This is a genomic window from Noviherbaspirillum sp. (assembly GCF_035254865.1).
GTDB lineage: Bacteria > Pseudomonadota > Gammaproteobacteria > Burkholderiales > Burkholderiaceae_D > Noviherbaspirillum.
The window spans coordinates 1-57,671 of the sequence record NZ_DATFAF010000003.1 but is presented as its reverse complement, the minus strand read 5'-3'; the positions used below and the strand labels follow the sequence as shown (position 1 = coordinate 57,671).

Below are 57,671 nucleotides of genomic sequence, written 5' to 3'. Positions count from 1 at the left end.
CCAGGCGCAGGTCAATGCGCCCTTGTCGCCGCACACGCTGCGGCATGCGTTTGCGACGCATTTGCTGAACCATGGCGCGGACCTGCGCGTCGTGCAGTTGTTGCTGGGACATGCCGACATATCAACCACGCAGATCTACACCCATGTCGCGCGTGAACGTCTGAAGAAACTGCATGCGGAGCACCATCCGCGCGGTTGATGTCTCAATCCGATTCGATGAGAGCAGATCAGGGAGGCGTATGAAGATTGCATTGAACATCATCGGAAGCATCGCGGTCGTGCTGGCGATACTCGGCGTCTTCCTGCCGCTGCTGCCCACCACGCCCTTCCTGCTGCTCGCGTCGGCATGCTACATGCGCGGCTCGCAGCGCCTGCACCGCTGGTTGCAGACCAATCCGATGTTCGGCGAATACCTGCGCAATATCGAGGAAAAGAAAGGCATGCCGCGCAAGGCCAAGATCATGACGCTGCTCTTGTTGTGGGTGTCGATGGGATATTCGATCGCCACGGTCAAGCCCTTGATGCTGAAGGGACTCCTGATCGCCATCGGCATCGGCGTCACCGTGCTGATTCTGCGCATGAAGACAATCGATCCAGGAGGAGTTGACGAATGATTACACGTCTCTGGCGCGGCTGGACAACGATGCACAATGCGCCGATTTACCAGGACCTCTTGCTGAACGAAATCTTTCCGGGCATCGCCGCCCGCAATGTGCCGGGTTACCGCGGCATTTCGCTGGTCAGGCGCGAGCTGGACAACGAAGTCGAGTTCGCGACCCTCATGTGGTTCGATTCGATCGATGCGGTAAAAGCGTTTGCCGGGGATCACTACGAACTCGCCGTCGTTCCGCCGAAGGCGCGGGCGGTGCTGTCGCGCTTCGACCCGATTTCCGCCCACTACGAGACTGTGGTGGCGCCGCCGCAATGGTGAAGCAGTGCATCTTACCCACAGAAGCTGTGGTCAATTCTGTGGATAAGACGGGATAAGCTTCCATACGCCGATGAAATATAAGGGAATTATTTCCTTGATGAAAATCAAGGCAGTAAACACCTGCTTAATCTCAATTTTGGCCGGGGCATCTCTTGCTACATTGCATGTAGCGTGTTTTTTTCGAGATGGGCGTCATGGAAACCTTGCGTACGATTTCTTATATTGTTCTGGTAATTGCGACCTTCGCGGCGACCTATTGGGTTTCCAACATGTAGATTGCGGCCGCATTCCGTTCGCGCGCGACTGATCTGCCGCAGTTTCTTTCCTTGTCTTCTCGCGCACCCGCATGCCGGCGGCAGGCCTGCGAACGGGAGACAGGCACGAAAAAAAACGGGCCGCATGCGGCCCGTTCTTCCCAACCCGGCGAGGAATTACTTCCGTGCGCGGTTGGCGGTCTTCTCGGCAGCCTGGGTGAACTGGCTGACTGCCGAGTTCATGTTGGCTTCCATGACTTCCACTGCCTGCTTGGTGCTGCGCGTGAATTGCTCGTAGCCTGCATTGGCATTGCCGATGGCCGACTTGACGATCGCGATCACGTTTTCCGAACCGGCAGGCGCGTTCTTCGAAGCGTCTTCGACCAGAGCCGATACCTTGCGGCCGGCTTCAGCAATCTGCTCTTCGGTGGCGCGGGTCAGTTCCGCTTGCGCACTGGTGGCGATTCCAGCCAGGTGACGGCCATAGGCAATGGCCTTGGCGGCGGTTGGTTGCGCCTGCGCTGCGCTCAGCGAGAAGAATTCCTGCGGATCCTTTGCCGACAACAGTTGCTTGGCGGCGATCGATGAATCTTCCAGCGAGGCCTTGGCCACATTCAGGTTCAGATCCACGACCTTTTCCATGCTTTCGAAAGCCTTGGTGGTCAGGCTGGTAATCAGTGACAGTTGCGCTTCCAGGTTGGCCTTGGCGACGCTGGAAAACTGTTCGGGAATGTTAAACATGAATTGCTCCTTGGAATAAATGCGTGATGTCGATTAGTGAGCGCAGCGTATTGTGCGCTGCAACAATTTCAATTCTACAGGTGAAATTAGTGAAGTCAAGAGATATTTGGTGCGGTGCACAAAACACCTTGAAAATCTGTTGACATAAGGGCTGCAATGTTTGGGTGAGATCAAGCATCTGCTCCGGACGGGGACTACTGGTGAAGCGGCACCATCAGCCTGCGTGCGCCTTTGGTGCTGTCTTGTTTTTAACATAAGCCTTGGAAGCTTACCTTGGGAGCCAAGGACGAACGATAAGTTCATTGATCTCGCTCAATCGGAGAAAAACCGAGGTATCGACGCGAAAATATGTCGCAATCTAATTTTCTTGTCGTAAAGTGCCGATAAGCAATGGAATATAACCGGACGTGCATCGACCGCGCGTTGCGGGAATAACAAGACATGCGAAGAGGCGAGGGCGCGGCAACGCAGCGCAGGCGAAACACTCATCGGGAACGGGATGTACACAGTCAGTGAAATACTGCATACCGGTAGCAGAGGAATGCTATGTCGCGGCGTGCGCAGTGCCGACGGCCTGCCCGTATTGCTCAAGGTGGTGCCCGAGCAATACCGCGCGGCACACGTGGAGCGCTTGCGCAACGATTTTCACATCTGCACCTCACTCGATCTCGATGCCGTGTCGCGCCTGCTGGCGCTGGACGCCTGCCAGGGCCGTCCGGCCCTGGTGATGGAGGACTTTTCCGGTGTGCCGCTGGAACAGCAGCTTGCCGGTCCTCTGGCCGTCGATCGCTTCCTGGAACTCGCGATCCGCATCACGTCCGCGTTGTCGGACATCCATCGTTGCAATGTCGTGCATCAGGCGCTCGATCCCGGCTGCATCCTGCTCGACCTCGCCAATGACGAGGTACGCATCGCCGACTTCGGCAGCGCCACCGTGTTGCCGAGTGCGCAGCAGGACATCGGCGGTGCGCTCGACATGGAAGACGCGCGCCCCTACATCTCGCCCGAACAGACCGGACGCATGAACCGCGCGCCGGACCGGCGCAGCGACTTGTATTCGCTCGGCGTGGTCTTCTACCGCATGCTGACCGGCAGGCTGCCATTCGAAGCCGCGGATGCGCTGGAATGGACCTATTGCCATATCGCGCGCCAGCCCGTGCCTCCCTCGACACTGCAAGCCGCATTGCCGTCGATCTTGTCCGAGCTGGTCATGAAGCTGCTGTCGAAGGAGCCGGAGGACCGTTACCAAAGCGCGGACGGCTTGCTGCGCGACTTGCGGAAATGCCTCGCCCAATGGCGCGCGCATGGCACGATCAACAGTTTCGGCCTGGCGCGCAGCGATGTGCCGGAGCATTTCCTGTTGCCCCAGAAATTGTATGGCCGCGAACAGGAAATCGCCCTGTTGCGCGAAGCCTTCGATCGCGTGCTGCATACCGGCAAGCCGGAACTGGTGCTGGTGTCCGGCTATTCCGGTATCGGCAAATCGTCGCTGGTCAACGAACTGTACAAGCCGATCATCCATGAGCGCGGCTTCTTCGCCGCCGGCAAGTTCGATCAGTACAAGCACGACATTCCGCACGCGACCATGGTGCAAGCCTTGACCGAACTGGTGCTGGAACTGCTCGCCGAAAGCGAGGAACGCATCGCCGTCTGGCGCGAAAAGCTGCTGCAGGCCCTCGGCATGAATGCGCAGCTGATCGTGGAAGTGATCCCGCCGGTCGAGCTGATCATCGGGCCGCAGGCGCCGGTGCCGGAAGTGCCGGCCAGCGAAGCACGCAACCGCTTCAGCATGGTGTTCCGCAATTTCATTACCGTGTTCGCGCAACGCGAGCATCCGCTGGTGTTGTTCCTCGACGATCTGCAATGGGCGGATCCAGCCAGCCTGGCTCTGCTGGAACTGCTGCTGACCGATCCCGAGTCGCGCTATTTCCTGCCGATTTGCGCCTATCGCGATAACGAGGTGGACGCCAGTCATCCTTTCCATCTCAGCCTGGATGCAATGCGCAAATACGGCACGCCGGTGTCGAACGTGGTGCTCGGCCCGCTGTCCGACGATGCGCTGAATGCGCTCATCAGCGACGCCTTGTACCGCAGCCGTTACGAGGTCGCGCCGCTGGTCGAGCTGGTGAAAGACAAGACCGACGGCAACCCGTTTTTCGCCATTCAGTTCCTGTCCGAGCTGCATGACCAGGATCTGCTGCATTTCGATCGCGGCATACCGGGATGGGACTGGGACATCGAGCGCATCCGCGCGCACGGCTTTACCGACAATGTCGCCGACTTCATGATCGAACGACTGAAGCGGCTCCCCGTCAACGCGCTGCACGCCGTGCGGCGATTGGCCTGCCTGGGGGCTAGTGCGAAGACCGCAGTGCTCGCGCTGGCGCTGGACCGATCGGAAAACGATACCCACGCGGCGATGGCGGAAGCGGTGCGCGCAGGCGTGGTGTTTCGCCTTGGCGAACGTTACAAGTTCCTGCACGACCGCGTCCAGGAAGCCGCGTATTCGCTGGTGACACCCGCCTCGCGGCCGGCCGAGCATCTGCGGATCGGCCGGCGCCTGATGGCCCGCATGTCGGTCGAGGCGCTGGAAGAACAGGTGTTCGACGTCGTCAACCAGATCAACCAGGGCCTTGACCTGATCAGCGACAAGGACGAGAAAGACCGGGCGCGTCGTCTCAACTTCCGCGCCGGCATGCGCGCGAAGGCCGCCACCGCGTACGCGGCGGCATGCAATTATTTCACCCGTGCCCTGGCATTGTCCGGACCGGATGCGTGGGAATCGGATTACGACGACACTCTGGCGCTGCATGTGGCCTTGTCGGAGTGCGAACATCTGCTCGGCCATCCGGAAAGAGCAGAACAATTGTTCCAGCTGATTCTGGAAAAAGCCCGGTCGAACCTGGACCGCGCCAGGATCTACGGCATGCGCATCAATCTGTGCCAGACCTCGGGCCGCTTTTTCGATGGCGTGAACGCCGGGCTGGAAGGGCTGGCGCGATTCGGCATGCACTTTCCGCAGTCGGCCGGCGCGATCGCCGAGATGGAGCGGCAAGAACACAGCCGCGTCCTGGCCGCGCTGGACAATCGCCGTCCGGAGGACCTCTGTGATGCGCCGCCGGCCAGCGATCCGATCATTGTGGCGTGCATCGGCCTGCTGGTCGACCTGCTGCCGTGTACTTTCGTTGCGCGCACCGAGCTGTACCAGCTCTTCATGTACAAGGCGATCAATCTCTCCATCGAGCACGGCAATACCGAGAAATCCAGCATCGCCTACAGCGGCTACGCAATGCTGCTGACCTCGCGATTCGGTCAGCCCGAAACCGGGCACGCGTTTTCCCGTCTCGCGCTGCGCCTCAACGACAAGTTCAACGATCCGCGGATGAAGGGGCCGGTGCTTTTCATGCACGGCAACTACTTCAACTTCTGGCGCCAGCCTTTCGCAGCAAACATACCGGTGCTGGAAGCGGCGTTCAGGGCCTGCCTCGAAGTCGGCGACCTGTCCTGGGCCGGTTACGCGGCATACCGCTGCGTATGGCAACTGCTGGAAAAAGGCGATCCGCTGCCGGACTTGCAAAAGGCCGCGCAACGCTTCGCCGCGTTCGCGCAGCAGGGACGCAACGACATCGCGTCGCGCACCATTCGGCTTGAGCAGCAATTCATCGCCTGCCTGCAAGGCGCCACGCAGGACCAGTCCAGCTTCAGCAGCGAGGACTTCGACGAGACGGAATGCTTTGAGGTGTTCAAGCATGCGCGCTTTCGTTCCGGCATCGCGTTCTACCATGTCATGAAGCAGTCGTCTTCATTCATCTATCGCCGTTACGGCGATGCGATGGACGCGGCGAACCAGGCGGCATTGATGCGCGATGTGATGGTATCCATGCCGATCGAGGTCACGCACCATTTCTATCACGCGCTGACGCTGACCGCCTTGTTCACGCAGGTGACGGCCGAACAGCAGTCGAAGTTCCGGCAGACGCTGAAGGCGCACCTGGCGAATTTCAAGCAGTGGGCGGAGAGCTGCCCGGAAAATTTCGAGGACCGCTACCTGCTGATCGCCGCGGAGCTTGCCCGCATCGAGGGCCGCGATACGGAGGCGATGCGGCAATACGAGGACGCGATCCGGCTCGCCGCCAAGAACGGCTTTGTGCATGACGAGGCGCTGGCCAACGAACTGGCGTCCTATTTCTATCGCGCGCGCGGCTCCGGCCGCAGCGCCGAAACCTATCTGCGCCATGCCCATGCCTGCTACATGCGCTGGGGCGCGATGGGCAAGGTCAGGCAGCTGGAATCGCTGTATCCGCATCTGCAGGCACATGATGGAGGCGCAACCGATCAGACTTCATTGAAGAGCAGCGTGCAGCTCGATGCGCTGGCGGTCATCAAGGCATCGCAGGCATTGTCCGGCGAAATCACTTTCGACAGATTGCTGGGCAAGCTGCTGCAGACCGTGATCGAGCAGGCCGGTGCGCAAAAAGGTTTTGTGCTTCTTCAGCATGAAAATCGCCTTGCGATCGAGGCCGAGGCGCAACTCGATGCGAACGGCGCGGTGGACGTCAAGCGGCTGCATTACCACGAGATTGCATCATCCGGCCTGCTGCCGATCTCGGTGGTCCATTACGTCTGGCGCACACGCCAGACATTGCTGCTCGAGAATCTGGCCGCCGATACCCGCTTCGCATCCGATCCCTACCTCGCCCAGCATCAGCCGAAATCAGTGCTGTGCCAGCCGATTTTCAAGCAGGCGGAACTGGTCGGATTGCTGTATCTGGAAAACAGCTTGCTTGCCGGCGCCTTTTCACCCGATGCGCTCGGCGTGCTCGAACTGCTGTCGGCGCAGGCGGCTATCTCGCTCGAGAATGCCCGTCTCTATGCCAGCCTTCAGGATGAAAATGCCGTGCGCCGCCGCATGGAGCATGCGCTGCAACTCTCGGAAGCGCACTACCGCCGCCTGTTCGAAACGGCGAAGGACGGCATCCTGCTGTTGCGTTCCGACTCGGGCGTCGTCACGGATGCGAACTCGTATCTGCTGGACATGCTGGGTTATCGCTACGAAGAATTCGTCGGCAGGAAACTGTGGGAGATCGGGTCCTTCGCGGAGCTGACGGTCTACCGCGCGGTGTTCGGCGAAATGCAGAGCAAGGACGCGGTGCGTTGCGACTCGCTGCCGCTCAGTACCCGGGACGGGCGTGTGATCGATGCCGAATTCGTTTGCAGCGCCTACAGCGTGGATGAGGTGCGGGTCGTGCAATGCAATATCCGCGACATTACCGACCGCAAACGAAGCGAGCAGCGCCAGGCCTTGCAATTCGCCGTCACGCGCGTACTGGCCGCCGCCGCCTCGTTCAGTGACGCGGCGGCGCAAGTGCTGCACGTGATTTGCGAGCAGTACGGCTGGGAGATCGGAGAACTGTGGCAGGTGCACGAAAAAGCCGACGTGTTGCGACTGGCGGAATGCTGGGAAGCGCCATCGGTGGCACCCTCGAAATTTGTCGCCGCGGGATGGAAGAAGCTGGTGTCGCCCTCGGTCGGATTGCCCGGTCGCGTGATGCAGACGCGGCGTCCGATCTGGGTATCGGACGTCACCGGCGAGCCCGGATTCCGGCGCGCGCGGGAAGCGGTCGAGATCGGCTTGCGCGGCAATTTCGCGTTTCCCATCCTGACCGGCGGCAAGGTGAACAGCATGATGGCGTTTTTCACCAGGCAGGTGCGCGGTCCCGATCCGGAAACCATCGACATGATGCTAATCCTCGGCAGCCAGATCGGCCAGTTCATCGAGCGCAAGCGCGCCGAGCAGGCACTGGTCAAGAGCGAGGAGCGCTTCCGCAGCCTGACCAGCCTGTCATCGGACTGGTACTGGGAGCAGGACGAGAATTTCCGTTACACCATGTTGTCGGAAGGCGTGCGGCGGGTCGGCGGCATCGCACCGGAATACGTGATCGGCAAGAGGCGCCAGGACTTGCTGACGGAGTTGTCGTCCATGGATTCCGCGCTGCGGGAAACGCATGCGCAGACCCTCAACGCGCACCAGCCTTTCTTCAACATGGAGTACAAGGTGCGCGCCTCGGACGGGCGCTGGCATTGGCACAGCGTCAGCGGCGAACCGGTGTTCGACGAGGACGGCGTGTTCAAGGGCTATCGCGGCACCGGCAAGGAAATCACCGAGCGCAAGCAGGCCGAAGCCCTGCATGTCGGACAGGCTCGCGTGCTGGAGATGATCGCCACCGGTGCGCCGCTGTGCGATGTGCTCGCCAGCCTGGTGCTGATGATCGAGTCGCAGGCGGAAGACATGCGCGGCTTCATCATGCTGCTCGACGAGGATGGCGTGCATATGCGCATGGGCGCCGCGCCCAGTCTGCCGGAGAGCTATTCCGCGAGCCTGGAAGGGGCGGCGATCGGCCCGCAGGCCGGCTCCTGCGGCACGGCGATGTACCGCCGCGAGCGCGTCATCGTCACCGACATCGAAAACGATCCGCGGTGGAAGGATTATCGTGCGCTGGCCTTGAAGCACGGCCTGCGCGCCTGCTGGTCGACGCCCATCGTGTCGCAGAACGGCGTCGTGCTCGGCGCGTTCGGCATGTACTACCCGGTCGTGTCGGAGCCGGCGCCGGCGGAATTGCGGCTGGCCGATATCGCTGCCCGCATCGCTGGCATCGCGATCGAGCGCAAGCAGGCCGAAGAACGCATCAGCTACATGGCGCATCACGACGCGCTCACCGGCCTGCCCAATCGTGCATTGCTGCAGGACCGACTGAAGCAATCCGTGGTGCAGGCCCAGCGCACCGGCAAGGCGGTCGCGGTGATGTTCATCGACCTCGACTATTTCAAGCACATCAACGATTCGCTCGGCCACCAGATCGGCGATCAGTTGCTGCAGATGGTGGCCGAGCGACTGCAAGCATGCCTGCGCAAGGGCGACAGCCTGGCGCGCCTGGGCGGCGACGAGTTTCTGCTGATTCTGCCGGATACGGAGAACGATCATGCGGCCGCGATCGTCGCGCAAAAGATCCTGGACGAACTGAAGACCGACTTTCATGTGGGTGTCCACGAACTGCATGTGAGCGCCAGCATCGGCATCAGCCTGTATCCCACCGATGGCGAGGATGCCGACGGCCTGATGCGCGCCGCCGATACCGCGATGTATCACGCGAAAGCGAAAGGGCGCGGCAATTATCAGTTCTACACCGAAAGCCTGAATGCGGCGGTACAGCATCGCCTGATCATTGCCAATCAGCTGCGCCAGGCCATCGCACGCGGCGAATTCAGCCTGGCCTTCCAGCCGCAGATCGACATGGAGCGCGGCGTGATCTGCTCGGCCGAGGCATTGCTGCGCTGGCATCAGCCGGAGCGCGGCACGATTTCGCCGATTGAATTCATTCCGATCGCCGAAGAGACCGGGCTGATCCAGCCGATCGGCGAATGGGTCCTGCGCGAGGCCTGCGCGCAGTTGCGGCGCTGGCGCGACGCCGGACATGTGGATCTGGGCATCGCCGTCAATCTGTCGGCGCGCCAATTGCTGCAGCCGGGATTTGCGGACATGGTGGCGCGCGCGCTGGAGGAAGCCGGCGTGCCGCCGACCTCGCTCGAACTCGAAATCACCGAAAGCATCCTGATGCAACCGAGCGAAGAAAACCTCGCGCCGCTGACGCTCCTGAGCAACATGGGCGTGCAGTTGTGGGTGGACGATTTCGGTACGGGGTATTCCAGTCTGTCCTACCTGAAGCGCTTCCCGATCCATGCATTGAAAATCGATCAATCCTTCGTGCGCGGCATCGGCCACGGACAGAACGATGCCGCCATCATCAGCGCCATCATCGCAATGGCGCGCAGCCTGAACCTGAACGTCATCGCGGAAGGCGTGGAGACGGCAGAACAGGCGGCCTTCCTGCGCGCCAATCAATGCGTGCTGGCGCAGGGTTATTACTACAGCAAGCCGGTGACGGCGGAGGAGTTCGCCGAGTTGCTGCGGCGGCCGTCGATATTGCCGGCGGCTTGATTTGTCCACGGAAAACACGAAAGGCACGGAATCTTGTTCGAGCTTTTGCCTCTTCCGTGATTTCCGTGTTTTCCGTGGACAAATGCCTTTTCCACAATACCCCTTTGCGAGCTCTCCGAAACAGGCCATCTTGCTGCATAATGTGCAGCAATTTTCGAGTGAAGCAATGGCAAAGAAAGAACACGTTTCCGAAACGCCGGCGACCCAGTTTCTGCGCAAGCACGGCATCGCGTTTTCCGAGCATCCGTACACCTACGAGGAGCACGGCGGCACCGCTGTTTCCGCGCGCGAACTGGGTGTTGACGAGCATCATGTGGTCAAGACCCTGGTCATGCAGGATGAGGCGGCCAAGCCGCTGATCGTGCTGATGCACGGCGATCGCAAGGTGTCGACCAAGAACCTGGCGCGGCAGATCGGCTGCAAGTCGGTCGAGCCCTGCAAACCGGAAGTGGCGAACCGGCATTCCGGCTATCTGGTCGGCGGCACCTCGCCTTTCGGGACCCGCAAGACGATGCCGGTGTATGTCGAAGAGAGTATCCTTGCGCTCGACAAAATCTATATCAACGGCGGCCGGCGCGGATTCCTGGTCGGCATAGACCCGGCGATCCTGCCCAGGGTGTTGCCCGCCAAGCCGGTCAATTGCGCCCTGGCAGACTGATTCGTGGGTGGAGCCGCGCAAATTGTGAGAGGGAGAGAATGAATACAGTGTTGTTTGTGATCGGTGCCTACCTGATCGGGTCGATTTCCTTTGCTGTCTTGGTCAGCAAGTTGTTCGGCCTGTCCGACCCGCGCACTTATGGATCCAAGAATCCGGGTGCCACCAACGTCCTGCGCAGCGGCAAGAAGGCGGCTGCGGCATTGACGCTGCTGGGCGATGGCGCGAAAGGCTGGTTCGCCGTGTGGATCGCGCAGCACTACGGACCGCAATTCGGCGTGGACGATACCGGCATCGCGTTTGTCGCGGTGGCGGCGTTTCTCGGTCACCTGTGGCCGGTGTTCTTCAGGTTCGTCGGCGGCAAGGGCGTGGCGACCATGCTCGGCGTACTCCTCGGCATCAACGGCTGGCTGGGTCTGGCAAGCATGATCACCTGGCTGGTGATTGCCTATGCCTTCCGCTATTCGTCGCTGGCCGCACTGATTGCCAGCATCTTCGCGCCGTTCTATTACGGCTTGCTGTTCGGCTTCGACGCCATTCTGCTGGCGATCCTGGTGATGAGCGGCCTGCTGATTTTCCGCCACCGCCAGAACATCGCGAATCTGATGGCCGGCAAGGAAAGCCGCATCGGCAGCAAGAAGAAATAAATCTCATCGGCCACTTTGGTGGCCCTCAACGCTGCGTAACCCCGGATGTAACGCCGGATTCCGCGCCTGCCGGCAGCAAGGGCAGGTTCTGCGCCTGCTTGTCCTTGATGGTCCGGATGGTTTCCGTCATGACCGACAGGCGCTCGGCCGTTGCGGGATGCAGCGCGGTGTAGCTGCCCGAAACGGTTTCCGGATACGCGTCCGCGAGCCGCTTCCAGAATGCCGGCGCGTGCTCGATATCGATGCCCGCGCGCGCGAGCAGATAAAGCGCCAGCCGGTCGGCATCGGCATCGGACGTCGCCGGATAGGGCCTGACTTCATCCACCAACGTCGTGCTTGCGCCGTCGAATGCCGGTATCTTCAGCCGGTCGATGACCGCCGCCATATCGGCCCGTTCCGAGGGAGCCAGGATGTTGTGCGCGATTTCCTTTGCCAGCACATACGCCAGCTCTTCATCGGATTGCACGAACTGCAGCATGCCTTGCGTGACCAGCACGCGATTGCCGTCCGCATAACTGTTGACCTGACCGGAATTGCCGGTATCGATCGACATGGCGCAGGCGGAAGTCAGCGGCACTTCGAGCGCCACCCGCTCGCCGTCGCGCAGGATGCTCAGGTCGACGCTGGAACGGCCCTGCATTTCCGCGCGGATAAGCGAGGCTGCTTCATGTTCCGCGTTCGGTCCTTGCGGCAAGGGGTCGACGCCGCTGGCAAGCAGGACATCGCCCTTGCGCAGGCCGGCCTGTTCGGCAGCGCTGCCGGGCAGCACGCTCATTACGCGCAGGCGAGCATCAAGGCCGAGCGCGGAATGCGCGACAGCAGTCAGATCATCGGTGTAGGAATACTGGTTTTTCGCGGTAAAGCCGAGCAGATTGCGGACATGACGCGGACACAGCTCGGTATTGTTGATCAGCAAGGGTCCGGCGACGCGATAGAGACGCTCTTGCTGATCGACCCAGGCTTGCAATGCGGCAGCCTTGTCGGGCGGCGTCGGTGCTGCGGCAGGAGGCAATGCGGGCTGGGGTGATGGCGATACGGGCGGCGTCGCAGGTGCAACAGGTACAACAGGCGCAACAGGTGCGATCGGTGGTGCTGCGGGAACGGATGGCGTCGGCGCCGCGACTGGCGGACTGACCGGCTTTGGTGCAGTCCTCGGGATGGGTTGGCGCGTGGCGCAGGCAGTGAGCAATACCAGTGCGACTGCCGTGCAACAGTGTCGTGACCCTCGCGCGACATGCCGCGCAAACGCGGCGGCGTGAAGACTGCTTCCCATGCTTACCTCATTGACGATGTAACGCGTGCAGCAATCCGGACGGTCACGACACTTGCCGACGCCGGCCGGCGTCGGCGATGCCGCAATTAACGGTAGACGATGTCTGCGCGGCGATTTTCGGCCCACGAAGCTTCATCGTGGCCAGCTGCCTTGGGCTTTTCCTTGCCGAAGGAAACGGCTTCCATCTGCGAATCCGGCACGCCCAGCACGCCGAGGGACTTGCGAACGGCTTCCGCACGCTTCTGGCCCAGGGCCAGATTGTACTCGGCGCCACCGCGTTCATCCGTATTGCCCTGGATGACAACCTTGCGTGCCTTGTTCGAGCTCAAATACTTTGCGTGCGTTTCGACGACCGGCTTGGCGTTGTCTTTCAGCAGGTAGCTGTCATAGTCGAAATACACGCTGCGCTTTGCCAGGGGGCCATTCGGATCGTTCAAAGGGTCCTTGGTAGCATCAACGGTCGCCACCTGGCGAGTATCGGCTTGTGCGGCGGCTGCTGGCTTTGCTGCGCTGCTGTCTGCAGGCGTATTGACCGGAGTCGACGAGCAGGCTGCCAATGCGATGGTGCCAAATGCAATCAAAGCTTTCAATTTAATGTGATGCATGCAAATCTCCTTATCGGATTGTTGAAATGGTTGAAAATGAATCGAGCCTGCCGCAATGCGGCAAGCGAAATAAATGAAATGGGAGCACTTGCCTTGAGGGTGGAGGTGCCGTCGTCAGGAACCAGCTGCCTGGTCACCAAGTCGACATTCCATAAAAACATTACAATCGATCCAGTTAATATATTTCCCCAAATATATACCCAGGGAAATATACATCTGGAGCAGTCCGAATGGCAACAAGAAATACAAAGAGTAAAACTTGCGCCACACCTTCCGAAAACGCGGAGATGACGCATATGCAAGTTTTGAAAAAGCTGCGCATAGTCATTCGTGCCGCGCAGAGGCATTCGGCATGGATTGAAAAGCAATGCGGTCTCAGCGGCGCGCAGCTCTGGATGTTGCAGGAACTGCATGATTTCCCGGGATTGCGCGTTGGTGAAATTGCAAGCAAGCTCGCGATTCACCAAACCACTGCCAGCAACCTGCTGGATGCACTCGTGAAGAACGGCTACGTGCAAAAGACACGCGATCCCCAGGATCAACGGGTGGTCAAGCTGATGCTGGCCAAGAAGGGCAGCGAGCTGCTCAAGAAAGCGCCGAAGCCGGCGCGCGGCCTGCTGGCCGAAGCCTTGGGCAAGCTCGACCATGGCGGATTGTCGGAATTGGACAAGGGTTTGCAGGCCTTGCTCGATGTGATCGAGCAAGGCGACGATGCCTCCGGCATGCAACCCTTGTCGTTCATGTTGTCGCAGCCGGGCCTCGACTAAATTCCCGGCATCAAGGCGTGACGATGGTCGTCAGGGGTTCTTCCGGCAATTGCGGCGGCCGCTGTGTCGCCGCATCCAGCAGGGGAGCGAAGCGTGGCGGACCTTCGACGGCGTCGTCGCAATTGTCCTGATGATGCGCCGGCGTGCCGAGCGGTATCGCGTAGCTGAAGCTGATCGCGGTAGCGCGCGCACCTTCCATTTCCTGCGAAACGCCCAGCGACCAGCTATTCCTGGCGAGCTTCAGATCCATGTGATCCGCAGCGGAATTCGTGTTGTACGCGCCTTGCAGTTTCGTGCAGTCGCCGAGACGGTGCGAATACCGGACACGATTGGAGACGAGCGCTGCATCGATCCGGTCGCCGTCGGAAAAGTAAGTCAGGCGTCCGATTTCGCGCCGCCATTCGATGCGCGACTGCGGGCCGGGCTGCATGCCGAGATCCAGCCGGTAGCCACGCAAATCACCGAGCGGGAGAGGGCCGGCCGGCATGTCGCTGCCATCGATCGACTCCGTATCGGCCCTCATCGGCTCCGGCGCGCCGTTCGCCCTGACGACGTAGGTCGCGATGCCGATGTCGGAAAGGTAGCGGTAGCTGTTCCAGTATTTTTTTGCGCCGACCAGGTAACTGGTTTGAAAGACCGTTGCCGATTCGCCGTCGAAGGACTGGCCGACGCTGCGCAATTGCGCGCCGGTGAGCCGGAAGCGGAGATTGCGCTTGGGCGCATAGATTCCGTTGAGAACCAGCTCCGACTGCGTGCTGTCGCGGCGGTAGATGCCGCCCGCGCCGAGCTTGTCGGCGAGCCGCAGGCCGTAGTCGAGCGTGACGGACGGCGCAAGGCCGAAGTACTGGTCGAGCGTCGCATTCAGTGTTTCGAAGCGCGTTTCATATCCGACAGCAGCGCTGTCCCTGGCCAGATCGAAATAACCGGGCGCCGCATGGTCGCCGGGTAGCTCCGGCAGATTCTGCGCGATGTCATCTTCGTCATTGTCAGCGTCACCGGCGTGGCACAGGACAGGCGACAGTCCGCACGCGACGGCCAGCGCCAGCAGCGATCGGGTGAAAAGCAATCTGATGAGCGGAGGTTTGCAATGCATGTTGTCGGGCGCTCAAGGAAAGGGCGCGGGCTTGTAGATGAAATTGCTTTCATTCAAGCTTCCGCTCGCTTCTTTAGTACGGCAACCTGCTCCAAGGTTCCCGCGACGCGCTCAACGCGTTTGCGTCAGATCGTCTTGATTTCATCCAGCGGCCAGCGCGGCCGCACATTGAACGCGTAGTCGCGCTTTGCTGCATCGGGATTGATTTGCAGGCGCATCGCACCGGCGAACGCGATCATTGCGCCGTTGTCGGTGCAGAATTCCAGTTCCGGGTAGTACACGCGAAAGCGCCGCTTCTGCGCCGCCGCATTGAGCGCGTCGCGCAACTGCCGGTTGGCGCCGACGCCGCCCGCGATCACCAGTCGCTTCATGCCGGTCTGCTTGAGCGCGGAGAGGCATTTCGCCACCAGCACATCGACAATCGCATCGACGAAGGCACGCGCGACGTTCGCCTTGTCCTGTTCGCAAATGTTGGCAATGCGATTCTTCACCAGCGTCAGTACCGCCGTCTTCAGACCGGAAAAGCTGAAGTTCAAGTCCTTGGAATGCAGCATCGGACGCGGCAATTCATAGACGCCGGGATCGCCGAAATCCGCCAGCCGGGAAATCGCCGGGCCGCCCGGATAGCCGAGGCCGAGCAGCTTGGCCGACTTGTCGAATGCTTCACCGGCCGCATCGTCCATGGTTTCGCCCAGCAGGGTGTACTGGCCGACGCCGTCCACGCGCATCAGTTGCGTGTGGCCGCCGGAGATGAGCAGGGCGACAAACGGAAAAACCGGCGGGTCGCGCGACAGCAGAGGCGACAACAGATGTCCTTCAAGGTGATGCACGCCCAGCACCGGCTTGTCGAGCGACAGTCCGAGCCCGCAGGCAATCGATGCGCCGACCAGCAGCGCGCCGGCCAGCCCCGGCCCCTGCGTGTAGGCGATGGCGTCGACGGCCGAACGCGGCAAGCCGGCCTGGTGCAACACCTGTTCCAGCAAGGGAATCGCGCGCCGGATATGGTCGCGCGAGGCGAGCTCCGGCACCACGCCGCCGTATTGCTCGTGCATCGCGACCTGGGAGTGGAGCGCATGCGCCAGCAGACCGTGTTGTGTGTCATACAAGGCCAGGCCGGTTTCATCGCAGGAGGATTCGACGCCGAGAACAATCATGGTGGCAAGCTTTTTGCAAAGCTCCATTTTAAAGGAAAGCGCGGGCCGCCCGTAACACTGCTTCGTTGTGCGGGGAACTGCGGCACAGTTTGGACCAAGCGAACCAAGACTAGCAGGCGGGGAACCCATTGTTCGACCTGTCAATTGGAGGACGCCATTCGGCATTACCTGAAACTCAATAACGCCGATCCCAAGCCGTTTGTCTGGACCAAATCCGCCGACGACATCTTGGCCAGCATCGAACGCTTTTGTCTGCGAATTTCTAACTCAGGACACTAGTGCGCGGCGATCAGATAAATCAACAAGAGATTGATCACGATCGAAATCACCGCCACCGCGCGCCATAGCGCGGCCGGGTCGCGCTTGGCGAGCGGCGCAGCGATGCGTGCCACGGACGGATTGCTGGCGCCGCGCCCGAGCGCAAGCAGCAATTCCTCGGCCGTTTCGAAGCGGTCGGCGGGATCGCGCGCCATCGCTTTCAGCAGGACGTTTTCCAGCCAGATCGGGACGTCCGGGCGATAACGCCCCGGGGGTGTCGGTTCGCCGAATCGCGGCCGCTGGAAGGGCTCGATCTCGCCATAGGGGTAATGGCGGGTCAGCATGCGATACAGCGTCACGCCGGTCGCGTAGATATCGGTCTGGGGCGAAGGCGGCGCGCCGTCGAACTGTTCGGGCGCGAGGAAGGACGGAGTGCCCGCCTGCGGGGCTTCGATGGGATGGTCTTCTTCGGCGCCAGAGAGTGCGGCGCCCAGATCGAGCAGCCGCAGCTCGCCGTCCGTGCCGAGATGCACATTGGCCGGCTTGATGTCGCGATGAATGATGTTGCGCCGGTGCAGGGCGCCGACCGCGCGCGCCAGTTTTTCGCCGATTGCCACGGCTTCCGGTGCGGTGAAGTGCGCGCCCTTGTCCAAGGCCTGCTGCAGCGTTTGGCCGTCGTGCCAGGTGGTCAGGTAATACAGGTAGTTCTTGTGTTCCGGTGTGATCACCTGCGGAAAAAAGCGTGCGACCACGCGCTTGGCCAGCCATTCCTCCTGCGCGAACGCGGATCGCTCGTGCGGGTCGTTGGCACGGTCGGCCTGCAAGGTCTTCAGCACCAGCTGGCGCTGCGATTTCGGGTCGAACACGCGGTACAGCACGGTCGCCTGCGAGGAGTGAACAAGCGCTTCCACCTCCAGGCCGTCGATGCTCTGCCCCGGCTTCAGCTTCGGCGGGACCGGCAGTTGCTGCGACGCCGACAAGGCATCGCGCAGGTTTGCTTCGGGCAAGGCGTCGATTCGCAGGACCAGGGCGCTGCAGTTGTCGACCGAGCCAGCGGCCAGGGCATTATCGACGAGCACGTCTGCCGTGTCGCCGGCATCGAGCTGTCCCAGTGCGAGCTGCGACAGATGATGCGTCATGTCGTATTCGGTCGTCCATGCCCATACACCGTCCGACGCCAGCAGGAACACGTCGCGTTCCTGCAGCTCGCCCATGCCGTGGTCGAGGGCGACATGGGAATCGAGGCCGATGGCGCGCGTCAGGACGTGACGCATTTCCGCGCGATCCCACACATGATCGGTGGTCAGGCGGGTCAGGGCACCGCCGCGCAGCAGGTACAGCCGCGTGTCGCCGATATGCGAAAAATAGTAGAAGCCGCCGCGCAGCACCACTGCCGTGAGCGTGGTTGCCATGCCGGACAATTCCGCGCGCGCTGACCCCTGCTTCTGCACCCAGCTGTTGATGGCCTTGATGACGCGATCGAGCGATTGCGTTACCGGCCAGGTATCGGGTGTCGCATAGTAGTCGGCGAGCAGGCCGCGCACCGTGTATTCCGAGGCTTCGCGTCCGCCGTCGTTGCCCGACACGCCATCGGCAATCGCCGCGATGAATCCCTTGGTCGACAGCTCCGGTTCATTGGGCGTGACCATGCCGACGAAATCCTCGTTGCGCTCGCGCGGGCCGGCGCGCGTCGCATGACCGATGCTGATGGACAGGGGCATGGCGGATGTCACCCGATATGTGGGATGGATATGACTACGGCGGCTGCAACGAATTTTCGTTGCAGCCGCCGTAGCTGATTTTAAACAGATTTAGATCCTGGCGGTCGTCATTGCGGCGCTGCCCCAGGTAGTACGCCAGCGTTCCTTGACCGCGCTCAAGCCGAGCAGGGCGGCGATGGCCAGGGAGGCAAAAACGGTGAGGCCGAACTGGTAGCTTCCGGTGATCTGCTTCGAATAGCCGAGACTAGATGCCAGATAAAATCCGCCGATGCCGCCTGCCATGCCGACCAGTCCGGTCATCACGCCGATCTCCTTGCGAAAGCGCTGCGGCACCAGCTGGAACACCGCGCCATTGCCGGTGCCCAGCGCCAGCATCGCCACCATGAACACCGGCAGGGCGAGGATGGGCGAACGTACGCCGAGGCTGGCGATGAACAGGAACAGCGCGGCGACGATATACATGAAGGACAGGGTCTTGATCCCGCCGATGCGGTCGGCGATGATGCCGCCCATCGGGCGCACCAGCGAGCCGGCAAACACGCAGGCGGCGGTGAAATAGCCGGCGGTCACCGGCGACAGGCCGTATTGCGTGTTGAAGTAGATCGTCAGCGAAGACGCCAGCCCGGAGAAGCCGCCGAAGGTGACGCTGTAGAAGAACATGAACCACCAGGCGTCCTTGTCCTTCAGCACATGCAGGTATTCGATCATCGCCTTCGGCGGCGGCGCGGCCGGGGAATCCTTGGCAAAGATCATGTACACCAGGAATGCGACGCCGAGCGGAATCAGGCACAGGCCGAACACGTTCTGCCAGCCGAATGCGATCGCCAGCGACGGCGCGAACAGCGCGGCGAAGGCCGTGCCCGAATTGCCTGCGCCGGCGATGCCGAGCGCCGTGCCCTGGTGTTCGGGCGGATACCAGCGCGACGCCAGCGGCAATGCGACTGCGAAGGCCGCGCCCGCCACGCCGAGCAGGATGCCGAGGGTGAGCATCGAGTCATAAGTCTTCAGGCTGCCGAGCCAGGCCCACATCAGGCCGGCGATCACGATCAGCTGGCCGATCGCACCGGCCTTCTTCGGCTTCAGGTGATCGACCAGCACGCCGATCACGATGCGCAGCAGCGCGCCTGCCAGCAGCGGTGTCGCGACCATCAATCCTTTCTGGGCCGGAGTCAATCCGAGGTCTTTCGATATCTGCACTGCGAGCGGGCCGAGCAACACCCACACCATGAAGCTCAGGTCGAAATAGAAGAAGGAAGCGAGCAGGGTCGGCGTGTGACCCGCCTTCCAGAACGAAGATTTTTTTTTCACGATGTTCCTTTGTGCCTTGGGTTGGAATTGCGTGTCCCGATGCAAGCGGTGTGCCATGGTTTTTATTAGCGTGCATGAAGCAATGCACCACTCGAACCGGCCTGCTGCACTGCGGCGGTGCAATTTCGTCTTCATCCCGGTGCGTTTTGGCGCTGCAGGGTTTGGCACCTCTCTTGCTTATATGGCGACAGGACTGTTTTCATGGCTTTGATGACGAAGCCGATTAGGGAAGTTAAGGAAGGAGCTTTAATGAAGAAGCTGAAGTTGGTCATGGTCGGCAATGGCATGGCGGGTGTGCGCACGCTCGAAGAGTTGCTCAAGATCGCACCCGACATCTATGACATCACGGTGTTCGGCGCCGAGCCGTACGCGAACTACAATCGCATCCTGCTGTCCCCGGTGCTGGCCGGCGAGCAGACCATCAAGGACATCATGCTCAACGATGTCGACTGGTATGCGCAGAACAACATCACCCTTCATCTCGGCAAGAAGATCGTGCGCATCGATCGCGTCAAGCGCCAGGTGATCGCGGAAGACGGCAACGTCGCGGAATATGACCGGCTGCTTCTGGCGACCGGCTCCACGCCCTTCATGCTGCCGGTGCCGGGCAAGGATCTGAAAGGTGTGATCTCCTATCGCGACATCCACGACACCAACGCCATGATCGAAGCCGCGAAGACGCGCAAGCACGCGATCGTGATCGGCGGCGGCCTGCTCGGCCTGGAAGCGGCCAATGGCCTGAAGCAGCGCGGCATGGACGTGAGCGTTGTGCATCTTCCCACCTGGCTGATGGAGCGGCAGCTCGATCCGACTGCGGGCAAGATGCTGCAGAAGTCACTGGAAGACCGCGGCCTGAAATTCCTGCTCGACAAGAACACCAGGGAAATCGTCGGCGATGAAAACGGACAGGTCAAGTCGATCCGTTTCACCGACGGCCTCGAAGTCCCGGCGGAGCTGGTCGTGATGGCGGTCGGCATTCGTCCCAATACCACGCTGGCCGAATCCGCCGGCCTGTACTGCAACCGAGGCATCGTCGTCAACGACACCATGCAAACCTACGATCCGCGCATCTACGCAGTCGGCGAATGCGTCAACCATCGCGGCACCGCATACGGCCTCGTCGCGCCGCTGTTTGAAATGGCCAAGGTGTGCGCCAACCATCTGGCGAACTTCGGCATCGGCCGCTATCAGGGTTCGGTCACCTCGACCAAGCTGAAGGTGACCGGCATCGACCTTTTCTCCGCCGGCGAATTCATGGGCGGCGAAGGCACGGAAGAAATCGTGCTGGCCGATCCGATCGGCGGCGTGTACAAGAAGCTGGTGATCAAGGAAGACAAGCTGGTGGGCGCCTGCCTGTACGGCGACACAGTCGACGGCAGCTGGTATTTCAAGCTGCTGCGCGAAGGCAAGAACATCAGCGACATTCGCGACACCCTGATGTTCGGCGAATCCAACACCGGACGTCCGGGCGATGGCGGGCACGCAGGGTTCACGGCGGCTGCATCCATGCCCGACGACGCGGAAGTCTGCGGATGCAACGGCGTGTGCAAGGGAAGCATCGTCAAGGCCATCAAGGAAAAGGGCTTGTTCACGCTGGAAGACGTGCGCAAGCACACCAAGGCATCCGCGTCCTGCGGCTCCTGCATCGGACTGGTCGAGCAGATCATCATGGCAACCGTCGGTGGCGATTATTCTTCCGCCAACAAGGTCAAGCCCTTGTGTGCCTGCACCGATCGCACGCATCAGGAAGTGCGCGATGCGATCAAGGTCAACAAGCTGCTGACCATCGCCGACACCATGCAGTTCATGGAATGGCGCACGCCGAACGGCTGTGCGACTTGCCGCCCGGCGCTCAACTACTACCTGATCTCCACCTGGCCGCATGAAGCGAAGGACGATCCGCAATCGCGCTTCATCAACGAACGCGCGCATGCCAACATCCAGAAGGACGGCACCTACTCGGTGATCCCGCGCATGTGGGGCGGCGAGACCAATGCATCCGAGCTGCGCCGCATTGCCGATGTGGTCGACAAGTACCACATCCCCACGGTGAAAGTGACCGGCGGCCAGCGCATCGACTTGCTGGGCGTGAAGAAGGAAGACTTGCCGGCGGTGTGGCAAGACCTCGGCATGCCGTCCGGCCACGCGTACGCGAAGGCGCTGCGCACGGTGAAGACCTGCGTCGGTTCCGAATGGTGCCGTTTCGGCACGCAGGATTCGACGCGCATGGGGCAGGAACTGGAGCGCGCACTGTGGCGCATGTACGCGCCGCACAAGGTCAAGATCGCGGTCTCCGGCTGCCCGCGCAACTGCGCCGAATCCGGCATCAAGGATGTCGGCGTGATCGGTGTCGACTCCGGCTGGGAAATCTATGTCGGCGGCAATGGCGGCATCAAGACCGAGGTGGCGCAGTTCTTCGTCAAGCTGAAAACCCACGAGGAAGTCCTGGAGTACTCCGGCGCATTCCTGCAACTGTATCGCGAAGAGGGCTGGTATCTCGAACGCACCGTGCATTACATCGCGCGGGTGGGACTCGATCATGTGAAGAAGAAGATTCTGGAGGATGCGGAAAATCGCAAGGCCTTGTACGAGCGCCTGCTGTTCTCGCTCGACGGTGAACCTGATCCGTGGCACGAGAAGCACAAGGCACAGGTCGACGAGAGGCAGTTCGAGCCGATCAACATGTAAGCATCCGTCCACACAGATCAACTTCATCAAGGGAACACCATGTCGAAACAATGGAAAGCCGTCTGCAATGTCAACGATGTGCCGGTGCTCGGTGCGCGCGTCGTCACGCGCAGTGCGAAACCGGACGTCGCGATCTTCCGCAGCAGCGAAGACAAGATCTTCGCGCTGCTCGACCGCTGCCCGCACAAGGGCGGCCCGCTGTCGCAAGGCATCGTCTTCGGCGAGCGCGTCGCCTGCCCGTTGCACAACTGGAACATCCAGCTGGAATCGGGTTGCGCGACCGCGCCGGACGAAGGATGCACGCAGAAATTCAGCGTCAAGGTCGAGGGCGGCAAGGTCTTTCTCGACCTCGACGAATTGAACACGCTGGCGATCGAGGCCAAGGCCGCATGACTGTATTGCGCGAATCGAAAGCGACTTGCTGCTATTGCGGGGTGGGCTGCGGCGTCATCGTCCAGAGCGACGGCGAGAAGGTGGTCGGCGTGCGGGGCGACCCGGACCATCCGGCCAACTTCGGGCGGCTGTGCACCAAGGGCGGCACGCTGCACCTGAGCGCCGACCCGCTGGTGCAGATGCAGGCGCGGGCGCTGCATCCGGAGATGCGCGTCACGCGGGAAGCGCCGCGTGAACGCGCCTCATGGAATGCCACGCTGGATTTCATTGCGAAGAAATTCGCCGCCACGATTCGCGAGCACGGGCCCGACAGTGTCGGCTTCTATATCTCCGGCCAATTGCTGACCGAAGACTATTACGTCTTCAACAAACTGTCGAAGGGGCTGATCGGCACCAACAATATCGACACCAATTCGCGCCTGTGCATGTCGAGCGCCGTCGCCGGCTACAAGCAGGCGCTCGGCGCCGATGCGCCGCCGGCGTGCTACGAGGATATCGATCATGCGGAGCTGATCTTCATCGTCGGCTCCAATACCGCTTACGCGCATCCGATTCTTTATCGCCGCATCGAAGACGCGCGCAGGAAGAATCCGCGCATGAAGATGATCGTCGCCGATCCGCGTCGCACCGACACCGCGCGCGATGCCGATCTGTTTCTTCCGATTCTGCCCGGCACCGACGTCGCGCTGTTCAACGGCATGCTGCATATCTGCTTGTGGGAAGACCTGATCGACAACGCGTACATCGAAGCGCGTACCGAAGGTTTCGCCGAACTGAAACGCACGGTCCGCGACTACACGCCGAAATTCGTGGCGGAGACCTGCGGCATCAGCGAGGAAGATCTGATCACGGCGGCGCGCTGGTTCGGCGCATCGAAGGCTGCGCTTTCGCTGTACTGCCAGGGGCTGAACCAGTCCTCGCACGGCACCGCGAAGAACGTGGCCCTGATCAACCTGCACCTGGCGACGCACCAGATCGGCAAGCCTGGTGCCGGCCCGTTTTCGCTGACGGGGCAGCCGAATGCGATGGGCGGGCGCGAAGTCGGCGGAATGGCCAACCTGCTTTCCGCGCATCGTGACCTGGGTAATCCCGAGCATCGCGCGCAAGTGGCCACATTGTGGGGCGTGGACGAGGTGCCCGCCACGCCGGGAAAGACCGCCGTTGAAATGTTTGAGGCGCTGCGTTCGCGCGAGATCAGGATCGTCTGGATCGCCTGCACCAACCCGGCCCAATCGCTGCCCGAGCAGAAGCTGGTGCGCGAGGCACTGAAGCATGCCGAACTGGTGATCGTGCAGGAGGCGTATAAGACGACCGCCACGGTGGATTACGCCGACGTGTTGCTGCCGGCGACCACCTGGAGCGAAAAGGAAGGCACGGTCACCAACTCGGAGCGCCGCATTACGCGTTTCAAGCCGGTGTTGCCCAAGCCGGCGCAGACGCGCCACGACTGGGAGATCGTCATCGATTTCGCGCATCGCCTCGAAAAACTGATGGGCAAGGACAAGACCCTCTTCCCCTATACCACAGTCGAAGAGATCTGGAACGAACATCGCGAATCGACGCGCGGGCGCGATCTCGACATCACCGGCCTGTCGTACCAGATTCTGGAAGAGCAGGGGCCGCAGCAATGGCCCTTTCCCGAAGGTGCATCGACAGGCAGGAAGCGTCTCTATGAAGACGGCATCTTTCCGAGGGCCAGCGGCCGCGCGAAGTTCGTCGACACCGTGTACCGGCCGGTGGCCGAGGCGGTCGATGCGCGTTTCCCGTTCCGCCTGAACACCGGCCGCCTGCGCGACCAGTGGCACGGCATGAGCCGCACCGGCACGGTGGCGCAACTCTTTGCGCACGCGCCCGAACCGGCGGTGCTGATGGCGCAGGCAGACATGGACAGGCGCATGATCGCCAGCGGCGACCTGGTGCATGTCACCAGCAAGCGCGGCTCGCAGATTCTGCCGGCTGCCGCCAGCGACGACATGCGGCCGGGGCAGGCGTTCATCGGCATGCACTGGGGCGAGGAATTCGTGTCCGGACGCGGCCGCGACGGCGACGGCACCTACGGCGTGAATGCCTTGACCTTGCCGGCGCTTTGCCCGAGTTCCAGGCAGCCGGAACTCAAGCATGCGGCGGTGAAGATCCTGAAAGCCGAACTGCCGTGGCGCTTCCTGGCATTCGGATGGATAGCGCCCTCGCAGGTCGCATCGCTGCAATCCGTGCTGCGGCCGGCCATGCGGCAGTTTGCCTATGCCTCCTGCACCCTGTTCGGACGCGACAAGGTGGGCGTGCTGTTTCGCGCCGCCGATGATTATCCGGCCGCGCCGCAACTGGTCAGGGACATTGAGGCGGGCTTCGGCATCGCGGGCGCCGATGTGCTGCGCTACGACGATGTCAAGCGCGGCAATGCGCGGCATATGCTCGTGCGCGATGGCAAGCTGGCGGCGGTGTCCTTGTCCGGCGATATCTCGGCCGAGCGCTGGCTGAAGGAATACCTGGAGAGCGAGCAGCCGGTCGCCGCGCTTGGACGCCTGCTGCTGATGCCGTCCACCAAGGCGCCGCAGGGCTTCAAGGCGCGCGGCAAGATCGTTTGCAATTGCTTCAACGTTGCCGAAAGCGAGATCGGGGATGCGCTGGCAAAGCAGGACTGGATCAATGCCGGCACGCCGAATGCGGTGCTGGCCAGCGTGCAGCAAAAGCTGAAGTGCGGGATGAATTGCGGGTCCTGCGTGCCGGAGCTGAAGAAGATCATTCTGGAGCGGACGCCTTCCGCCAAAGCGGCTGCCTGACAGGAGTGTGAAACAGGGCCGCTGGAAGCGAGGTTTGCAGCCTGGATGCCAGATGCAAGCCCGCTGTCCGTCTCACCCGGCCCGGCCCGGAGCATGTAACTCGTTCATGCCCCTATTTGCCGCGAATTACGTGCCTCACCGCCGTGCGCTGCAAGCTGAGCCGAGATGAAGTTTAGTGGCACGTTTCTTGTATGGGAACCAAAAAAATCTCACGCATACACGGAGACACGCATGCCGGAAGCTTCACTCGCGTTCAGCAGCCTGATGGCCTTCGCCTTGCTATTCGGGCTGAAACACGGCTTCGATGCGGATCATCTCGCCAGCATCGACGGCCTGGCGCGGCTGCAGTCGCGGCGCGGACACACGCGTCTGGCACGCAGCGCGGGATTGCTGTTCTCGCTCGGGCACGGAATGACGGTGCTGGGCGCGGCATGGATATGCGTGCGGGCCGGCGTCGGCCAGATGCCGCAGTGGCTGGAGCCGCTCGGTGCGTGGATCTCCATCGTCTTCCTCGGCTCGATCGGCATCGTCAACCTGTGCAATGTCATGCGCGCGGAACGCAGCATGCCGGTTGCGTCGCCGCTGGCACGCCTGATTGCGCGCTTGCCCTTGCCGCAAGGTTTCTTCGGCAGCATCCTGGTCGGCGCCTTGTTTGCCGTGTCCTTTGATGCAATGTCGCTGGCTGCATGGTTCGGCCTCGCCGGAAGCCGCCATGACGGAATGAGCGCGACGCTGGTGCTCGCGCTGTGCTTCGTGGGCGGCATGATTCTGACCGACACGCTCAACGGATGGGTGGTCGCGAGCCTGATCCGGCGCAGCGAACGCTTCGTGCAGAACGCCAGCCGCCTGTTCTCTCTGCTGGTCGCCGCCAGCGCGCTGCTGGTGGCCGGGCTCGGCGTGTCGAAACTGGCTTCCGATGTGTTTGAAGCCTGGGCCGATGGCAAGGAGCTGCTCTTCGGCGCCTTGGTGCTGGCGCTCATCCTTGCCGCTTATGCGCTGGCACGGCGCATCAGCCAGACGGCGGAGCAATCTCCTATTCGACTTCCAGTTCCCTGACCTTCAATTCCATGCCGCCGGTCGCCTGCACCTGGTAGCCGCCGCAATCGGGGCAGGGGTCGTAGCGCTGGCTGATCGGAACGGTCTTGTTGCACGACATGCACCATCCCTGTCCTTCGGTTTCGATGATCTCCAGCTGCGTGCCGTCGGCCAGCGTGTCCTTGATCACGGTATCGAAGCAAAAGCGCATTGCTTCCACTTCCACGCCGGCCAGTGCGCCGATTTCCAGCCACACCGTCTTCACGCGGGTGAAGCCATTGACGCGGGCGCTGTCTTCGATGACCTGAAGTACGCCTTCCGCGAGCGACATTTCATGCATGGTGAACCTCGACTTCATGGGATACGCAGGGGTCCAGCGACTGGACCAGTAATTCGACCTGGCGACGCAGCGCGCTCTCGCTGGGCGCGGCCATGCCGGTCAGGGTGCAGGTACAGACGCCTTGCGGATGGAAATTCCATTCGGTGGGGGCGACGATACGGTAGTCGTGAATGTGTCCTGCCGGGTCGAGCACGGCACGATGTAGCAAGAGACCGCGCGCATTCTGCACCCAGGCCAGGCCGATTCCTTCCGCCGGCGCTGCGCCCTGAACCCATGCGCTGCCTGAGTCGTCCGGCGCGTGCAGATGCGCGAACAGCGCATCGATCTCGCACAGTCGCGCCAGCAGACGGGCAAACAGGGATCGCCCCTCGTCTTGCAGCAGCGCTGCCAGCAGAGGGTGATGCTGCATACGCGCCAGGGAGCCGGTTTCCATTGCCCGGCCGCTCCAGTGCGGGCAGGTCGAATAATCCGCCTCCGTCATGACCGGCATCAGCTCCTCCAGCACGCCATTCCGTTCTGCATGCGGCATCAGCGGGACGTCATCGGCGGGGCGACCGGTTTCCAGTCGCCGGCATTGCAGCAAGATCGACGCCGTGGTGGTGTTGGCCTCTCGCAGGCATTGCAGCAACTCCCTCACGGTTCGGACATTGCCCAAGGTGACATGGCCGAGAAGCGTCCGGCGGACATCGGCTTCGAGCTGCGCCAGATCGGCTTGCGATGTCCGCTCGTCATCATCGGCATCACAGCACGCTGTCAGACGCTGCCGGAAACGTGCCAGCGACGGTGTATCGGTGGGCAAATCCATCAGGCGCGGCAGGTCGATCAGCAAGCGCCACAGCAATTCCTGCAGGGCTTCAGCAGCAACCGCGCGTTCGCGCCACGCCGGAACGCGCGACGTCGCATCGCGTGCAGCCTGCAATGCCGTCGCCGCGGCAGCGGATTGCGCCTTGCCGCACAGGCTGAAGAGCATGGGGATGATTTGCAATGCGTGCTCGGGGCGCTTGCCGTGCAGAAGTGTCTGGACGGGAACGAGCGGGCGCGGCTGCAGCGCGGCGGCTGTGACGTGCCTGCCGTCCCAGTCCAGCTTGATGCGGATTTTCCCTTCCAGGCTCACGGTGCAATAGGCAATTCAGTCAGAGGTCGCGATCAATTTTCCGCATGATCGACGATCCCGTCCAAAATAGCCAGTGTTTCCAGCGCGCGATCCGGCGCCACGCATTCGTAGGCAAAGCCCCCGGCCTGGATCAGCAGATAGTCGCCGAGCCGCACCGGATGCTGCATCAGGAGCAGGCTCACATGACGTTGCCGGCCGAAGGCTTCGACGGTTGCCATGTCGCCGTCGATGGCAACGATGCGCGAAGGGATGGCCATGCACATCAGGCGGCCTCTTGTGCGATCGACTCGACCGCGATGCCGAACAGGGCCAGCTCGGCGACCAGATGCGAGGTCAGCGCCGGCAACAGCGCTTCCACTTGCGGCGTGAGCGCCATGCCGGTGTCGAGCGACACCGGTTCGACGCCGAACACCGTCACGCCGCCGGGTTGTTCATCATTGAACGCCAGCGTCGCCAGCACATCGGACAGGCCGACCTGATGCGGCGACAGCTTGGTCTTGAAAAACACCGGTACATCGGCGCCGGCGATGCGCACCATGGTGCCCGGCGCTTTCCTGCTGCGCACCGCATCGACGATGATCAGGTGCGTGGCATTGGCGAGGTCTTCCAGCAATTCCATGCCGGCGGTTCCGCCGTCGATCACCTCAACACCGGGCGGCACGCGGTACTCGCGCTGGAAGCGTTCGACCGTGCGCACGCCGACACCTTCGTCGGAGAGAAGGATGTTGCCGACGCCGAGGATGACGATGCGCATTACAGTACCTGTACTTTCACCACTTCCTGTTGATCGGCATCGAGCACATGCACCGCGCAGGCGAGGCAGGGGTCGAAGGAATGCACCGTGCGCAGCACTTCCAGCGGACGCTCCGGATCGGCAACCGGCGTGTTCAACAGCGATGCCTCATATGGCCCGATGGCGTCGTGCTCGTTGCGCGGCGCCGCATTCCAGGTGGTCGGCACGACGCATTGATAATTGGTGATCTTGCCGTCATTCAGAACGACCCAGTGCGACAGCGCGCCGCGCGGCGCTTCGTGGAAGCCGACACCGGTGACTTCGCCTTTCGGGAAGGTCGGCTTGTTGAAGGTCTTCTGGTCGCCCTTGGCAATGTTCTCGACCAGCAGTTGCCACTGCTGCGCAAGGATATCGACCTGCACCGCGCACGACACCGCGCGCGCCGCGTGGCGGCCGATGGTGGAGTGCAGGGCGGCGACCGGCACCTTGGTCTTCGCCAGTGCGCTGACCGTGTCGAGCGTCTGGTTCACATACTTGATGGTCGGCTCGTGCTTGGCCGCGACCATGGTCAACACGCGCGACAAGGGGCCGACTTGCGCCGGCTTGCCATAGAAGGTCGGCGACTTGACCCAGGAGTATTTGCCGTCGTCCTGGAAGTCGGTGTATTGCGGCTCGGTCTCGCCCTTGAACGGATGCAGCGCGCCCTTGCCGCCCTTGTACCAGGCGTGCTTGACGCTCTCCTCGACGCCGTCGCGGAAATACTGGTCGCTGAAGCTCTTGATCTGCCTGAAGGAAGCGAGGTCGCCACCCTGGATGTAGCCGCCGGGCATGGCGAACTGCGTGCCCTTGGTGTCGAGCGGAATGTCCGGCACTGCGAGGTACTCCATGACGCCGGCGCCGATGCCGGTCCAGTCGGCATAGAAGGCGCCAATGGCGGCGACGTCGACCAGATACACGTTCTTCACGAAATCGGCCAGCTCGTCGATCCAGCCCTTGACCGCCATCAGGCGTTCCATGGTCAGCGAGGATTGCGAATCGAAATCGATCGGGTTGGACACACCGCCCACGGCGATGTTCTGGATGTGCGGTGTCTTCGCGCCGAGAATGGACACGATCTTGTTCGCCTTGCGCTGGATATCCAGCGCCTGCAGATAGTGCGTGGTCGCCAGCAGGTTCACTTCCGGCGTCAGCTTCATCGCCGGGTGGCCCCAGTAGCCGTTGGTGAAGATGCCGAGCTGCCCGGTGCCGACGAAGCCGGACAGGCGCTCCTTCACCTTCGTGAATTCATGCTTGCTGTTGCCGCTCCAGGTCGACAGGCTTTCCGCCAGTTGCGCGGTCTTCGCCGGATCGCCCTTGAGCGCCGAGGTCACATCCACCCAGTCCAGCGCGGACAGATGGTAGAAGTGCACGATATGGTCGTGGATCGCGTGCGCCGTGATGATCAGGTTGCGGATATATTGCGCGTTGAGCGGGATTTCCATCTTCAGCGCATTCTCGATCGCGCGCACCGAGGTGATCGCATGCACGGTGGTGCAGACGCCGCAAATGCGCTGCGTGATCGACCATGCGTCGCGCGGATCGCGTCCTACCAGGATCTGCTCGACGCCGCGCCACATCTGGCCGGACGCCCATGCCTTCTTGACCTTGCCGCCGTCAACCTCGCAGTCGATCCGGAGATGGCCCTCAATCCGGGTGATCGGATCGATCGTGATTCTCTTTGTCATGCTTGTCTCCTTATTCTTTAGGCAGGACCGGCAAATACCGAACCAGCACGATGTAGCCCAGGATTTCGATTGCGATGATGCCGATGCTCACCATGAGTTCCGGCACCGAGGGGAAGTAGCTCCAGCCCAGCCCGGTGCTGTAACCGACGATATAGGCGTTGATGCGCAGCAGGAAGGCGCCCGTCATCAGCAGCACGGCGGCGACGAACAGCTTGGCCGGCTGATGGCGGCGCTTCTCGTCGCGCAGCAGGAACACTGGCACGATGAAGGCGATCATCTCGATCCAGAACATCAAGGCCTTGAGTCCGGGTTCGAACATGAAGCCGAACGCGCCGCGCATCGCCAGATCGGCCAGGCGGATGATGATGTACGCCGCCACCGTCCATACCATCAGGCGCGACAGTTTGGTCAGCAGATCCATTTCCAGTGCGCGCCGGAATCCGGACGAGGACAGGCAGGATTCGAAGATCACCACTGCGAAGCCGGTCGTCACGGCGGTCATCAGGAACAGCAGCGAGATGACCGGGCTTTGCCACAGCGGATGCACGTGATAGCCGAACACCGTGAGCATGGCGCCGAGCGAGGACTGGTGCATGGTCGGCAACACCACGCCGAGCGCGATGAAGAAGAACAGCAGCTTGCTCAGCTTTTTCTTCGCTCCCTTGAGGCCAAATTTCTCCAGCAGCGCCGGCGCGAACTCGATCCACATCACGAGGATGTAGGCCGACACGCACAAGGCCACTTCCAGCATCACCGAATTGAGCTGCGCGTAGCCCGGCCAGAACACATGCCAGAAATTCCAGTAGCGGCCAAGGTCGATGGCCGCCGAGAGGCCGGCCAGCGTGTAGCCGAACAGGCTGCCCAGCAGCGCCGGCCGTACCATCGGGTGGTACTCGCCCTTGTTGAAGATATAGACCAGGATCGCCATGACGTAGCCGCCGCAGGCGAAGGCGGAGCCGATCATGACGTCGTACACGACCCAGATGCCCCAGGTCTGTCCGTCGCTGATATTGCTGACCGCGCCCATGCCGTGCAGGAAGCGAACGCCGAGGATGACGACCGCGATCGCCGCCAGGATGGCGAGCGTGACGGTGGTCGGCGTCACCATCGGTCCGCCGAGCGGAGCGGGGGCGGCGTGATGTGCATCAGACATCGGAACCTCCTTGTGTCTTGTCCGTCGGCTTGACGTCGTGGCTGTCGTCGTCCTTTACGTTGCGCTTCGCAATGAAGCCGAGCACACCGAGGAAGGCGAGCGGCAGCACCATGCCGCTGTACAGGCCGTGCTGTATGGTTTCCGAATTGGCCGCGAAGGAACGTTCGGGAAGCGTGGGCATGCCGAGCTTCTCGAAGGGCACGGCGGACAGGCGGATCACCTGCGTGCCGCCGACTTCCTTGTCGCCGTAGACATGCTGCACATAGTTCGGGATCTTCGCCACATGCGGCGACTGGTCGCGCGTGTTGAGGTTGCCTCGGGGGAAAGCGGTTTCGACGCCCGGCTTGAGTTCCATCCGGCGTTTGGCCTCCGCCTTGAGATCCTGCACCTTGCCGAACAGCGCCGCACCGGTCGGGCACACTTCCGCGCAGGCGGCATACTTGCCTTCCGCCATGCGGTGCTTGCACAACTGGCACTTGGAGATTTTCGGGATCGCCTTGTCGTACTCAAAGCGCGGCACGCCGAACGGGCAGGCGGCAACGCAGTAGCGGCAGCCGATGCAGGCATCCTTGTTGTAACTGACGATGCCCGTCACCGGATCTTTCGTCATCGCCTTCACCGGACAGGCCGACACGCAGGACGGATCCGCGCAGTGCAGGCAGGACGCCTTGTTGAAGGCGAAACCGTCGGTCACGCTGTCCTTCTTCTCGCCGGTGCCGTTCTTGTACAGCTTGATCACGTTGAGCGTGTTGCCGGACAGGTCGAGCGGCGTATCCCAGAGCTGGTCTTCAGTGGAAAATTCCGGAGGCATGCCGTTGGCTTCCTTGCATGCCGCGACGCAGGCCTTACAACCGATGCACAGCGTGCTGTCGAACAACAGGCCGACCGCTTCCGGCGGCATCGGCTTGTTGTCGCGGGCCTCCACCGAAGTGGCCGTGGCGAGCAATGCTCCGCCACCCAGCGCGCCCTTCAGGAAATCGCGCCGGTCGATGGTCATGATTCCGTCCTCTCGGTGTCAGCGGACGGCTTGCCGGCGGACTTGCTCGGACATTCCGTCTGGCACTTGCCGAGATTCTTCGCCATCACGACGGTGCCGCCGACGACCGCGCCGGCAACACCCGCAACGACCGCGACAGCGCCCATGGTCGCGCCATGGCCCTTTTCTTCCTCGACGCGCGGATAACTGACCGGCGGCACATTGGTCTTGAGCTCGGCCAGCGCATGGATCGGTTTCGCGAAGCCCACGCCTTGCTCGGTGCAGCCGATGCAGGGATGGCCGGTGCCGACCGGCCAGCTCGCATTGCCCACGTCGCCGAACAGGATGGACGGACAGTTCGCATACGTTTCCGGTCCCTTGCAACCGAGCTTGTACAGGCACCATCCCTTGCGATGGCCCTCGTCGCCGAATTCCATCGCGAAGCGACCGGCGTCGAAGTGCGCGCGCCGTTCGCAGTTGTCGTGCACCAGGCGCGAGTAGGCGAACTTCGGACGGCTCTTGGCATCGAGTTCCGGCAATTTGCCGAAGGTCAGGAAGTGCACCACCGTCGACAGGAAGTTATACGGGTTCGGCGGGCAGCCCGGAATGTTCGCCACCGGCTTGCCGAGCACTTGCGCCGCGCTCGACGCACCTGTTGGATTGGGCCCGGTGGAGGGCATGCCGCCCCAGGCAGCGCAACTGCCGATGGCGATCACCGCCGCCGCATCGGCCGCGCATTCCTTCAGCATGTCGATCGCGGTCTGGCCGCCGATCTTGCAATAGACGCCGTTGTCCTTGGTCGGGATCGCGCCTTCCACCACGAGAAGATATTTGCCCTTGTTGGCCTTCATCGCCGCGCGCCGTGCTGCTTCCGCTTGATGGCCCGCCGCCGCGAACAGTGTCTCGTGATAATCGAGCGAAATGACGTCGAGGATCAGCTTCTCGAGCGTGGGATGTTCCGCGCGCAACATTGACTCGGTGCAGCCGGTGCATTCCTGGAAGTGCAGCCAGATTACTGAAGGCCGCTTCTTGTTGGCCACTGCCTGTACGATGGCCGCATCCGCGCCTGTGGGCAGGCCCATGGTCGATGCCATCGCCGTGCATAACTGCAGAAAACTGCGGCGCGAAATGCCGAGCCGTTTCTCGACCGCCGCAACGTGATCTTCCTTGCGGCCGTGCTTGTTCTTGTTCATCCCGCTCCCCTCTCCGTTGATGTTCGAAACGCATCGACTGGAATATGTAAGACAAATGACGACAGGTGCGATGCGCAACAATGCATCCCTGCCGAGTCGTCTGCTGTCGCCGTCACGGGCTGTCACGAATATTGCAAGTACGGAACACCTGACGGGACTGATGGTGATGCGCAACTTTTGTGCCACGACGCATTTTTTTCATCACGGGCGCGGCAAATCGAGGCTGGGCCTTGCTGAGCGAGCAGTGGCGATGCGCGAGAGCAGAGCGCGGCGGACGTCGGACGATGACTGCAGCTGCAATCGCAGGTGCCGTTTTGGAGGGCAGGCGCAAAGCGGGTTTCCAGTGGATCGGCGCAATTCGCCGTTCGGCGTGGAACACGAAGCGGAAGTTTGCTTTCCAGGTTGGACACGGTAGTGGAAGCTCATTAAACTCAACGAAGACAAGTCGACGCAGAGTCGGCGAGGAGACAGACAATGTGTGTCGTATGCGGATGTGGAAACAAGGGGACCGGCAACGCGCAGGATCCATCGGTGGAAACCGGATTGCCATATCGGCAAGTGCAAAAGCCGGCGGGCAGCCTGCATCATCACCCGCATGGCCATCATCACGGACACCATCATGATCACGAGCATGACCACGCGCACGAACATGATCATGTTGCAGTCGACGCTGCCACCGGCGACCTGCATTTCGGACACGGACCGGCCTGCGTATCGATCCCCGGCGTCAGCCAGTCGCGCACCATCAAGCTTGAACAGGATGTGCTTGGCAAGAACAACCGCTTCGCCGCGCAGAATCGCGAGCACTTCGCGCATCACGGTATCCTGGCGCTCAATCTCGTCTCCAGTCCCGGCTCCGGCAAGACGACGCTGCTGTGCGCGACCATCGAAGCGATCAGGCAGCGCGGCGAATTCCCGCCGGTCGCGGTCATCGAAGGCGACCAGCAGACCAGCAACGACGCCGACCGCATTCGCGCCACCGGCGCCCCGGCTATCCAGATCAATACCGGCAAGGGCTGCCATCTCGACGCGCAGATGGTCGGCAACGCGTTTGCGCGATTGCCGCTGCATGCGCATGACGGACACGGCGGACATGAAGGGCAGGGCGGCATCCTGTTTATCGAAAACGTCGGCAACCTTGTGTGTCCCGCGATGTGGGATCTTGGCGAGGCAGCCAAGGTCGCGATCCTGTCCGTGACCGAAGGCGAAGACAAGCCGCTCAAGTATCCCGACATGTTCGCCGCCGCGCGATTGATGATCCTGAACAAGGTCGATCTGCTGCCGTATTTGCGTTTCGACCTCGAGCAGTGCATCGCGTACGCACGGCGCGTCAACCCGGCCATCGAAGTGCTGCAAGTCTCGGCCACCAACGGCCAGGGCATGGACGCCTGGCTCGACTGGATCGCGCAAGAGCGCCGGGTATTGGCGGAGTCCCTATGACTACCGTCTCTCTCGATCTGCCAGCAGCGGCATCGGACACAAAAATTCTCGCCTGCGGCGCTTGGCTCAAGAACGCCGCCTGCCTGCTGCATCGACAGCACGTGCAATGGCCCCCGGTGCACGGTGACCTCGGCGACCCGGCCAATTGCATCGCGCTGGAACAGTCGCTTGAAACCTTGCTCGCACAAGCGGACGGCCGCGTCGATGCGCTCGCGCACGACCTTCATCCCGATTTTTTCAGCACGCAACTGGCCGTGCGCATCGCCGGCGAACTGGGCGTGCCGGCCATCGGCGTACAGCATCATCACGCGCACATCGCTGCCGTGGCCGCCGAATACGGCGTGCGGGAACCGATGATCGGTCTTGCGCTCGATGGCGTCGGCCTCGGCACCGACGGCGTGGCCTGGGGTGGCGAACTGATCTGGATGGATGGCGCGCAGTGGCGGCGGCCGGGGCATCTGCTTGCGCTCGCCTTGCCCGGCGGCGACGTCGCTGCCCGCGAACCCTGGCGCATGGCGGCATCGGTCTTGCATGCGACGGGGCGCAATGCGGAAGTGACGACGCGTTACGCCGGAAAGGTCGGCATGCCGGCGGCGCAGACTGTGCAAGCCATGCTGACGCGCGGGCTGAACTGTCCGCTGGCAACCGGTGCCGGACGCTGGTTTGACGCCGCTGCCGGTGCGCTCAATGTCAGCGTCAGGCAGGCCTTTGAAGCGGAGGCCTGCCTGACGCTGGAAAAACTGGCAGCCGCCTATCTTGCCGAACACGGCGAGCCGGGACGCACAGGCGACTATTTGATCGATGACGCGGGTGTACTCGATCTGCGGCCTCTGTTCACCCAACTGTTCGCACTGGCCGATAACGGCGATGCGAAGAGCATCGCACACGGCGCCGCGCTGTTTCACACCACGCTCGCCGGCGCGCTCGCCGAGTGGGCCGAGCGGGCGGCGAAGCAGTACGACGTGCGCGCCGTGGCACTCGGCGGCGGATGCTTTCTCAATCGCGTGCTGACGTCGCGCCTGAGCGCCGACCTCGACCGTCGCGGACTGCATGTCTTTCTGCCGCAGAAGGTGTCCTGTGGCGATGCAGGGTTGGCGCTTGGCCAGGCCTGGGTCGCGGCGCAACAACTCATTGAAACAGGAGCGGATGCATGTGTTTAGCGATACCCGCACGCGTGGTGGAAGTGCGACCGGGCCAGCTCGCAGTGATCGATCTGGCCGGCGTGCGCAAGGAAATCTCGACCGCGCTGGTCGATGCCGTGGCCGTCGACGACTACGTGATCGTGCACGTCGGTTATGCGATCGGCAAGGTCGATCCGGAAGAGGCGCAGCGCACGCTGGACATGTTCAATGAATTGGAAAAGGCGCAAGCTTCATCGCTGCCATTGACGACGGAGCCGGCCAAATGACGTTGAAAACAATCTGTCCACGGAAAACACGAAAGTGTTCAAGGAAGTTTTCCGTGTCTTTCGTGCTTTCCGTGGACAACAAGGTTTTTAAAAATGAAATACATCGCTGAATACCGGGACGGCGAACTGGCGCAAAAGATCGCCGCGCGCATCCGTGACGAAGCCAGGCCGGAGCGGCGCTACAGCTTCATGGAATTCTGCGGCGGCCATACGCACGCGATTTCGCGCTATGGCGTGAGCGAGCTGCTGCCACCGAATGTGCGCATGATCCACGGCCCCGGCTGCCCGGTCTGCGTGCTGCCGATCGGGCGCATCGACCACGCCATCCAGCTCGCACTGGAGCGCAATGCGATCGTCTGCACCTACGGCGACACCATGCGCGTGCCGGCGTCGGACGGCCTGTCGCTGATCAAGGCCAAGGCGCGCGGCGCGGATATCCGCATGGTGTACTCGGCGGCGGATGCCTTGAGAACGGCGATCGACAATCCCGAGCGCGAAGTCGTCTTCTTCGCCATCGGTTTCGAAACCACCACGCCACCGACCGCGCTGGTGCTGCGCGATGCCGCCGCGCGCAAGGTGAAGAACTTCAGCGTGCTGTGCTGCCACGTGCTGACGCCGTCCGCGATCACGCACATCCTCGAATCGCCGGAAGTGCGCGACTACGGCACGGTGCCGATCGACGGTTTCATCGGCCCGGCGCATGTGAGTATCGTGATCGGCTCCGGCCCGTATGAACACTTTGCCGAGGAATACCGCAAACCGGTGGTGGTCGCCGGCTTCGAACCATTGGACGTGATCCAGGCGATCCTGATGCTGGTGCGCCAGGTCAATGAAGGGCGCAGCGAAGTCGAGAATGAATTCATGCGCGCCGTCACCACCGAAGGCAATCTCACCGCCCAGACGCTGGTGTCCGACGTGTTCGAGCTGCGCACCACCTTCGAATGGCGCGGCCTGGGCGAAGTGCCGTACAGCGCCTTGCGCATCCGCCCCGCCTACGCGGCTTACGACGCGGAGAAGAAGTTCGGCCTCACCTATCGGCCGGTAGCCGACAACAAGGCTTGCGAATGCGGCGCCATCCTGCGCGGCGTGAAAGGCCCGACCGATTGCAAGCTGTTCGGCACCGTCTGCACGCCGGAAAACCCGATGGGTTCGTGCATGGTGTCGAGCGAGGGCGCCTGCGCCGCGCATTACTCGTATGGACGATTCAAGGATATTCCAGTGGTGACTGCATGAATGGAACAGTGAAGAAAAATTACATCCGTCCGCTCGATTTCAAGAATGGACGCATCGACATGGGACACGGCGCGGGAGGTCGCGCATCGGCGCAACTGATCGAGGAATTGTTCGTCACCGCCTTCGACAATGAATGGCTGCGCCAGGGCAATGACGGCGCACGCATGACACTGCCGGCAGGGCGCATGGTGATGGCCACCGATGCGCACGTGGTCTCGCCGCTGTTCTTCCCCGGCGGCGATATCGGCTGCCTCTCGGTGCACGGCACCGTCAACGACGTCGCGATGAACGGCGCGACGCCGCTCTACCTGTCGGCCAGCTTCATCCTGGAGGAAGGTTTTGCACTGTCGGAACTCAAGCGCATTGTCGAATCCATGGCACAGGCTTCGCGCGACGCCGGCGTACCCGTCGTGACCGGCGACACCAAGGTGGTCGAGCGTGGCAAGGGCGACGGCGTGTTCATCAGCACCACCGGCGTGGGCGTAATACCGCCCGGTATTGACATCGACGGCGCCTACGCCAAGCCGGGCGATGCGATTCTCGTCTCCGGGCATATCGGCAGCCATGGCGTCGCCATCATGTCCAAGCGTGAGTCGCTGGCCTTCGAGACCGAGATCCTGTCCGACACGGCAGCGCTGCACGGACTGGTCGCCGACATGCTGGCCGCGATGCCGCGTGTGCATGTGTTGCGTGATCCCACGCGCGGCGGCCTCGCCACCACGCTCAATGAAATCGCCAAACAGTCCGGTGTCGGCATGCTGCTGAACGAGGCAACGATCCCCGTGCTGCCGCAAGTGGAGGCGGCCTGCGAATTTCTCGGCCTCGACCCGCTCTATGTCGCCAACGAAGGAAAACTGATCGCCATCTGCGCGGAGCAGGATGCGGGCGCATTGCTTGCCGCCATGCGCGCCCATCCGCTCGGCAAGGGCGCGGCGCGTATCGGCAGCGTGATCGAGGACACGCACGGCTTCGTGCAGATGAAAACCCGCTTCGGCGGACGACGCGTGGTCGACTGGCTGTCAGGCGAGCAATTGCCGCGCATCTGCTGAGACCGTCATGCGCATTCTTTTCATTTCCCACAGCTTCAACAGCCTCACGCAGCGGTTGTTCGTCGAACTGCGTGCGCGCGGCCATGAGGTATCGATAGAACTGGACATCGCCGATTCCGTGAGCGAAGAAGCGGTGACCACGTACCAACCCGACCTGATCGTCGCGCCCTTTCTGAAACGCGCGGTGCCTGCCTCGATCTGGCAGAAACACGTGTGCCTGATCGTCCATCCCGGTATCGTCGGCGACCGCGGACCGTCGGCGCTCGACTGGGCCATCCTGAACCGCGAGCCGCGCTGGGGCGTGACGGTGCTGCAAGCCAATGCCGAGATGGACGCGGGCGACATCTGGGCGACTGCCGGCTTCCCGATGCGGACTGCAATGAAGAGCAGCTTGTACCGCAACGAAGTGACCAATGCCGCCGTTGCCGCGGTGCTGGAGGCGATAGCCAAGTTCGAACGCGGAGAACGCCCGCTGCCCCTGGCCGAGGCGGGCGACACGCAGGGGCAATTGCGTCCGCTGCTGCGGCAGGAGCAGCGCCGCATCGACTGGCACAACGATGACAGCGCGACGGTGCTGGCGAAGATCCATGGCGCGGACGGATTTCCGGGCGTAGTCGACAGCTTGTTCGGCGCACCTTGCTATCTGTACGACGCGCACCCCGCCACGAGCGCGGCCTTGGCGGCAGTGCAGGGCAGTGCGGGTGATATCGTCGCACGCCGCGACGAAGCCGTGTTGCGTCGCACGCGCGATGGCGGCGTGTGGATAGGCCATGCGCGCCGCGCGCCGGGCGCCGAGGATCTCGACAAGCAGTTGAAACTCCCTGTTGCGGTGGCATTTCCCGCCGAGACGGCAGAATTGCCCGAGCTGGCAGTCCCGCTGCAACGCGCCGACGAGGAATGGGGCGAACTGCGTTACCGCGAGGAGGGCGAAGTCGGCTATCTGTCCTTCGATTTCTACAATGGCGCAATGTCGACCGCGCAATGCCGGCGCCTGCGCGACGCGGTACTGGAAGCCAGGCAACGGCCGACGCGCGTGCTGGTGCTGCTGGGCGGCGAGGATTTCTTCAGCAACGGCATTCACCTGAATTGCATCGAAGCCGCCGCCCACCGGCCCGACGAGAGCGCAGCCGACGAGTCCTGGCACAACATCAACGCGATGGACGACCTCGCGCTCGAAATCCTGACCGCCAATGAGCAGCTGACGATCGCCGCCATGCGCGGCAACGCCGGCGCCGGCGGTGCCTTCCTGGCACTGGCGGCCGACATGGTCTGGGCGCATGAAGGCGTGCTGCTCAACCCGCATTACAAGAACATGGGCAACCTGTACGGCTCCGAGTACTGGACCTACCTGCTGCCGCGGCGCGTCGGCGAGGACCAGGCGCGTGCCATCACGCAGAACCGCCTGCCGATCTCGGCCACGCAGGCGGCGCGGCAGGGCCTGATCGATGCCGCGTTCGGGCGTGATGCCGGAGAGTTTCTGCAGGAAGTGAGGCGCCGCGCCACGGCATTTGCGCAAGTGGACGACTATGGCGAGCGGCTGGCGGTCAAGCGCGAGCGACGCAGCCGCGATGAAGCAGCCAAGCCGCTGCAAGCCTACCGCGATGAGGAATTGGCAAGAATGCGCCGCAATTTTTATGGATTCGATCCCAGTTACCATGTCGCGCGCTACCATTTTGTGCATAAAATGCCGCATGCGTGGACACCGCGCCACCTCGCCATCCACCGCTGAACACATCTCATGAATGCCGCCCTTCCGACCAGCCTGCCGACCGTTCTTGTGATCGACGACGAACCGCGATCGCAAGACGCGATCCGGCGCACCCTCGAAGAGGACTTCAACGTGATCACGGCCGGCGCGGCCGACGCCGGGCGCGAGCTGATGGAGCGGCATCCCGTCTCCGTCATCCTGTGCGACCAGCGCATGCCCGGCACCACCGGCGTGCAGTTTCTCAAGGAAGTGCGCGAGCGCTGGCCGGACGTGGTGCGCATCATCATTTCCGGCTACACCGATTCGGAAGACATTATCGAAGGCATCAACGAGGCAGGCATCTATCAATACCTGCTCAAGCCCTGGCTGCCCGACCACTTGCTGGAAACAGTCCGGCGCGCGGTGGAGGCGCAGGGACTGCAGTCCGACATGCATCGTCTCAACATCGAATTGCGCACCAGCACGCCGGTCTTGCGCGCACGTGCCGCCGAAAAGCAGGCCAGCGTGCGCGACGCCTTTGACTTCGGCCGCATCGTGCGCGCGCAGGGCAGCCCGATGGATCAGGTCTGCGAGATCGCCGCGCGCATCGCACGCTACGACCTGTCCGTGCTGGTTCTCGGCGAATCGGGCAGCGGCAAGGAACTGCTCGCACGCGCAATGCACTACGCCAGCCCGCGCGCATCGCGCGCCTTCGTGATGGAGAACTGCGCAGCGATGTCGGAGACGCTGCTGGAGTCGGAACTGTTCGGCCACAAGCGCGGCTCTTTCACCGGCGCGTATGAAGATCATGTCGGCCTGTTCCAGCGCGCCGATGGCGGCACGGTTTTTCTCGATGAAATCGGCGACACTTCGCCCGGCTTCCAGGTCAAGCTGCTGCGCGTCCTGCAGGAGGGAGAAGTGCGCCCGGTCGGCGCGACGCGCGCGATTCCCGTCAACGTGCGCGTGATCGCCGCCACCCACCGCAACCTGGAAGACGACGTGCACGCTGGGCGATTCCGCCAGGACCTGTATTACCGCCTTGCCGGCATGACGATGGCGATACCGCCGCTGCGCGAGCGGCCCGGCGACATTCCGCCGATCGCCGAATCGCTGCTGCAGCAGGCCATGCGCGAGTTGGCCAAACCCATCGAGCGATTTCATCCCGACGCCGTCGCCAGCATGATGTCGTATCCATGGCCCGGCAATATCCGCGAATTGCGCAACGAGATCTACCGCGCGGTCGCGCTCACCGAAGGCAGCGAAGTGGGCGCGCGCGCCTTTTCCAGCAAGGTGCTGCAAGGGCAGCCCGGCACCGCGGCATTGCACGGCACCGGCGCACCAGGCTATCCCGGCATGCCGCAGTCCGGCACGCTGCAGGAACGGCTTGATGCGATCGAGGCCGTGATTCTGAAGGAAACGCTGCTGCGCTACCGCTGGAACAAGACGCATGCATCGAAGGAACTTGGCCTGTCGCGCGTCGGTCTGCGCAGCAAGCTGGTGCGCTTCGGACTGGAGGAAAAATGATGCTGCGCGATTCCTTGCCCGAGCGACGCCCCGGCTTCAATGTCTTGTGGCTGCAGTCCGGCGGCTGCGGCGGCTGCACCATGTCGCTGCTGTGCGCGGACACGGCAGATTTTTTCGGATCGCTCACCGATGCCGGCATCAACATGCTGTGGCATCCCTCGCTGTCGCTCGAAAGCGGCAGCGATGCCCTGAACATCCTGCGCGCCTGCTGCGAGCGCGAAATTCCCTTGAATGCCTTGTGCGTCGAAGGCGCGCTGCTGCGCGGCCCCGGCGGCAGCGGGCGATTCCATATGTTGTCCGGCACCGGAAAACCGATGATCGCGTGGGTGCGCGAGCTTGCCGCCGTGGCCGATCATGCGATCGCGGTCGGCAGTTGCGCGGCCTATGGCGGCATCACCGCCGGCGGCAGCAATCCGACCGACGCCTGCGGCCTGCAGTATGACGGCGACCAGATCGGCGGCCTGCTCGGCGCGCACTATCGCGCACGCTCCGGCCTGCCGGTCATCAACGTGGCGGGGTGCCCGACCCATCCGCAGTGGGTGATCGAAACCCTGATGGCGCTCGCGGCCGACCAGTTCGACGCCAGCCAGATCGATGCGCTCGGCCGTCCACGCTTCTATGCCGACCGCCTGGTGCACCACGGCTGCACCCGTAACGAGTTCTATGAATTCAAGGCCAGCGCCGCCAAGCCGTCCGACCTCGGCTGTCTCATGGAAAACATGGGCTGCAAGGGCACGCAGGCACACGCCGATTGCGGCGCGCGTCCATGGAACGGCGAGGGCTCCTGCCTGCGCGGCGGCTACGCCTGCATCAGTTGCACCGAACCCGGCTTCGAGGAGCCGGGCCACCCCTTCCACGTGACGCCGAAAATCGCCGGCATTCCGATCGGCCTGCCGTCCGACATGCCGAAAGCCTGGTTCGTCGCACTCTCGTCCTTGTCGAAATCGGCCACGCCCAAACGCGTGCGCGACAATGCGCGCGTCGACCATCAGGTGGTCAATCCCGCCATTCGCAAGACGCGGCTGAAATGAGAGCACCATGTCACGCCTGATCGTCGGCCCTTTCAACCGCGTCGAGGGCGACCTCGAAGTGCAGCTCGATGTCGTCGACGGCAGCGTGCGTTCGGCGCAGGTGAACGCGCCCATGTATCGCGGCTTCGAGCAGATCCTGCAGCAGAAACATCCCTTCGATGCAATGGTGTACGTGCCGCGCATCTGCGGCATCTGTTCCGTTTCGCAATCGGTCGCCGCCGCGCGCGCACTGGCCGACGCCATGCAGATTGCGCCGCCGCCAAACGGGCTGATCGTCACCAACCTGATGCTCGCCGCGGAAAACCTGGCCGATCACCTCAGTCATTTCTACCTGTTCTTCATGCCCGACTTCGCGCGGCCCGTCTATGCCGGATTACCCTGGCATGCGCAGGTGCGGCAACGTTTCGCGGCGCAGCAGGGCGAACACGCGCGGCAGGCCATCGCCGCCCGCCAGCGCTGGTTCACGCTGCTGGGCACGCTCGGTGGTAAGTGGCCGCATACGCAGTCCATCCACCCCGGCGGCTCGGCACGCGCCATCGACGCCTCCGAGCGCGTGCGCATGCTCGCGCGCATCCGCGAATTCCGCGCATTCCTGGAACGCACCCTGTTTGCCGCGCCGCTGGAGCAGATCGCCGCTCTCGATAGCGAAGAAGCCTTGCGCGCGTGGCATGCAAGTGCGCCATCCGACCATGGCGATTTCCGCCTGTTTCTCACGATCGCGCAGGATGCCGGCCTCGACCGCCTCGGGCAAGGCCCGGGACTCTACCTGTCCTACGGCGCCTATCCGCAACACGATGCAACAATGCGCTTCGCCCCCGGTGTCTGGGATGCCGCGCAGAAGGCGACCACTCCACTCGATACCGCCGCGATAGAAGAAGACGCAACGCGCGCCTGGCTTTCCGACCAGGGCGGCCCGCGTCATCCGCGCGAAGGCCTGACCTTGCCGACCCCGGACAAACCCGATGCCTATACCTGGAACAAGGCGCCGCGCCTCGGCGGCCGTGTACTGGAAACCGGAGCGCTGGCCCGCCAGCTCGTCAACGGGCACCCCCTGGTACGCGATGCGGCCGCGCGCTGCGGCGGCACGGTCTATACCCGCGTGCTGGCGCGCCTGCTGGAACTCGCGCTGATCGTGCCGGCGATGGAGAAATGGCTGGGCGCGGTGCGCATCGGCGACCCCTATTTCACGGAATCGCCTTTACCCGACCATGCGGAAGGCACCGGCCTGACCGAAGCGGCGCGCGGCAGCCTCGGCCACTGGATCGCGATCCGCGACGGCAAGATCCTGAATTACCAGATCGTCGCGCCGACCTCCTGGAATTTCTCGCCGCGCGATGCCCAAGGCGTTCCCGGCGCGCTGGAAGCAGCGCTGGTGGGCGCGCCGGTGCGCGAGGGCGAAGACACGCCGGTCGCGGTCCAGCACATCGTTCGCTCGTTTGATCCATGCATGGTATGTACTGTGCATTGAATTTTTTTGTTCACGGAAAACACGGAAGGCACGGAAAGAAATGAAGATCTTGTGGAAGTACGTAACCAATAGCCAGTGTTCGTTACGTCCGTTCGAACAGACGCCAACCATGTGAAAAGATTTTTTCCGTGTTTTCCGTGATTTTCGTGGACACGCGCTTTTCCGGACCAACAACCATGCTCCAGAACAGATCGAAAACCAAGTGTGATCCATGCATGGTATGCACCGTGCATTGAATTTTTTTTGTTCACGGAAAACACGGAAGGCGCGGAAAGAAATGAAGATCTTGTAGAAGTACGTAACCAATAGCCAGTGTTCATTACATCTGTCCGAACAGACGCCAACCATGTGAAAAGATTTTTTTCGTGTTTTCCGTGATTTCCGTGGACACCCAGCTTTTCCGGACCAACAACCATGCCCCAGAGCAGATCGAAAACCAAATCACCACCGCTCCCTCAGATCGGCGCACTGCCCAACCAGCCGCCCATCGAAGGCGTCGATGAAGCCACCTGGGTCGACGTGATCCACAAGATGGACGAGGTGTATTCGCAACTGGTGCGCGACGAGATCGCCCTCGAAGAAAAGAACGAGGCGCTGGAGCGTTCGCAGCAGTTCATCTTCAGCCTGCTGTCGGCCATGTCGGATGTGCTGATTGCCTGCAACCATCTCGGCGAGATCGAGGAAACCAATGCGGCCTTGCGCGCTTTGGTCGGCATCAGCGAAGCCGATTTGCACGGCATGCCGATCTACCGGCTGCTGGCCGACAGCGAAAGCGTCGAGTGCGTGCGCAAGGTAATCGAGCAGGCCGAACCACGGCGCGTGTGCGAAGTGACCGAACTCAATCTGAGCAATGCCGCGCACGGCGCCGTGCCCGTCGACGTCAATTGCACGCCACGCATAGACAGCAGCGGCAGGCATGTCGGCTACGTCTTCGTCGGGCGTCCCGTGGGCGAACTCAAGCGCGCCTATCACGAACTGCGCGAGACGCACGAAGCGCTCAAGCGCACGCAGCGGCAGCTCCTGCATTCGGAAAAAATGGCATCGCTCGGCCGTCTCGTCGCCGGTGTCGCGCATGAGCTCAACAACCCGATCAGTTTCGTGCTGGGCAATGTGCATGCGCTGAAGCGCTACAGCGAACGTCTCGCGACCTATGTGAACGCCTTGCACGAGCAGGGCACGTCGCATGAGATGGCCGAATTGCGCCGGCACTTGCGCATCGACCGCATCGTGGCGGACTTGCCCTCGCTGATCGAAGGAACCATCGAAGGCGCGCAGCGCACCGCCGATATCGTCAACGGGCTCAAGCGCTTCTCGGTGGTGGACCGCGAAGAGAAGACGACGGTGGACCTCGCCGCCGTGGTCGAGCGCGCCATTCACTGGGTGCGGAAGGGCACCGCACCGGAATTCACGGTGCACTGGGAGGAAGGCGAAGCCCTGAACGTCATCGGCAACGCCGGCCAGCTGCTGCAAGTGCTGATGAACCTGATTCAGAACGCCTATGACGCCGCGGCGGCAGCGCACGTGACGCAACCGCAACTCTGGATCTCCGCGCACAAGGACGCGCAGCATGTGACGCTGATGCTGCGCGATAACGGCCCGGGCATTCCCCCCGAACACATGTCGCAGATCTTCGATCCCTTCTTCACCACCAAGCCGGTGGGCAAGGGCACCGGGCTCGGCTTGTCGATCAGCTACGGCATTATCGAACAGCACGGCGGCAAGATGTATGCGCGCAATGCGGTTGGCGGCGGCGCGGAATTCGTGATCGAGGTGCCGGTCGCGGCGGAGCGGCGCTGAAGGGCAGGGCCGGCTTTCATTCCGGTCCCGGTTCGGTGTACCCTCTCGTCATGAAACACGCACACTCCCCCGAATCCTTTCCCGCCGCCCGCTTCATCAAGGAAATCGGCCGCGGCAAGAAAGGCGCGCGCAGCATGTCGCGCGACGACGCTTCTCAACTGTATGCCGCCATGCTCGACGGCCGCGTTTCCGATCTGGAACTCGGTGCCATCGTGATGGCGATGCGCATCAAGGGCGAGTCGGTCGACGAGATCGCCGGTTTTCTCGATGCCGCCGAAACCTCGTTCACCAAGCTCGCCGCGCCCGAAGGCGAGCACGCGCCCGTCGTGATCCCCAGCTATAACGGTTCGCGCCACATGGCGAATCTGACACCGCTGCTGGCCTTGCTGCTTGCACAACGCGGCGTGCCGGTGCTGGTGCATGGTGTGACGACCGATCCGGGCCGGGTGACGACCGCCGAGATTCTCCAGGCGCTCGGTTATTCCTTCGCTCAAACGGTGCAGGAAGCGCAACAAGGTTTCGCGCGACGGGAGCCGGTCTTCATGCCGATCGAAGCGCTCGCGCCGCGCATGGCGCGCTTGCTCGCGCTGCGTCGCGTGCTGGGTGTGCGCAGTTCGACCCACACGCTGGTCAAGATTCTCCAGCCATTTGCCGGCCCGGCGCTGCGCCTGACGTCCTACACGCATCCGGAATACCTCGAGATGCTGAGCGCCTATTTTTCCAGCGCCGCACCGGTCGCGCGCGGCGACGTGTTCCTGATGCGCGGCACCGAGGGCGAAACAGTCGCCAATGCCAAGCGCGCGCAGCAGATCGAATGGTTCCACGAGCATGAACGCACGATCCTGGTGCAAAAAGAAGGTCCCGTGGACGAGCTGCCTCCATTGCCGCCCTCAAGTGATGCAGAAACGACGGCAAAATGGATCAGCGATGCGCTCAAGGGCGATCAACCGGTTCCGCAACCCATCGCCGATCAGGTGGAACACTGTTTGCATGTAACAAGACGTCTACATGCAAACAAGGTGTTCCATGACGAGCCCCGCTAAAGTCTTTCTCGTCGGCGCCGGTCCCGGCGATCCGGAGCTGCTCACCCTCAAGGCAGTGAAAACGATCGGCAAGGCCGACGTGCTGTTGGTCGACGACCTTGTCAACCCGGACATCCTCGCGTTCGCCCGACAAGACGCCCGCATCATCCACGTCGGCAAGCGCGGCGGCTGCCAGTCCACGCCGCAGGAATTCATCGGACGGCTCATGATCGCCGAAGCCCGCGCCGGACAGGTGGTCGTGCGCCTGAAGGGCGGCGATCCCTTCATCTTCGGGCGTGGCGGCGAAGAGTCTGCGCATCTGCAGGCAGCAGGCATCGATGTCGAAGTTGTCAACGGCATCAGCAGCGGCCTGGCCGCGCCGGCCTCGATCGGTGTGCCGCTGACGCATCGCGACTGGAGTCAGGGCGCGATTTTCGTGACCGGCCACGGCAAGACGCCGGACGCCGATCCCGACTGGGCAACGCTGGCGAGGCTCGACATGACGCTCGTCATTTACATGGGTGTCGCGCGTTGCCGTGAAATCCAGACAGCCCTGCTCGCCGGCGGCAAGCCGGCTGCCACGCCGATCGCCGTGATTCAATCGGCCACGTCGAGCGCGCAGGCGCAATTGATTACCACTCTCGGCGCATTGCCGCAGGCGCTGGCCGCCTCTTCGCTCGGCAGCCCGAGCATCATCGTGATCGGCGATGTCGTGCGTTGCGCGTCGCACGACATGATCGCCGACCTGGATCAGCGCACCGCCTGATCCGCGCTTCCTGCATGGGACGGTCTCTCCGAGCGGAGCAGGCCGTCTTGTCGCATCCCGCTCTCGCCAACACCTCGGCGTTTGACGCATTTTCCTGCTCACTCGCCACTCATTACCTGGCTGACAACCGATTCCACAAAAAAGTGCAATGCGGAATTTTTAATAGGAACTTTATTACTTGCCTGCTGACAAAAGCTTTGCAGTCTCTAATGTCTCGGCCGCGACATCATTATTAGCAAGAGGAGTTCAGAGTCGCCGTTTGATTTTTCGATGCCATGGTGCCGGGCGTGCAGCACGCGTTTTGCGTTTCAAGATTCGCTTGCAATTTTCCATTCCTGCATTCGTCATCGATTTCAAGCGGATTTCTGATCCCACTCCTGTATTAAAAACATTTCAATCTGGGAGAATCCATGTCGTGGACGCTACCGCCATTCGACCTGGCGCAGCCGCTGCAGTGGAACGCGCTGTTGTTGTTCGGCAGCCTGTTATTGCTGGGTATGATCGGCGGCCATCTGGTCGCAAAAAATTCCTGGATACCGCGTATCACCGGTTATCTGCTGGTCGGGATGATTCTCGGCACCGGCGGCCTGGACTGGCTGTCGGGCGATCTGCTGAAACTGTCGAATGTCTTCGCCGACATCGCGCTCGCGCTGGTCGCCTATCAACTCGGCCGCTACGTCGATATCGGCTGGCTGCGTCATGAAAAATGGCTGGTCGCCACGGTCGTCACCGGCTCCGCCCTGTGTTTCCTGTTCGTCTGGGGCGCGCTGGAAGCGCTCGGTGTTGCGCGTCCGCTCGCCATGCTGGCCGGCGTGTTCGCCATCGGCACTGCACCCGCAGTCGTGATGGTCGTCGTGCGCGACCTCTGCGCAGAAGGGCACATCACGCGGCGCCTTTCCGCGATGACCGCCTTGAACAATCTGGTGGCGCTTCTGTCTGCCTATATCGTCTTGCCGCTGGTCGCCACCGATGCCGACATTCCCTTGCAGACCTTGTTGGCGAGCACCTTGTATTCGGTGTTCGGTTCGGCCTTGCTTGCCTACCTGACCTATCGCCTGATGATGCCGCTGGCGCGCCTGCTCGGCCGCGAGCGCAGCCGCCAGTTCGTGCTGGTGATCGCCATCATCACGCTCACGATCGGCGCGGCGCATGCGTTGCGCCTGCCGGTGCTGCTGACCATGCTGATCTTCGCCATCCTGTCCAAGAACCTGGACCTGCAGTACGACTTGATGGAACTCGAATTCGGCGTTGCCAGCGAGCTGTTCATCGTCATGCTGTTCATGACGGTCGGCGCATCCATCCACGTCTCCGAACTGGTCGCCATCGGCGGCTCGGTCGCGGTACTGATCGGTGCGCGCTTTGCCGCCATGGCATGCAGCATCTTTGCGTTCGCACGCCCGGCGAAACTGAAATGGCGGCAGGCGGGCTTGCTCACCCTCGGCGCGCTGCCGATGGCAGAAGCAAGCCTGGTCCTGGGACAGATTTCCGCCGTCTATCCGCACACCGCGGCAGCAGTGGCGCCGCTGCTCGCCGGCAGCCTGATCGTGCTGGAACTGTTCGGCCCGATCGCGACGCAATTTGCACTGATCAAGTCCGGCGAGAGCGGACGCGAACAAGCGACTAAATAAAGAGAACCAAGGAGAGACACATGGGCATCCTGCCTTTCACATCCTCGACACCCTTCACGATGGGCATCGAGCTTGAACTGCAACTCGTGAACCGCCGCAATTACAACCTCGCGACCGACGCGCTCGATCTGCTGGCATGGATAGAGCCGCGCAAGCTGCAGGACCAGATCAAGCTGGAAATCACGCAAGGCATGATCGAGCTGAATTCCGGCATCCATACCCGCGTCGACGACTTGCTCGCCGAGTTGAAAGACCTGCGCTCGGCCTTGCTGCGAGGCGCGCAGCGTCTCAACATCGACGTCGCGGGCGGCGGCGCGCATCCCTTTCAGAGCTGGAGCGAGCAGCGCATCACGCCGAGCGAACGTTTCCATCACATTCATCGCCGGTATGGCTATCTTGCCAAGACATTCACCGTGTTCGGCCAGCATATTCATATCGGCGTTGCCAATGGTGACGACGCCTTGTACCTGACGCACGGATTCTCGCGCTTCGTGCCGCACTTCATCGCGCTGTCGGCCGCGTCGCCGTTCTACCAGGGCGTCGACACCGCCTTCGACTCCTCGCGCAGCAACGTGGTGCGCGCTTTCCCGCTGGCCGGCACCGTGCCAGTGCTCACCAAGTGGAGCGAATTCGAGCGCTATTACGATGAATTGATGCAGCTTGGGATCATCGGCAGCATGAAGGATTTTTACTGGGACATCCGCCCCAAACCCGAATACGGCACGGTCGAGATCCGCGTATGCGACACGCCGCTGACGCTGGAGCATGCGGCGCTGCTCGGCTGCTACGCGCAACTGCTGGCGCGCTGGCTGCTGACCGAGAGGCCGATCACCATCGACGAGGATTTCTATCTGCTGTATCAGTACAACCGCTTCGAAGCCAGCCGCTACGGACTCGACGGCGAGATCGCACAGCAATCTTCCGACAAGACCTCGGCCAAGCAATCGATCTACGTCAGCATCCTGAACCGCCTGCAGGATCTGAAACGCTATGCGCAGAACGACGCCGACCTGCAGGCGCTCAAGAAGCTGCGCCACATGGCCTACGAACGCCTCAACGACGCGACTTGGTTGCGCGACACCTACAAGCAACGCGGTTCGCTCAATGACGTGATGCGTCTTTCATCGGAGTTATGGATGAAGCATTCGTCGTCGCCGTGCTTCCATTAGTTACAATCACGGCTTGTTCCGATTGATACAAGCCATGGCAAACCAGTTTGATGTAGCAGTAATCGGCGCCGGCGCGGCGGGCATGATGTGCGCCGCCGTCGCCGGTCAGCGCGGCAAGAAGGTCGTGCTGATCGACCACGCCAGCCGGCTTGCGGAGAAGATCCGCATTTCCGGCGGCGGCCGCTGCAATTTCACCAACCTGCATGCCGGCCCGCAGAATTTCATCTCGAATAACCCGCACTTCTGCCGCAGCGCCCTGGCGCGCTACACGCCGCAGGATTTCCTCGCGCTGGTCAAGCGTTACCGCATTGCCTATCACGAGAAGCACAAGGGACAGTTGTTCTGCGACCATTCCTCGGAACAGATCATCGACATGCTCAAGGCCGAATGCGATCTGGGCCATGTGGCGTGGCGCATGCCCTGCAGGATCGAAGCCATCGGCAGGCAGGGCGAGGCTTTTCGGCTCGATACCGACGCCGGTGTGCTGCTGGCCGATAATGTCGTGATCGCCACCGGCGGCTTGTCGATTCCCAAGATCGGCGCCACCGATTTCGCCTTCCGCATCGCAAAGCAATTCGGCCTCAAGCTGATCGAACCGCGTCCCGCCCTGGTGCCGCTGACCTTCGACCATGCCGCCTGGGAGCCTTTTGTCCCGCTGGCCGGTATCGCGCTCGAGGTCGATATCGAGACCGGCGAGAAAAAGTCGCGCGCGCATTTTCGCGAGGACTTGCTGTTTACCCATCGCGGCCTGTCCGGCCCGGCGGTGCTGCAAATATCGAGCTTCTGGGAACCGGGCGCGCCGCTGATGCTGAACCTGCTGCCGGAAACCGATGTCGCGCACACCCTGATCGAAGGCAAGGGCACGTTCAAGAAGAATCTCGGCAACCTGCTGGCGCAGTGGATGCCCGCGCGTCTCGCGGAAGGCTGGCTGCTGGCAAACGGATTCAAGCCGGACGCGCGGCTGGCCGACATGCAGGACAAGGCCCTGCGCAAGCTGGGCGAATCGCTCAATCGCTGGGTCATCATCCCGAACGGCTCCGAAGGCTACAAGAAAGCCGAAGTCACGCGCGGCGGCGTGGACACCCGCGAACTGTCGCAGCAAAGCATGATGGCCAACAAGGTGCCGGGCCTGCACTTCATCGGTGAAGCGGTGGACGTGACCGGCTGGCTGGGCGGATACAACTTCCAGTGGGCATGGGCATCCGGCACGGCGGCAGGTTTGTCGATTTGATATGTTTGCACATAAGCGACGCGTCGATTGACAGGCTTTGCAATGCCTTGTTGAGCGTGTTATACTTTGAGTCTTTCCCTAAAAACCCTCGGTTTGAGTTTACATGACCACAATTCGCCTTAAAGAAAACGAGCCTTTCGAAGTCGCCATGCGTCGCTTCAAGCGCACCATCGAGAAAACCGGTCTGCTGACCGAGTTGCGTGCGCGCGAGTTCTACGAGAAGCCGACTGCCGAGCGCAAGCGCAAGCTCGCCGCTGCCGTGAAGCGCCACTACAAGCGCATCCGCAGCCAGCAATTGCCGAAGAAACTGTACTGATTTTTGCTGCCGCACGTTGTGTGCGGTATGGCGTGCAAACCCGCTCCGGAAGAGTTCCCGCAGCGGGTTTTGGCGTTTCATGTGGCAAATAAAGCTACTGCGCGGGCTGATTTTCGCTCTGTGGTGCTCGCCGTACGCCAGTACGGCTGCGCTCCTCGAACGAAACTCAACCCGCTCGCTACACTTTCTTTGCCGCATGTCCCATTGGCGGAACTCGCATTGGAGAGAAAAACATGAGCCTCAAAGAGCAGATTACCGAAGACATGAAGGCCGCGATGCGCGCCAAGGACAGTGCGCGGCTCGGGACGATCCGCATGCTGACCGCCGCGATGAAGCAGAAGGAAGTCGATGAGCGTATCGAGCTGAACGACGCGCAGGTTCTGGCGATCATCGAAAAGATGATCAAGCAGCGCAAGGACTCCATTACCCAGTTCGAAGCCGGCGGCCGCCAGGATCTGGCCGATGCCGAAAAGGCTGAAGTCGCGGTGCTGTCTGCTTACATGCCGGCCGCGATGTCGGAGGCGGAAATCCAGGCAGAAGTGGCCGCGGCCGTCGCGGCAAGCGGCGCTGCCGGTCCGCAGGACATGGGCAAGGTGATGGGCGTGCTCAAGCCGAAACTGGCCGGTCGTGCCGATATGACCACAGTCTCCGGCCTGGTCAAGGCAGCCTTGTCCAAAGCCTGAGGTATTCCGGGCGGGGCGGTTTAAAAAGCCCACTTCGTCCCCATTTTCGGTTCATGTCCGCACCCGGCGATCGGGTGCGACAATGATCGAATCGACTCCTCGACAGCTACCCGGGACAATCCGTATTTCGCCGTGATTCCACAGACTTTCATTCAGGATTTGCTCAACCGGGTCGACATTGTCGATGTGGTCGGCCGCTATGTGCAACTGAAGAAGGGCGGCGCCAACTTCATGGGCTTGTGCCCATTCCATAACGAAAAATCCCCCAGCTTTACGGTCAGCCCGACCAAGCAGTTCTATCACTGCTTCGGATGCGGCGCGCACGGTACCGCGATCGGCTTCCTGATCGAGTATTCCGGCGTCGGCTTCGTCGAGGCGGTGAAGGACCTCGCGCAGGGCGTCGGCATGACCGTGCCCGACGAGGACCGCCTGCCGCCCGCGCAGCGCGCCGAAGTGCAGGCGAAGAGCCTTGCCCTGTCCGACGTGATGAGCAAGGCTTGCGACTTCTACCGTCATCAACTGCGCGGCGCGCAGCCGGCCATCGCCTATCTCAAGAATCGTGGCCTGACCGGCGAAATCGCGGCGAAATTCGCACTCGGCTATGCGCCCGACGGCTGGGACGGCCTGCGCGGCGTTTTCCCCGACTATGATTCCCCCGCCCTGGTCGAAGCCGGCCTCGTGATCGACAAGAGCGAGGAAGAGGGGCATGGACGCAAGCGTTATGACCGCTTCCGCGACCGCATCATGTTCCCCATTCGCAACACCAAGGGGCAGGTGATCGGTTTCGGCGGACGCGTGCTGGACAGTGGCGAGCCGAAATACCTGAACTCCCCGGAAACTCCGCTGTTTCAAAAAGGGCATGAGCTGTACGGCCTGTTCGAAGCGCGCCAGGCGATACGCGATGCCGGCTACGTGCTGGTGACCGAGGGCTACATGGACGTGGTTGCACTCGCGCAACTCGGGTTTCCGCAAGCCGTGGCGACGCTCGGAACCGCCTGTACCGCGACCCACGTGCAGAAGCTGCTGCGCCAGACCGATCACGTCGTCTTCAGCTTCGACGGCGACGCGGCCGGCCGCCGCGCCGCGCGGCGCGCACTCGATGCCTGCCTGCAGCATGCCACGGACAACAAGACCCTGAAATTCCTCTTCCTGCCCACCGAGCACGACCCGGACAGCTATATCCGCGAGCTCGGCACGGAAGCCTTCGAGCAGCAGGTGCGCAACGCCATGCCCTTGTCGCAATTCCTGCTCAACGAAGTGACCCAGGATGTCGACTTGAATACCTCCGAAGGACGGGCGCGGGCCCAGTTCGATGCCAAGCCGCTGCTGCAGGCCATGCCGCCCTCGGCGCTGCGGCTGCAGATCGTGCGCCGGCTGGCGCAGGTAACGCAGACGACCCCGGCCGAAATCGAGGCGCTGTTCGAGCTGGCGCAGCCGGTCGCGCGCACCAAGATCGCCCCCCCGCGCACCAAGCGCACGCCGCCGATGGGGCTGGAGCGGCAAATGATCCGCCTGCTGGTCGCTCATCCGTCGCTGGCTTCCGGGATTGATCCATCGGCAATGGATGCCACCGCTCAGCTTGCTCCGGACAATGCCGAGATGCTGCGGCAGCTGGTCGACGCCTGCCTTGCGCTCGGTCCGCAGGCCAATTTCGCGGCGCTGGCGGAACAGCTTCGCGCAATAAACAACGATTTTGACCCTTTGATCGCCGAAATTGCTGCAGAAAGCGAGTCGGATGCCGAAGCTGCGCGCCTTGAGCTTGTCGGCGCGGTGCGGCAGACTAAAATGCAAGTAATCACGGCGGAGATGGGCCGCCTAGCGGCAAGCGGGTTGGCGACGGAGGAGGCCCGTACACGATATCGCGAACTGATGCAACAACAAGAGCAACTCCGGCAGCAAGCTGCGGTCGAAAGCATACCGCGGTAAATTGCCCCCATGCCTTTGTGATGGAGAAACGTTGCTCTCTGTGGTATAATTTAAAGCTTTTGATTCAAGACCTTAGGTAAGATCGTTTGCCTGACCGGGTTCATAAGTCACAGAACGAATTACCAGGGATGTCGCGCGGGCGAATGCCGAAGCCAGTACAGATTCATCGGCTCCACCAAGCGCAATTCACTCGGCGCACGAGAGCAAACCAGTTGGTATTGATTCCATGGCAAACGCAATGAAAAAACCCGCGAAAACGACTGTTACCGCAAAAAAAGCGAAATCGGCTGCAACTAAACCGGCCTCGACCAAGTCGATGGCAAAGCCTGCCGTGAAGAAGACCGCTGTTGCCAAGCCTGCAAGCAAGGCAAAAACCTCGATCAAGGCCGCGACGAAAACCGTTGCCAAAGCAGCACCGAAAACCGCTGCAAAAGCAAGCTCGCCGAAGGCGAAATCTTCATCCCGAGTTGCCGCCAAACCGGCCGCTCCCGAGAAATTGAAAGCACCCGTGACGACCAAGAAACCCGAACCGAAGACCGCGAGCAAGGCCACGAAGGTGGCGGCAAAAGCCGAGCCCAAGTCCGAAAGCAAAGTAATGGCGGTCAACCAGACTACCGATGCGGCAGCATTGGCGGCGATTGACACGTCCAGCTACGTGTTGCCGGCAGTGAAAGTACCGGGCCGCCGTGGCCGCAAGCCCAAGGAATTCCAGCCGGAGAATGACGAGGTCGCCGCACTGAACGCCGTCGAGCGCGCGGAACTCAAGGCCGCCGACAAGGCAAAGGCAAAGGATCGCAAGGCCAAGGAAAAGGCTTTGCTGAAGGATGCATTCTCTTCCGATACGGAAGCGAGCGAGGAAGAGCTCGAGCAGCGCCGCCAGAAACTCAAGACACTGATCAAGCTCGGCAAGGATCGCGGCTTCCTCACGTATTCTGAAATCAACGACCACCTGCCCGAAAACATCGTCGATCCGGAAGCCATCGAAGGCATCATCGGCACGTTCAACGACATGGGCATCGCCGTCTACGAACAGGCGCCGGACGCCGAGACGCTGCTGCTGTCCGATAACGTGGCCACCGTCGCCACCGACGACGACGCCGAAGCGGCGGCGGAAGCCGCGCTGTCGACCGTCGATTCCGATTTCGGCCGCACCACCGACCCGGTCCGCATGTACATGCGTGAAATGGGCTCGGTCGAACTGCTGACGCGCGAAGGCGAAATCGAAATTGCCAAGCGCATCGAAGAAGGCCTGAAGGACATGATCCAGGCCATCTCCGCCTGCCCGACCACGATCGCCGAAATTCTCGCCGCGGCCGACCGCGTGTCCAAGGAAGAAGTGAAGATCGACGAAATCGTCGACGGCCTGGTTGACCCGAACGCGGGCGAGGATGTCGCGGCCGCTTCCGCCTCTGCTGCCGACGACGAAGAAGTCGACGACGAGGAAGAGGAAGAAGAGGAAGAAGAGGAAGAGGACAACAGCGGCGGCGCCGCTGCCGGCTTCTCCGCGGAGCAGCTGGAACAGTTGAAGCGCGATTCGCTGGCGAAATTCGAGGAAATCTCCTCGCAGTTCGACAAGATGCGCAAGGCCTACGAGAAGGAAGGCTACAACTCCAAGCCCTACGTCAAGGCACAGGAAACCATTTCGAACGAGCTGCTCGGCATTCGCTTCACCGCGAAATTCGTCGAGAAGCTGTGCGACACCTTGCGCGGCCAGGTCGATGAAGTGCGCCACATCGAGAAGCAGATCCTCGAAGTCGCCGTCAACAAGTGCGGCATGCCGCGCACCCACTTCATCCGTGTCTTCCCGGGCAATGAAACCAATCTCGACTGGGTAGACGCCGAAATCGCCGCCAGCGTGCCCTACAGCGCCGTGCTCGGTCGTAATGCGCCGGCCATCAAGGAACTGCAGCAGAAACTGATCGACCTGCAAGCGCGCGTCGTTCTGCCGCTGCCCGACCTGCGCAACATCAACAAGAAGATGGCGGCCGGCGAGATGAAGGCCCGCAAGGCGAAGCGCGAAATGACCGAGGCCAACCTGCGTCTCGTGATCTCGATCGCGAAGAAATACACCAACCGCGGCCTGCAATTCCTCGACCTGATCCAGGAAGGCAACATCGGCCTGATGAAGGCGGTCGACAAGTTCGAATATCGCCGCGGCTACAAGTTCTCGACCTATGCGACATGGTGGATCCGTCAGGCCATCACGCGCTCGATCGCCGACCAGGCGCGCACCATCCGTATTCCGGTGCACATGATCGAAACGATCAACAAGATGAACCGCATCTCGCGTCAGATCCTGCAGGAAACCGGCGCCGAGCCGGATCCCGCAACGCTGGCGATCAAGATGGAAATGCCGGAAGACAAGATCCGCAAGATCATGAAGATCGCGAAGGAACCGATCTCCATGGAAACGCCGATCGGCGACGACGACGATTCCCATCTTGGCGATTTCATCGAAGACAACAACACGCTGGCGCCGGCCGACGCGGCCCTGCATGCATCGATGCGCGGCGTGGTCAAGGACGTGCTCGACTCGCTGACGCCGCGCGAAGCCAAGGTGCTGCGCATGCGCTTCGGCATCGAGATGTCGACCGACCACACGCTGGAAGAAGTCGGCAAGCAGTTCGACGTCACTCGCGAGCGCATCCGTCAAATAGAGGCAAAAGCGCTGCGCAAGCTGCGCCATCCGTCACGCTCTGACAAGCTGAAGAGCTTCCTCGAAGGAAGTTAATCGGATAACATTGTCAAAAAACTTGGGCGG

45 protein-coding genes and 1 pseudogene (1 of these 46 running past the window's edge) are annotated in these 57,671 nt (G+C 62.1%); 31 read left to right on the top strand and 15 right to left on the bottom strand.

Annotation, left to right across the window (positions count from 1 at the left end):
- The 3 genes in view from xerD to VJ651_RS00675 are tightly spaced (at most 40 nt apart) and all read left to right on the top strand, a layout consistent with a single transcriptional unit that may run on beyond the window.
- Positions 1 to 199, top strand: the final stretch of a protein-coding gene (gene xerD, locus VJ651_RS00685; protein ID WP_324105577.1) for a site-specific tyrosine recombinase XerD. It extends 707 nt beyond the left edge of the window; the window shows 199 of its 906 coding nt (coding positions 708-906); its start codon lies beyond the left edge, outside the window; it ends in the stop codon at positions 197 to 199.
- A 40-nt stretch (positions 200 to 239) separates the two neighbouring features.
- Positions 240 to 614 (top strand): YbaN family protein, encoded by a 375-nt coding sequence (locus VJ651_RS00680; RefSeq protein ID WP_324105576.1) that lies wholly within the window; start codon positions 240 to 242, stop codon positions 612 to 614.
- Positions 611 to 931: a hypothetical protein gene (locus tag VJ651_RS00675; RefSeq protein ID WP_324105575.1), complete on the top strand. Its 321-nt coding sequence runs from the start codon at positions 611 to 613 to the stop codon at positions 929 to 931. Before VJ651_RS00680 ends, VJ651_RS00675 begins: the two co-directional genes overlap by 4 nt.
- Positions 932 to 1,362: 431 nt before the next feature.
- On the opposite strand, the gene phaP is transcribed toward VJ651_RS00675, so the two are convergent.
- Positions 1,363 to 1,926, bottom strand: coding sequence for a TIGR01841 family phasin (gene phaP / locus VJ651_RS00670; RefSeq protein ID WP_324105574.1), 564 nt, complete (start codon positions 1,924 to 1,926; stop codon positions 1,363 to 1,365).
- Positions 1,927 to 2,425: 499 nt separating this feature from the next.
- On the opposite strand from phaP, the gene VJ651_RS00665 reads away from it, so the two are divergent.
- The 3 genes from VJ651_RS00665 (at position 2,426) to plsY (ending at position 11,224) form a co-directional block, all read left to right on the top strand.
- The gene (locus tag VJ651_RS00665) at positions 2,426 to 9,922 is read left to right on the top strand and encodes an EAL domain-containing protein (protein ID WP_324105573.1); all 7,497 of its coding nucleotides are present in this window, start codon (positions 2,426 to 2,428) and stop codon (positions 9,920 to 9,922) included.
- Between the two features lie 166 nt (positions 9,923 to 10,088).
- Entirely contained in the window at positions 10,089 to 10,580 is a 492-nt protein-coding gene (gene ybaK / locus VJ651_RS00660) for a Cys-tRNA(Pro) deacylase (protein ID WP_324105572.1), read from the top strand.
- Between the two features lie 38 nt (positions 10,581 to 10,618).
- On the top strand, positions 10,619 to 11,224 hold the full coding sequence (gene plsY, locus VJ651_RS00655; RefSeq protein WP_324105571.1) for a glycerol-3-phosphate 1-O-acyltransferase PlsY: 606 nt from the start codon (positions 10,619 to 10,621) through the stop codon (positions 11,222 to 11,224).
- Between the two features lie 25 nt (positions 11,225 to 11,249).
- Here plsY and VJ651_RS00650 read toward each other — a convergent pair whose 3' ends face one another.
- Together VJ651_RS00650 and pal are read right to left on the bottom strand one after the other, a co-directional pair.
- Complete coding sequence (locus tag VJ651_RS00650; RefSeq protein WP_324105570.1) at positions 11,250 to 12,497, bottom strand: M48 family metallopeptidase; 1,248 nt, start codon at positions 12,495 to 12,497, stop codon at positions 11,250 to 11,252.
- Between the two features lie 86 nt (positions 12,498 to 12,583).
- A complete protein-coding gene (gene pal / locus VJ651_RS00645; RefSeq protein WP_136417709.1) occupies positions 12,584 to 13,102 on the bottom strand; it encodes a peptidoglycan-associated lipoprotein Pal in 519 nt (172 codons plus the stop codon).
- Between the two features lie 296 nt (positions 13,103 to 13,398).
- Here pal and VJ651_RS00640 point away from each other — a divergent pair, with 296 nt between their 5' ends.
- Positions 13,399 to 13,869: a MarR family winged helix-turn-helix transcriptional regulator gene (locus tag VJ651_RS00640; protein WP_324105569.1), complete on the top strand. Its 471-nt coding sequence runs from the start codon at positions 13,399 to 13,401 to the stop codon at positions 13,867 to 13,869.
- A gap of 10 nt (positions 13,870 to 13,879) precedes the next feature.
- Here VJ651_RS00640 and VJ651_RS00635 read toward each other — a convergent pair whose 3' ends face one another.
- Positions 13,880 to 14,962: a hypothetical protein gene (locus tag VJ651_RS00635; RefSeq protein ID WP_324105568.1), complete on the bottom strand. Its 1,083-nt coding sequence runs from the start codon at positions 14,960 to 14,962 to the stop codon at positions 13,880 to 13,882.
- Positions 14,963 to 15,087: 125 nt separating this feature from the next.
- Positions 15,088 to 16,116 (bottom strand): tRNA (adenosine(37)-N6)-threonylcarbamoyltransferase complex transferase subunit TsaD, encoded by a 1,029-nt coding sequence (gene tsaD, locus VJ651_RS00630; RefSeq protein WP_324105567.1) that lies wholly within the window; start codon positions 16,114 to 16,116, stop codon positions 15,088 to 15,090.
- A gap of 114 nt (positions 16,117 to 16,230) precedes the next feature.
- Here tsaD and VJ651_RS00625 point away from each other — a divergent pair.
- A pseudogene (locus VJ651_RS00625) lies at positions 16,231 to 16,395 on the top strand (IS630 family transposase); the annotation flags it as partial.
- Here VJ651_RS00625 and VJ651_RS00620 read toward each other — a convergent pair.
- The gene (locus tag VJ651_RS00620; protein WP_324105566.1) at positions 16,392 to 18,095 is read right to left on the bottom strand and encodes a bifunctional protein-serine/threonine kinase/phosphatase; all 1,704 of its coding nucleotides are present in this window, start codon (positions 18,093 to 18,095) and stop codon (positions 16,392 to 16,394) included. The pseudogene VJ651_RS00625 and the gene VJ651_RS00620 sit on opposite strands and share 4 nt — an antisense overlap.
- A gap of 90 nt (positions 18,096 to 18,185) precedes the next feature.
- Positions 18,186 to 19,403 (bottom strand): nitrate/nitrite transporter, encoded by a 1,218-nt coding sequence (locus tag VJ651_RS00615; RefSeq protein WP_324105565.1) that lies wholly within the window; start codon positions 19,401 to 19,403, stop codon positions 18,186 to 18,188.
- Between the two features lie 249 nt (positions 19,404 to 19,652).
- Here VJ651_RS00615 and nirB point away from each other — a divergent pair, with 249 nt between their 5' ends.
- From nirB to VJ651_RS00595, 4 genes are all read left to right on the top strand, one after another.
- Positions 19,653 to 22,091, top strand: a complete 2,439-nt coding sequence (gene nirB, locus VJ651_RS00610) for a nitrite reductase large subunit NirB (protein WP_324105564.1) — start codon at positions 19,653 to 19,655, stop codon at positions 22,089 to 22,091.
- A gap of 39 nt (positions 22,092 to 22,130) precedes the next feature.
- Positions 22,131 to 22,484, top strand: coding sequence for a nitrite reductase small subunit NirD (gene nirD / locus VJ651_RS00605; RefSeq protein ID WP_324105563.1), 354 nt, complete (start codon positions 22,131 to 22,133; stop codon positions 22,482 to 22,484).
- Positions 22,481 to 25,264 (top strand): molybdopterin-dependent oxidoreductase, encoded by a 2,784-nt coding sequence (locus VJ651_RS00600; protein ID WP_324105562.1) that lies wholly within the window; start codon positions 22,481 to 22,483, stop codon positions 25,262 to 25,264. Before nirD ends, VJ651_RS00600 begins: the two co-directional genes overlap by 4 nt.
- Positions 25,265 to 25,495: 231 nt before the next feature.
- Positions 25,496 to 26,320, top strand: a complete 825-nt coding sequence (locus VJ651_RS00595) for a nickel transporter (RefSeq protein ID WP_324105561.1) — start codon at positions 25,496 to 25,498, stop codon at positions 26,318 to 26,320.
- Here the strand turns inward: VJ651_RS00595 and hypA are convergent.
- The 8 genes from hypA to VJ651_RS00555 are packed head-to-tail and all read right to left on the bottom strand — an operon-like array spanning position 26,298 to position 33,532.
- Positions 26,298 to 26,639: a hydrogenase maturation nickel metallochaperone HypA gene (gene hypA, locus VJ651_RS00590; protein ID WP_324105560.1), complete on the bottom strand. Its 342-nt coding sequence runs from the start codon at positions 26,637 to 26,639 to the stop codon at positions 26,298 to 26,300. The genes VJ651_RS00595 and hypA overlap by 23 nt on opposite strands.
- Positions 26,632 to 27,753: a hypothetical protein gene (locus VJ651_RS00585; protein WP_324105559.1), complete on the bottom strand. Its 1,122-nt coding sequence runs from the start codon at positions 27,751 to 27,753 to the stop codon at positions 26,632 to 26,634. Before VJ651_RS00585 ends, hypA begins: the two co-directional genes overlap by 8 nt.
- Positions 27,754 to 27,785: 32 nt before the next feature.
- The gene (locus VJ651_RS00580) at positions 27,786 to 28,010 is read right to left on the bottom strand and encodes a HypC/HybG/HupF family hydrogenase formation chaperone (RefSeq protein WP_324105558.1); all 225 of its coding nucleotides are present in this window, start codon (positions 28,008 to 28,010) and stop codon (positions 27,786 to 27,788) included.
- Positions 28,011 to 28,015: 5 nt separating this feature from the next.
- Complete coding sequence (locus VJ651_RS00575) at positions 28,016 to 28,507, bottom strand: HyaD/HybD family hydrogenase maturation endopeptidase (RefSeq protein ID WP_324105557.1); 492 nt, start codon at positions 28,505 to 28,507, stop codon at positions 28,016 to 28,018.
- A complete protein-coding gene (locus tag VJ651_RS00570; RefSeq protein WP_324105556.1) occupies positions 28,507 to 30,210 on the bottom strand; it encodes a nickel-dependent hydrogenase large subunit in 1,704 nt (567 codons plus the stop codon). The genes VJ651_RS00575 and VJ651_RS00570 overlap by 1 nt, the downstream gene beginning before the upstream one ends.
- 10 nt (positions 30,211 to 30,220) lie before the next feature.
- A complete protein-coding gene (hybB, locus tag VJ651_RS00565; protein WP_324105555.1) occupies positions 30,221 to 31,363 on the bottom strand; it encodes a Ni/Fe-hydrogenase cytochrome b subunit in 1,143 nt (380 codons plus the stop codon).
- Entirely contained in the window at positions 31,356 to 32,360 is a 1,005-nt protein-coding gene (gene hybA / locus VJ651_RS00560; protein ID WP_324105554.1) for a hydrogenase 2 operon protein HybA, read from the bottom strand. The genes hybB and hybA overlap by 8 nt, the downstream gene beginning before the upstream one ends.
- On the bottom strand, positions 32,357 to 33,532 hold the full coding sequence (locus tag VJ651_RS00555; RefSeq protein ID WP_324105553.1) for a hydrogenase small subunit: 1,176 nt from the start codon (positions 33,530 to 33,532) through the stop codon (positions 32,357 to 32,359). The genes hybA and VJ651_RS00555 overlap by 4 nt, the downstream gene beginning before the upstream one ends.
- A 474-nt stretch (positions 33,533 to 34,006) precedes the next feature.
- Here VJ651_RS00555 and hypB point away from each other — a divergent pair, with 474 nt between their 5' ends.
- The 19 genes from hypB to rpoD all read left to right on the top strand — a co-directional run bounded on the left by hypB (position 34,007) and on the right by rpoD (position 57,641).
- On the top strand, positions 34,007 to 34,972 hold the full coding sequence (gene hypB / locus VJ651_RS00550) for a hydrogenase nickel incorporation protein HypB (RefSeq protein WP_324105552.1): 966 nt from the start codon (positions 34,007 to 34,009) through the stop codon (positions 34,970 to 34,972).
- Complete coding sequence (locus VJ651_RS00545; protein ID WP_324105551.1) at positions 34,969 to 36,132, top strand: carbamoyltransferase HypF; 1,164 nt, start codon at positions 34,969 to 34,971, stop codon at positions 36,130 to 36,132. Before hypB ends, VJ651_RS00545 begins: the two co-directional genes overlap by 4 nt.
- Entirely contained in the window at positions 36,123 to 36,380 is a 258-nt protein-coding gene (locus VJ651_RS00540) for a HypC/HybG/HupF family hydrogenase formation chaperone (protein ID WP_324105550.1), read from the top strand. Before VJ651_RS00545 ends, VJ651_RS00540 begins: the two co-directional genes overlap by 10 nt.
- A gap of 93 nt (positions 36,381 to 36,473) precedes the next feature.
- Positions 36,474 to 37,613 carry a hydrogenase formation protein HypD gene (hypD, locus tag VJ651_RS00535; protein WP_324105549.1) on the top strand — a complete coding sequence of 380 codons (1,140 nt, stop codon included), beginning with the start codon at positions 36,474 to 36,476 and terminating at the stop codon, positions 37,611 to 37,613.
- Positions 37,610 to 38,662: a hydrogenase expression/formation protein HypE gene (gene hypE, locus VJ651_RS00530; RefSeq protein ID WP_324105548.1), complete on the top strand. Its 1,053-nt coding sequence runs from the start codon at positions 37,610 to 37,612 to the stop codon at positions 38,660 to 38,662. The genes hypD and hypE overlap by 4 nt, the downstream gene beginning before the upstream one ends.
- 7 nt (positions 38,663 to 38,669) lie before the next feature.
- Positions 38,670 to 40,391 (top strand): hydrogenase maturation protein, encoded by a 1,722-nt coding sequence (locus VJ651_RS00525; protein ID WP_324105547.1) that lies wholly within the window; start codon positions 38,670 to 38,672, stop codon positions 40,389 to 40,391.
- Between the two features lie 9 nt (positions 40,392 to 40,400).
- Entirely contained in the window at positions 40,401 to 41,873 is a 1,473-nt protein-coding gene (locus VJ651_RS00520; RefSeq protein WP_324105546.1) for a sigma-54 dependent transcriptional regulator, read from the top strand.
- A complete protein-coding gene (locus tag VJ651_RS00515) occupies positions 41,870 to 42,904 on the top strand; it encodes a HupU protein (protein ID WP_324105545.1) in 1,035 nt (344 codons plus the stop codon). Before VJ651_RS00520 ends, VJ651_RS00515 begins: the two co-directional genes overlap by 4 nt.
- 7 nt (positions 42,905 to 42,911) lie before the next feature.
- A complete protein-coding gene (locus tag VJ651_RS00510; RefSeq protein WP_324105544.1) occupies positions 42,912 to 44,372 on the top strand; it encodes a nickel-dependent hydrogenase large subunit in 1,461 nt (486 codons plus the stop codon).
- A 414-nt stretch (positions 44,373 to 44,786) separates the two neighbouring features.
- Positions 44,787 to 46,169, top strand: coding sequence for a sensor histidine kinase (locus VJ651_RS00505; protein WP_324105543.1), 1,383 nt, complete (start codon positions 44,787 to 44,789; stop codon positions 46,167 to 46,169).
- Between the two features lie 50 nt (positions 46,170 to 46,219).
- Complete coding sequence (gene ybiB, locus VJ651_RS00500; RefSeq protein ID WP_324105542.1) at positions 46,220 to 47,212, top strand: DNA-binding protein YbiB; 993 nt, start codon at positions 46,220 to 46,222, stop codon at positions 47,210 to 47,212.
- Entirely contained in the window at positions 47,196 to 47,957 is a 762-nt protein-coding gene (gene cobA / locus VJ651_RS00495; RefSeq protein ID WP_324105541.1) for a uroporphyrinogen-III C-methyltransferase, read from the top strand. Before ybiB ends, cobA begins: the two co-directional genes overlap by 17 nt.
- A 410-nt stretch (positions 47,958 to 48,367) precedes the next feature.
- Complete coding sequence (locus VJ651_RS00490) at positions 48,368 to 49,585, top strand: cation:proton antiporter (RefSeq protein ID WP_324105540.1); 1,218 nt, start codon at positions 48,368 to 48,370, stop codon at positions 49,583 to 49,585.
- Positions 49,586 to 49,605: 20 nt separating this feature from the next.
- The gene (locus VJ651_RS00485; RefSeq protein ID WP_324105539.1) at positions 49,606 to 50,754 is read left to right on the top strand and encodes a YbdK family carboxylate-amine ligase; all 1,149 of its coding nucleotides are present in this window, start codon (positions 49,606 to 49,608) and stop codon (positions 50,752 to 50,754) included.
- A gap of 34 nt (positions 50,755 to 50,788) precedes the next feature.
- Positions 50,789 to 51,985, top strand: a complete 1,197-nt coding sequence (locus VJ651_RS00480) for an NAD(P)/FAD-dependent oxidoreductase (protein WP_324105538.1) — start codon at positions 50,789 to 50,791, stop codon at positions 51,983 to 51,985.
- 103 nt (positions 51,986 to 52,088) lie between these two features.
- Positions 52,089 to 52,301, top strand: coding sequence for a 30S ribosomal protein S21 (rpsU, locus tag VJ651_RS00475; RefSeq protein ID WP_005665410.1), 213 nt, complete (start codon positions 52,089 to 52,091; stop codon positions 52,299 to 52,301).
- A 233-nt stretch (positions 52,302 to 52,534) separates the two neighbouring features.
- Positions 52,535 to 52,984, top strand: a complete 450-nt coding sequence (locus VJ651_RS00470; RefSeq protein WP_136417676.1) for a GatB/YqeY domain-containing protein — start codon at positions 52,535 to 52,537, stop codon at positions 52,982 to 52,984.
- 132 nt (positions 52,985 to 53,116) lie between these two features.
- Positions 53,117 to 54,910 carry a DNA primase gene (gene dnaG, locus VJ651_RS00465; protein ID WP_324105537.1) on the top strand — a complete coding sequence of 598 codons (1,794 nt, stop codon included), beginning with the start codon at positions 53,117 to 53,119 and terminating at the stop codon, positions 54,908 to 54,910.
- 238 nt (positions 54,911 to 55,148) lie between these two features.
- Positions 55,149 to 57,641: an RNA polymerase sigma factor RpoD gene (gene rpoD, locus VJ651_RS00455; protein ID WP_414691274.1), complete on the top strand. Its 2,493-nt coding sequence runs from the start codon at positions 55,149 to 55,151 to the stop codon at positions 57,639 to 57,641.
- The last annotated feature ends 30 nt before the right edge of the window (positions 57,642 to 57,671 follow it).

Bases quoted from the DNA above. Each gene is read 5' to 3' on its own strand.
- VJ651_RS00570 (WP_324105556.1), bottom strand. From the start codon at position 30,210: ATGACAAAGAGAATCACGATCGATCCGATCACCCGGATTGAGGGCCAT.
- nirD (WP_324105563.1), top strand. From the start codon at position 22,131: ATGTCGAAACAATGGAAAGCCGTCTGCAATGTCAACGATGTGCCGGTG.
- VJ651_RS00515 (WP_324105545.1), top strand. From the start codon at position 41,870: ATGATGCTGCGCGATTCCTTGCCCGAGCGACGCCCCGGCTTCAATGTC.
- phaP (WP_324105574.1), bottom strand. From the start codon at position 1,926: ATGTTTAACATTCCCGAACAGTTTTCCAGCGTCGCCAAGGCCAACCTG.
- VJ651_RS00555 (WP_324105553.1), bottom strand. From the start codon at position 33,532: ATGAACAAGAACAAGCACGGCCGCAAGGAAGATCACGTTGCGGCGGTC.
- pal (WP_136417709.1), bottom strand. From the start codon at position 13,102: ATGCATCACATTAAATTGAAAGCTTTGATTGCATTTGGCACCATCGCA.
- VJ651_RS00600 (WP_324105562.1), top strand. From the start codon at position 22,481: ATGACTGTATTGCGCGAATCGAAAGCGACTTGCTGCTATTGCGGGGTG.
- VJ651_RS00675 (WP_324105575.1), top strand. From the start codon at position 611: ATGATTACACGTCTCTGGCGCGGCTGGACAACGATGCACAATGCGCCG.
- VJ651_RS00545 (WP_324105551.1), top strand. From the start codon at position 34,969: ATGACTACCGTCTCTCTCGATCTGCCAGCAGCGGCATCGGACACAAAA.
- VJ651_RS00680 (WP_324105576.1), top strand. From the start codon at position 240: ATGAAGATTGCATTGAACATCATCGGAAGCATCGCGGTCGTGCTGGCG.
- VJ651_RS00520 (WP_324105546.1), top strand. From the start codon at position 40,401: ATGAATGCCGCCCTTCCGACCAGCCTGCCGACCGTTCTTGTGATCGAC.
- VJ651_RS00665 (WP_324105573.1), top strand. From the start codon at position 2,426: ATGTACACAGTCAGTGAAATACTGCATACCGGTAGCAGAGGAATGCTA.
- rpsU (WP_005665410.1), top strand. From the start codon at position 52,089: ATGACCACAATTCGCCTTAAAGAAAACGAGCCTTTCGAAGTCGCCATG.
- hypD (WP_324105549.1), top strand. From the start codon at position 36,474: ATGAAATACATCGCTGAATACCGGGACGGCGAACTGGCGCAAAAGATC.
- VJ651_RS00635 (WP_324105568.1), bottom strand. From the start codon at position 14,962: ATGCATTGCAAACCTCCGCTCATCAGATTGCTTTTCACCCGATCGCTG.
- nirB (WP_324105564.1), top strand. From the start codon at position 19,653: ATGAAGAAGCTGAAGTTGGTCATGGTCGGCAATGGCATGGCGGGTGTG.
- VJ651_RS00510 (WP_324105544.1), top strand. From the start codon at position 42,912: ATGTCACGCCTGATCGTCGGCCCTTTCAACCGCGTCGAGGGCGACCTC.
- VJ651_RS00580 (WP_324105558.1), bottom strand. From the start codon at position 28,010: ATGGCCATCCCTTCGCGCATCGTTGCCATCGACGGCGACATGGCAACC.
- VJ651_RS00540 (WP_324105550.1), top strand. From the start codon at position 36,123: ATGTGTTTAGCGATACCCGCACGCGTGGTGGAAGTGCGACCGGGCCAG.
- VJ651_RS00595 (WP_324105561.1), top strand. From the start codon at position 25,496: ATGCCGGAAGCTTCACTCGCGTTCAGCAGCCTGATGGCCTTCGCCTTG.
- VJ651_RS00470 (WP_136417676.1), top strand. From the start codon at position 52,535: ATGAGCCTCAAAGAGCAGATTACCGAAGACATGAAGGCCGCGATGCGC.
- hybB (WP_324105555.1), bottom strand. From the start codon at position 31,363: ATGTCTGATGCACATCACGCCGCCCCCGCTCCGCTCGGCGGACCGATG.
- tsaD (WP_324105567.1), bottom strand. From the start codon at position 16,116: ATGATTGTTCTCGGCGTCGAATCCTCCTGCGATGAAACCGGCCTGGCC.
- ybiB (WP_324105542.1), top strand. From the start codon at position 46,220: ATGAAACACGCACACTCCCCCGAATCCTTTCCCGCCGCCCGCTTCATC.
- VJ651_RS00525 (WP_324105547.1), top strand. From the start codon at position 38,670: ATGCGCATTCTTTTCATTTCCCACAGCTTCAACAGCCTCACGCAGCGG.
- VJ651_RS00575 (WP_324105557.1), bottom strand. From the start codon at position 28,507: ATGCGCATCGTCATCCTCGGCGTCGGCAACATCCTTCTCTCCGACGAA.
- VJ651_RS00505 (WP_324105543.1), top strand. From the start codon at position 44,787: ATGCCCCAGAGCAGATCGAAAACCAAATCACCACCGCTCCCTCAGATC.
- ybaK (WP_324105572.1), top strand. From the start codon at position 10,089: ATGGCAAAGAAAGAACACGTTTCCGAAACGCCGGCGACCCAGTTTCTG.
- VJ651_RS00485 (WP_324105539.1), top strand. From the start codon at position 49,606: ATGGGCATCCTGCCTTTCACATCCTCGACACCCTTCACGATGGGCATC.
- hypE (WP_324105548.1), top strand. From the start codon at position 37,610: ATGAATGGAACAGTGAAGAAAAATTACATCCGTCCGCTCGATTTCAAG.
- VJ651_RS00620 (WP_324105566.1), bottom strand. From the start codon at position 18,095: ATGCCCCTGTCCATCAGCATCGGTCATGCGACGCGCGCCGGCCCGCGC.
- hybA (WP_324105554.1), bottom strand. From the start codon at position 32,360: ATGACCATCGACCGGCGCGATTTCCTGAAGGGCGCGCTGGGTGGCGGA.
- hypB (WP_324105552.1), top strand. From the start codon at position 34,007: ATGTGTGTCGTATGCGGATGTGGAAACAAGGGGACCGGCAACGCGCAG.
- cobA (WP_324105541.1), top strand. From the start codon at position 47,196: ATGACGAGCCCCGCTAAAGTCTTTCTCGTCGGCGCCGGTCCCGGCGAT.
- hypA (WP_324105560.1), bottom strand. From the start codon at position 26,639: ATGCATGAAATGTCGCTCGCGGAAGGCGTACTTCAGGTCATCGAAGAC.
- VJ651_RS00650 (WP_324105570.1), bottom strand. From the start codon at position 12,497: ATGGGAAGCAGTCTTCACGCCGCCGCGTTTGCGCGGCATGTCGCGCGA.
- VJ651_RS00490 (WP_324105540.1), top strand. From the start codon at position 48,368: ATGTCGTGGACGCTACCGCCATTCGACCTGGCGCAGCCGCTGCAGTGG.
- VJ651_RS00640 (WP_324105569.1), top strand. From the start codon at position 13,399: ATGCAAGTTTTGAAAAAGCTGCGCATAGTCATTCGTGCCGCGCAGAGG.
- VJ651_RS00480 (WP_324105538.1), top strand. From the start codon at position 50,789: ATGGCAAACCAGTTTGATGTAGCAGTAATCGGCGCCGGCGCGGCGGGC.
- rpoD (WP_414691274.1), top strand. From the start codon at position 55,149: ATGAAAAAACCCGCGAAAACGACTGTTACCGCAAAAAAAGCGAAATCG.
- plsY (WP_324105571.1), top strand. From the start codon at position 10,619: ATGAATACAGTGTTGTTTGTGATCGGTGCCTACCTGATCGGGTCGATT.